The sequence below is a fragment of the Nocardia jiangxiensis NBRC 101359 genome (assembly GCF_000308615.1).
In the GTDB taxonomy this organism is placed as follows: Bacteria; Actinomycetota; Actinomycetes; order Mycobacteriales; family Mycobacteriaceae; genus Nocardia; species Nocardia jiangxiensis.
In genome coordinates this window covers 1-56,066 of the sequence record NZ_BAGB01000035.1, presented here as the reverse complement: position 1 = coordinate 56,066, position 56,066 = coordinate 1, and the positions used below count along the sequence as shown (strand labels likewise).

Sequence of the window (56,066 nt, the reverse complement as noted above, 5' to 3'; positions counted from 1 at the left end):
ATCGCCGCGCACAACCTACCCCAGGGGGTGTTGTCGCAGTTGTTCCGCGACACCGCGGCCGGCAAACCCGGCCTGCTCACCCGTGTCGGGCTCGGCACGTTCGTGGATCCGCGACTGGGCGGCGGCAAGGTCAACGAGCGGACCACCGAGGATCTCGTCGAACTGATCACCCTGGGCGGCGACGAGTTTCTGTTCTACAAGGCATTGCCGCTGGATGTCGCACTGCTGCGCGGCACGACCGCTGATCCCGCCGGCAACATCACCATGGAGCGCGAAGCGCTCACCCTCGAGACGCTGTCCATCGCGACCGCCGCGCACAATGCGGGCGGGCTGGTCATCGTCCAGGTGGAACGAGTCGCCGACGCCGGCTCGCTGTGCCCGCGCGACGTGAAAATTCCTGGGGTGCTGGTGGATTGCGTGGTCGTGGCCGGGCGCGACCACCACTGGCAGACTTTCGGCACGCAGTACTCCCCGGCCTACAGCGGTGAACTGCGGCGGGTGCCGCTGCACAACCTGGCGCCCCTGCCGCTGAACGAGCGCAAGGTGATCGCCCGGCGCGCCGCGCTCGAACTACGCGTCAACAGTGTGGTGAATCTCGGTGTGGGAATGCCCGAAGGCGTTGGCGCCGTCGCGACCGAGGAGCGGATCGTCGACTACCTGACTCTGACCGCCGAACCCGGCGTGATCGGCGGAATGCCTGTCGGCGGAGCCGATTTCGGTGTAGCGGTCAATGCGCAGGCCGTGCTCGACCAGCCCTACCAGTTCGACTTCTACGACGGCGGGGGACTGGATGCGGCCTTCCTGGGCATGGCCCAGTCGGATCGGGACGGCAATGTCAATGTCAGCCGGTTCGGCAACCGGCTCGCCGGATCGGGCGGATTCATCAACATCAGCCAGAACGCGAAACAGGTGATCTTTCTGGGCACCTTCCTCGCTCCCAGCCGCACCGCGGTACTGGACGGGCGGGTGGTCGTCGAGTCCGAACCGGCCGCCGTGAAATTCGTCGACGCCGTCGAACAGCGCACCTTCAGCGGGGCACAGGCAGTGCGCACCGGTCAACCGGTGCTCTACATCACCGACCGGTGTGTGTTCCGGCTGACCGCCGACGGCCTGCAACTGACCGAGGTGGCGCCCGGCATCGACATCGACCGCGACATCCTCGCGCACATGCCGTTCGAGCCGCTGCTCGAGGGGGATCCGGTCGTCATGGATGCGCGCCTGTTCGCCCCGGATCCCATGGGCCTGAAAGACCAGCTCCTGTCGGTCCCGATGGCGGCCCGCATGACCTACGACGACACCCGCAACGTCTTCTTCCTCAATATGGAGGGCCTGGCGCCGGCCACGTCTGGTGAGGTCGAAACCATCCGCGCCGCAATCGAATCCCGCCTGAGCCGGATCGGCAGAAAAGTGCACCTGGTCGCCAACTACGACAACTTCACCCTCCCTGCGGACCTACGCGACCTCTACGTCCGATCGATACAGGACTTCGCCGAGCGCTTCTACCTGTCCGCGAGCCGCTACAGCACGAGCTCGTTCATGCGGCTCAAACTGCACGACCACCTCGCCGGCCGCGGCGTCGCCCCCCACATCTACGAGAACCGCGCCGAGGCACTGGCCAACCTGAGAGCGGAGTGAGTTGCCCACCATGCCCGATGCCGGCCGTGGCCGAAACCACCATCACCGCGGATTCTGTAACAGAGGCAGGCGCACATGGGCGACGTCTTCGGAATTACAGGTAAGACAGCACTGGTCACCGGCTCGGGCCGCAATATCGGGCGGGCGATCGCGCTCGAACTGGCCGGCTGCGGCGCGAACGTCATCGTCAACGCCCGCAGTGACCGGGCCGAAGCGGACTCGGGGCGGCCTGCGCACCCTGACCAAATCCCTGGCCTCCGGTCCACGTCAACGGCGGTCAATGGATGTTCGGATAGGCACTTTGCAGAGAACCCGGCGAACATGGGGCGACCCGCGGACACGATGAGAGAATCCGCGGGTCGCCAGAAGTGCTGCTAGTGGTGCTGCAGCTTCTTCTTGCCCGAGTTCTTGTCGTCCTTCATGTCGGGCCGCGGCTGTCGCGTCTCGCGCTCCATCCCGCCGGTCAGCTGATCCGTGTCCTGCTGCTGATCGTCGATCATGCGATCCGAATCGCGCTGCGCACGCTGGCCCTGGTTCTTCATGCCTTGTTTGGACTTCCCGGCCATCTGACCGGATTTCCTGCTCCGATTGCGATCAGACATTTCAACCTCCACATCGGTCGATCTCGTCCGAACTGCGACATCGGACGCGGAGTGCGTTGCGTCCGCCGAATCTCTGAGCGCTGTCGAAGGCCTCAGCGAGAACCGTCGACAACCAGATGCTCGCCCTCAGCTGTCAAGGCAACAACTGCGGCTCATACATCCTGACGATGATGGCTCACCGATGTCAACGCGTCGAGGCAGCTGGAGGCAAAGCGCGGCTCGGTAGTAGATTTAAGTGGCGTATCGATCACTCCCGGGCAGCGCGCGGCGGTCGGGCTCGAGGCCGCCGAGGCCGCGCATCCGACATCGTCGGCGTCACCGCAATTGTCACCGCGCGAGCCGCAGAATTCGGCGTCATCGGCACCTACCCGCGAGGACGGGAGAATTCGGTGGCTGACCGATGGATGATTCGCGGTACGGAGTTCGCGAATTGCCTGTGCGACTGGGGCTGTCCGTGTCAATTCGGCGCGAAGTCGACCTACGGGCACTGCGAGGAATTGATGTGCGGCCACATCGAGGAGGGACACTTCAACGACACCAATCTCGGCAACCTGGACTGGGCGGTGCTCATGTACTGGCCGGGTGAGGTAGCCGAGGGTAATGGCACGCAGCAGGTCGTCATCGGCGAACAAGCGGATTCGGGTCAGCGAGAAGGACTGCGCAAGATTCTTCTCGGCGAGTCGACCGCCCCCGGAGCGACGCATTTCTTCGTGTACAACAGCACGATGTCGACCGTGCTCGACACGCTGTACGCACCCATCGAACTGTCGATCGACGTCGATCGGCGACTGGCCAGCCTCATGATCGACGGGCTGGTCGAGTCACGCGGGACGCCGATCATCAGCCCCTACACCGGCGAGCCGGCCAGGATACGCATCAACATGCCGGACGGGGCGCGCTACATCTACGCCGAGATGGGCAACGGCAACACCACAGCCAAGGCAGGAATCGAACTCGACTTCCAGGACAGCTACGGCCAGTTCAACATTCTGCACATGAACCAGGACGGAGTGATCCGCTGACCACGTTGCGGGACCGGCGTCACCGAGACCGCCTGGCCGTATGGGCCGGTCTGGGCGGCATCACGATCGCGGCCTGGGTTTACCTCGTGGTGACGGCGCGTCGAATGGCGACCGAGTCGGCGGGCACGAGGGGGCAGTCGACGGGGCAGATGAGGGACGCCATGACCGGGGTGCAACCGTGGACGGCAACCGAGTTCGGTGTGACGCTGGTGATGTGGATCGTGATGATGGTCGCGATGATGGTTCCCACCGCGGCGCCGATGACCTTGTTGTACGCCGCGGTCGCACGCAAGGCCGCGGCCCGGCACAACCCGCTGACCCCGACGTTCGTCTTCGTCACCGGCTACATAGCGATGTGGTCGATCTTCGGTCTCGTGGCCACCGTCGCTCAGTATGTTTTCGATCGGGCCGCGTTGCTCTCCCCGATGATGGTGTCCAGGAGTCCGGTGTTCGGAGCCGCACTGCTGATCGGGGCCGGCATCTACCAACTCACCCCGTTGAAGAATGCCTGTCTGAGGAGCTGCCGGGCCCCGGCGCACTTCATGTCCCGCTACTGGCGCACCGGGAACCTCGGTGCCTTGCACATGGGACTGCGGCTCGGCGCATACTGCGTGGGCTGCTGCTGGATCCTGATGGGATTGCTGTTTTTCGGTGGCGCGATGAACCTGCTGTGGACCGCGGCGATCGCCATCTTCGTCCTGTTGGAGAAGACGATCCCATTCGGTGACATGGGTGCAAGGTTCGCGGGCGTGGCGATGATCCTGGTCGGCGCGTCGAGTCTGGCTCTGCTCGTCGGCGCCTGAGCCGCAACTGTTTTCACTGACCGGTCGGATAAACGGTAAGGAGCGCAATCATGAACGTCGTGGTACTCATCGGACGCATCCTGTTCGCCGCACTGTTCCTCGGCTCCGCGTTCGGGCACTTCGCCCAGCGCAAGCAGATGGCGGAATACGCCGGGTACAAGGGAGTCCCCGTTCCCGAGTTGTCGGTTCTGGCCTCCGGTGTGCTCCTGCTCGTGGGTGGTCTGAGCGTGCTGTTGGGGGTGTGGGCCGATCTGGGCTCGCTGCTGCTGGTCGTATTCCTCGTCCCGGCCGCCCTGCTCATGCACGCCTTCTGGAAGGAATCCGATGCACAGGTCAAGCAGCAGGAGATGATCAACTTCAACAAGGACATCGGCCTGGCGGGAGCTGCCCTGATGCTGTTCGCGTTCTTCTCGCACGTCGGTGCGGATCTCGGGCTGACCCTGACTGGACCGCTGTTCCACATCTGACCCGCGCGGAACCGGTCCGGCGGCGACACCCTGTCGGTGTCGCCGCCGGACTGCCGCCAAGGCGTTTCACCCACAACACCGGCGCCGCCGAATCACCTTCGCCTGATTCAGGTTCCGTGAACGGGCTCGGGTGGTTCGGCGCGTACGGTCCGGCGCCATCGGCCGAGTGGCGGCTCCGGGCGGATAACTCATGAAATGAACTTGGTTCACCTTAGGCCTTCTCGCCGAGACATGTCCTCGCTACTCTCGAATCATCGAACTGAACTCAACTCAACTGGAGGGTCATGTCCACGCCATTGGTCGCCGGTGGTGAAATCCGCTGGCCACGTTCCGAACCGGCCGGGTTCATACCCGGTCCGGAGCAGTCCGCCCTGCGCGAGTCACTGCGGGCGCTGCTGGGTAAACACGGCGACATCATTCAGGTTCGCGAAGCCTCGTCCACGGAACGTGGGTTCTCGGCATCGCTGTGGCGGGCCCTCGTCGACGACATGTCGGTTACCGCACTCGCTGTACCCCAGGATCGGGGCGGGCTGGGTTACGGCGTGACCGAACTGGCGACGATTCTCGAGGAGTGCGGGCGCGCACTGGTTTGCGAGCCGGTCCACAGCTCCGCAGTGCTGGGTGTACAGGCTCTGCTGCTGACCCGCCCCGGCGACGATGGCCTGCTGGCGGGTGTGCTGGCCGGGGACCTGCTGGCCACCGTCAGTGCTCTCGATGCCACCACGGACGATCTACGGGCGGCCCGGACGTCGGCCGGATGGGTCGTCGACGGTACCGCCACGCACCTCACCTGCGGTGGAACCGCCGATGTGATCGTCGCATCCGCGAACTGCCCGGACGGCCGGCGCCTGTTCGCCGTGCGTCCGGGCCGGGACTGCGTACGAACCGAGCGAACGGTCCTGGATCCCACCCGCCGGCAGGCGGACGTGACACTGCGGGGCGCTCGGGCGCTCGCCCTCACCGAACCGGGGGAGACCGCCGCCGCGGCCACACGCTTGCGCGATCTCGCCACGCTCGCCCTTGCCAGCGAGAACACCGGCATCGTCGACATGTTGCTCGAGATGACCGTGGCCTACACGTCGACTCGCCGCCAGTTCGAGCGGGCGATCGGTTCCTTCCAGGCCGTCAAGCATCGGCTCGCCGATCTACTGGTGCTACTCGAGCGTGCGCGATCGGCCTCGCGGTATGCGGCCGCGGCCTTCGCCGAGGATCCGGATGCGGCGAGGCTGGCGGTTGCGGTGGCCGGTGCGGTGTGCACCGACGCGGCCGTCCAGGCGGCGGCCGAGGCTGTCCAGTTGCACGGCGGAATCGGTTTCACCTGGGAGCATCCGGCTCACTCCTATTTCCGCCGCGCAATGGGAAATGAAGCGGCACAAGGCGGTTCCCGTACCCACCGCAGCACGATAGCCGCCCTCGTCGGCTTGTGAGCAGCTGCGCCGCCACACCGAATCCGGTGGACGGCGCGTATTGACGCCGGTGACTCCAGCCGGTAAAACTGAAGTGAATCCAGTTCAGGAAACTCTCCTCGATCGAAAGAGGCCACATGATCGACACCGACCACATCGTGCTCGAGAAGGACGGCGACATCGCCCGGGTCTGGCTCAACCGCCCGCACAAGAAGAACGCCGTCACCACCGAACTGCTGCACCGGCTCGACGAGATCATCGTCGAGGTCGACAACGACCCCGAGCTGAAGCTGCTCGTCCTGCGCGGGCGCGGCAACACCTTCTGCTCGGGCTTCGACCTCGACGAACTGCGCGCGAACTATGTCGGCAAGACCACCTCCATGGACGTGGCGGTGCTCTCGGCGAAGGTCTGCGACCGCTTGTACTCCATGAACACGCCGTCGCTCGCGGTGCTGGAGGGCTATGTCACCGCGGGTGGCTTCGAGCTCATGATCTCCTGCGACTTCGCCGTCGCGGCCGACGATGCCAAGATCGGCGACTTCCACATCCGCCGGGCGCTGTTCGGTGGCGCGGGACCGATCTACCGGCTGCCGCGCATGATCGGCATCCGCAAGACCAAGGAGTTGATGCTGACCGGGAAGCTGTTGAGCGGTCAGCAGGCCGCCGCGTTCGACCTCATCAACGCTTCGGCGCCGGCCGCCGAACTCGACCAGTTGGTCGCCGATTTCGCCGCACCCATCGTCGACAAGAGCCCGTTCGCGATGAAGCTCACCAAGATGACCATCGACCGTGGCCTGGATGCGGACATCCAGTCGCTGATGGTGATGGAGCACCTGGCCGTCGGCAACGCGCTGCAGTCCGAGGACGCCGCCGAGGGCGTGAACGCCTTCCTGGAGAAGCGCCAGCCGAAGTGGGTCGGTCGCTGAACCACGAACCGGTTCAATCCTTTCCGCCGACCTGAGAAGGAAAAGACATGGGCGTTCCGGAGATCCTCGCACTCGAGGGCAGCAGGTGCACGACGTGCGGCACCGTCGCATTCCCGGCCGGCACGATGTGCGGGCGGTGCGCCACTGCGACCGCGACCACGATTCCACTGAGCGACCACGGCGTGGTCTGGGCGTACACCGTGCAACGGTTCGCGCCCAAGTCACCGCCCTATGTCGTTCCGGGCGAAGGCTTTTCGCCGTTCGCGGTCGGATATGTCGAACTTCCGGAAGGCATCAGGGTCGAGGCGGTCCTGGACTGCACCGACTTCGCCGAACTGGACGGGGCGCAGGTGCGGCTGGTCGCCGTCGCGCCGGTGCCCCGGTTCGCGACTCGCACATTCATTCAGGAAGGTAAGGCGCAGTGACACAGTCGGTCTCGATCATCGGCACCGGACTGTCCCGGTTCGGCAGACAGCCCGAGGTCACCGGCCGCCGGCTCGCGGTCGTGGCGATCAACGCCGCGCTCGACGACGCCGGATTGACGTGGCCGGACATCCAGCTGGCCTGCGGCGGCAGTGACAGCTCCGGGCTGGCCGATACCCTCGTCGCCGAATTGGGCTTCACCGGAATACCGTTCACCAACGTCAAGAACGGCTGCGCGACCGGTGGCAGCGCACTGCTCGGCGCGGTCAACGCCGTGCGCTCCGGTATCGCCGAGATCGCGCTGGCCGTCGGCTTCGACAAGCATCCGCGCGGTGCGTTCGATCCGATGCCGCAGGAATGGGGTCTGCCGCACGGCTACGGGGAGGCCGGGTTGATGGTCACCACGCAGTTCTTCGGCGCGAAGATCAACCGGTACATGCGATTGCACGGCATCTCCACCATGACGCTGGCCAGGGTCGCGGAGAAGGCTTACCGCAACGGCAGTCTCAACCCCAATGCCTGGCGCACAGAACCGATGTCCGCGGCGGAGATCGCCGCGGCCCCCATGGTGAACGACCCGCTGACCAGGTTCATGTTCTGCTCACCCGGTACCGGTGGCGCCGCGGTGATCGTGGCGAGCGAGTCCGCGACCCGGCGCCTGGGCGTGCGTGGCATCCGCCTGCGCGCGCTCAGTCACCGCACCCGCCGCTTCGGCTCCTTCGAGGTGTTCAGCCCGGCGATCCAGGGCAGCGGCGAACCGGCCAGCGTGAGCTCCGACGCGGCGGCCGCGGCGTTCGAGGAGGCCGGCATCGGTCCCGCCGACGTCGACGTCGCACAACTGCAGGACACCGAGAGCGGTGCGGAGATCATGCACATGGCCGAATGCGGCTTCTGCGAACACGGCGAGCAGGAGGCGATGCTCGCCGCGGGCGACACCGAAATCGGTGGTCGCCTGCCGGTCAACACCGATGGCGGCTGCATCGCCAACGGTGAGCCGATCGGCGCGTCGGGACTGCGTCAGGTCCACGAAATCGTCACCCAACTGCGCGGTTCGGCGGGTGCCCGGCAGGTTCCGGGGACGCCGCGGGTGGGGTTCACCCACGTCTACGGCGCGCCGGGGATCAGCGCCTGCACCGTGCTGTCGGTGTGAGCCGGGCACATCGATCGAGAGAAGAGCAGTGACCGAACCTACGATTCCCGAACTCGACCGGTTCATCGAACAAGCCACGTCCTGGCTCGCCGGTGTGGCCGCACCTCGCACTGAAAACCCCTGGGGTAGCGGGTCCGATTCGGTCGCGGTCTTCGAAAACTGGACCGAAGCCCAGGAACGTGCCGAGACCGAGCGTGTGCGCGCCTACGAACGCGCCAAGTTCGACGCGGGCTGGGGTGCTTTGAACTGGCCGCGCGGTTACGGCGGGCGCGAGCTGCCGCTGTCGTACGTCCTGGCGTTCCGGCGCGCCGAGGAAGCCTTCGACCTGCCGAAGCGCACCGAAATGTTCTCGGTGACACAGCAATTGGTGGCACCGACGATCGACCAGTGGGGCACCCAGGAGCAGCGGGAGCGGTATGTGCGCGCCATGTTGCGCACCGATGTCATCGCCTGCCAGCTCTTCTCCGAGACCGAGGCGGGGTCGGATCTGGCCGCGGTACGCACCAGGGCGGTCCGGACGGACGACGACGCCTGGATTCTCAACGGGCACAAGGTGTGGACCTCCGGCGCCCGGATCGCCGACATCGGCGTCGCGGTGTGCCGGACCGATCCGGCCGTCGCCAAACATGCGGGCCTGACCGTGTTCCTGGTTCCGATGGACACACCCGGTGTCACCGTGCGCCCGATCCGGCAGATGACCGGGGGGAGTTCTTTCAACGAGGTCTATCTCGACGACGTTCGCCTCGACGACGGTCATCGGCTCGGGCCGGTCGGCAAGGGCTGGCAGGTCGCGCTGACCGTGCTGGCAGCCGAGCGCCTGGACGGCGCCAACCTGGGCCTGGCCAATGCCGATCGCGCGATCGCGCTGGCCGGGAATCTGGATCGTGCCCTCACCGAACTCGAACGCGACCGCGTGGCCGACCTGGTCACCCGCGGTTATGTGCAGCGCGTCGCCGCGATGCGGGTGGCCGCGGCCGTGGTGGCCGGGCGCGATCCGGGACCCGAGGCATCGATCGGGAAGCTGCTGGCCACCGACACGATGGCGCGGACCTCGGAGGTCGTGCGGCTGCTGCTCGGCCGCGACCTGGCCGCCGATTCCGGCGCGTGGGGCACCTTCGCGTGGACCGAACATGTGCTCGGCGCGCCCGGATACCGGATCGCGGGCGGCACCGACGAGATCCAGCACAACATCATCGCCGAGCGCGTGCTCGGCCTGCCCAAGGAGCCGCGTCCATGAGCCCGACACTGGAACAGCGGGTCGCAGCGCGACTGCGCGCCGATCTCGGCGTGAGCCTGACATCCTTCGAACGGCTGCCCGGCGGCCATTCCGGCCTGACCTTCCGGGCGGAAACCAGCGGCGAATCGTATGTCGTCAAGGCGGTGCCGGAAGGCAGCAAACCGATCGGCCGCCACGACATGCTGCGTCAGGCCCGCATCATGCAGGTGTTGGCGCATACTCCCGTGCCGGTGCCGAGCATCGCGGTGGTGGACAGCGACGAACCCGCTTGGTTCGCCATGGAACTCGTCGTCGGTGAGTCGCTGGAGCCGGTACTCGACGATCCCGCGGTCGCCGCGGACCTGGCCGCAGCCCGGATGCGCCGCGCCGCGCAACTGCTGCCCGCGCTGCACGCGGTGGATCCGGCCGATATTTCTGTGCCCGCGCTGACGCCCGCCGAGGAACTCGCCCGCTGGGCGCGCACTCTCGGCGCTGTGCCACCCGAACTGGTTGCCGGCGGTGATCGGCTGCTCGCACTGCTGCAACGCCGGATCCCCGAGCCGATGACGCCGGGGCTCGTGCACGGCGACTATCGCCTGGGCAACATCATCTCCGCCGGCCCGGAACCGGTCGCCCTGATCGACTGGGAGATCTGGAGCATGGGCGATCCGCGCGTGGAACTCGGCTGGTTCCACGTCTTCGCGGACGGCAGCAATTTCCCCGAAGTCGGCCGGGAGGTGCCCGGTCTGCCCAGCGCGGCGGAACTGCTGGACATCTACTGCGCCGGCGGGCCCACGCTCGCCGAGCAAACCTGGTTCGACGCGCTCGGGCGGCTCAAAATGGCCGCCATCATGGGCCACAACCTCCGCAGGCATCGCGAAGGCCGGCATCACGATCCGGACCAGGAAAAACTGCCCGCGACCATCACCCGCCTCATCGAGACCGGCACCGCACTACTCGCCGCTTGACCCTCGCCCTGCCGCTCAGGAGCCGCACTGTGGACTTTTCCTACTCCGCCCGCACCCGGGATCTGCTCGTCGAACTCGAAGATTTCATGAACAGCCACGTATATCCGGCCGAGCCGGTGTACGACGCGCAGGTCGCCGCGAATGCCAACCCGCACGAACAGCCGCAGATCATGCGCGATCTGCAGGCCGAGGCCAGGCGGCGGGGTCTGTGGAACCTGTTCATGACCCACGACGGCCTGGGCGCGGGCCTCACCAACCTCGAATACGCGCCGCTGGCCGAGGTGGTCGGCCGCTCGGTGATCGGCAACGAGGCGATCAACTGCTCGGCGCCGGACACCGGCAACATGGAGATCCTGGCCATGTACGGCACCGAGCAGCAGCAGCAGCAGTGGTTGAAACCGTTGCTGGACTGCGGGATTCGCTCCGCGTTCGCGATGACCGAGCCCGCGGTGGCCAGCTCGGACGCCACCAACATCACCTCGACGATTCGCCGCGACGGTGACGAGTACGTCCTGAACGGGCGCAAGTGGTACACCTCGGGAGTTCTCGATCCGGACTGCAAGCTGATCATCTTCATGGGCAAGTCCGATCCGGCGGCGAAGACCTACCGCCAGCAGAGCATGATCCTGGTACCCGCCGACGCCCCCGGCATCGAGGTGCTGCGCGATCTGCCGATGTTCGGCTTCCACGATCGTCTCGGCCACGGCGAGGTCCAATTCACCGACGTCCGGGTGCCCGCGGAGAACATGCTGGGCTCCGAGGGCGACGGTTTCGCCATCGCTCAGGGCCGGCTCGGGCCGGGCCGCATGCATTACGCGATGCGCGCCATCGGCATGGCCGAACGAGCCATGGAGCTGATGTGCCGCCGGGCGCTGGAACGCACCGCATTCGGTGGCCCGCTCGCGGATCGGGGCGTGGTCCGCGAGTGGATCGCGCGCAGCCGCATCGAGATCGATCAGATCCGGTTGCTGGTGCTGCAGTCGTCCTGGCTGATGGACACCCAGGGCAACGCCGCGGTGCGCTCGCAGGTCGCGGCGATCAAGGTCGCGGCGATGGAGGTGGCACACACCGTCGTCGATCGCGCCGTGCAGACCTTCGGCGCCGCCGGGGTGAGCAACGATACCGTCCTTGCCCGGATGCACGCCATCACCCGGGCACTGCAGATCGCCGATGGCCCCAACGAGGTGCATCTGCGCACGATCGCCCGTCTCGAAGTGGAGAAATACCGATGAACACATCCGATCTGACCGGCAAGGTCGCCCTGGTCACCGGCGCCAGCCGGGGGCTCGGACTGGCCATCGCCCGGGGACTGCGCGACGCGGGCGCCACGGTGATCGTGTCGAGCCGGAAACTGGCGGCCTGCCAAGAGGCGGTGGCAGGGCTGGGCGATTCCCCGGTCGGCAGCGCCCATCCGCTGGAACTGCACGTCGGCAAGTGGGATGCCATCGAGCCGGCCCTCGACCGGATCATCGCGGAGTTCGGGCGGCTGGACATCGTCGTGAACAATGCGGGCATCGCACCGGTGGCCGAGGATCTCGCGTCAGTGACGGAATCGTTGTGGGACAAAATCATCGAGGTCAACCTGAAGGGACCGTTCCGGCTGATGGCCGCGGCCGGCGCCCGGATGGCCGCGGCCGACGGCGGATCGATCATCAACATCTCCAGCATCGGCGCCCTGCGGCCGAGCCCGCCGGAAACGATGTACGCGGCCGCCAAGAGCGGGCTCAACGCCCTGACCCTGGCCTTCGCTCAGGCGTACGCGCCGACGGTCCGGGTGAACTGTGTGCTTCCGGGCGGGTTCGCGACGGATATGGCCGAGCACTGGGACGACGAGTTCGTCGCGAAGATCGTCGATCGGCTACCGGCGGGACGGCTGGGCAGACCGGAGGAGATCGCCGGGCTGGTCACCCATCTGGCCGGTGATGCGGCCAGCTACACCACCGGCGCGATCATTCCGGTCGACGGTGGCCGGACCGCGGTGTACTGAGGTGGATGCTGCAATGACCGACACCCGGACTACCGCCGACGTCGATACCCTCACCCGGCTGTTCGGCTTGCCCGGCCGGACAGCCGTGGTCACCGGCGCCTCTGCGGGCCTCGGGCTCGGCTTCGCCAAGGCGCTCGCCGATGCCGGGGCCACGGTGTTCGCCGCGGCCCGCCGCACCGACCGCCTGGCCGCCCTGGCCGACAGCGATGCGCGCATCGTGCCGGTTCGGTGCGATGTCACCCTCGACGACGACCGCCGGGCGCTGGTGGATCGCTGCTACGAACAAACCGGCCGCCTGGACGTGCTGGTCAACAACGCGGGCATGCCCGGACCCCCACGGGCGGAGCAGGAATCGGCCGAGGGTTTCGCGGCTCTGCTCGAGGTGAATCTGCTCGCCGGATTCCATCTCGCCCTCGCCGCGGCCACCGCCCTGCCGGAGGGACGAGGCGCATCGATCGTCAACATCTCGTCGATCATCGGACTGGCCTCGACCGCGCCGATCGGCGGGGCGAGCTACGCCGCGTCCAAGGCGGGAGTTCTGGGACTGACCCGCGAACTGGCCGGTCAATGGGGTCATCGCGGGATCCGCGTCAACGCGGTCGTGCCCGGATGGTTCGATACCGAGATGACCGACGGGCTGTTCAGCAACGACAAATCCGCCGGCTGGGTGCGACGCAACACCATGCTCGGCCGCGGCGGTGCGGCGGGGGAGGTCGACGGCGCGGTGCTCTTCCTCGCCTCGGATGCGTCGTCGTACATGACCGGCCAGACCGTGGTGGTCGACGGCGGATGGACGGCACGCTGATGTTGGCCGTACAGCTGACCGAATGGGGGCGGCCACCGGAACTGCGGGAAGTGCCGGTACCGCAGCCCGTCGGCGAGGAACTTCTGCTGCAGGTCACCGCGGCCGGACTGTGCCGATCCGATCTGCATGTCATGGATGCGGCGGCGGCGAGTTTCGACTGCCCGCTGCCGCTGACCCTCGGTCACGAGGTCGCCGGAACCGTCCTCGCTGCCGGACCGGACGCCGATCCGACGTGGCTCGGCGAAACCGTTGTGGTGCACGGCATCTGGAGTTGCGGACACTGCCGAAACTGCGTGCGGGGCCGGGAGAACTACTGCCTGCGGCTGCGGCCGCGCACCACCGGCGCCCCGGCGCCGATCGGCAACGGCCTCGGATATCACGGCGGGCTGGCCCAGGCGATGCTGGTCCCGTCGGCCCGGCATCTGGTCCGCACCGGTGGCCTGGATCCGGCCGTGGCCGCGCCGCTGACCGACGCGGGGCTGACCGCCTATCACGCGGTGCGCGAACACGCCGACCTGATCGATGCGCACGCGACCTGCGTGGTGATCGGCGTCGGTGGCCTCGGCCACCTGGGTGTGCAGATCCTGCGCGATATGGGCGCCGGCCGAATTCTCGCCGTCGACAACCGCGCGGACGCGCGCGAGATGGCCCTGCGGCTGGGCGCCGAGGCGGCATTCCCCGACGTGGACTCCCTGCGAACGGCCGTGAGCGACGGCGCCGATGTGATCATCGACTTCGCCGGCGCACCGGACACCGCGCAGCCCGCGATCCGCCTCCTCGCACCGGGCGGGCGCCTGACGGTGGTGGGCAGCGCCGGCGCCCGGATGGAGGTCGGCAAACACGTCGGCCTGGCCGCGGGCTGGCGGGTCACGGCACCGTTCTGGGGTCCGCACGCGGATCTGGTCGCGGTGATCGACATGGCGCGGCGCGGGGCCCTGCACGTGCAAGCCACCCCCTACCCACTGGCCGAAGGGGTCGAGACCTACCGGCGCCTGCGCGCCGGCGACATCACCGGCCGCGCCGTGCTGATTCCGCCGCCGTTGGTGCGCTGACCGGCAAGTACGCAGCGAAGAACTGACAGTCCACACGAGGAAACAGACGATGAAGATACTCGCGAAAGAACTGCTCGAACGGGCACAGCACAGCCCGGATCGGATCGCGGTCGTCGACGAGCTCGGCGACCATACCCTCGGTGAGATCGTCGCAGCGGCAACGACTCTGGCCGCCCGCATCGAGGCGATCGATCCGGGCGCCCCGACGGTACTCGTGCAGGCGGACAACACCTGGCACACCGTGGCCGCCGCGCTCGCGGTCGGCATGCGGGGCGGGGTCGTCGCGGTGCTGAGCCCGCACGCGGCCGACTCCGAGTTCCGGCTCGCCGTGGCCGATATCGCGCCGGATCTGGTGTTCGCCGAGCCCGAGCCGCTGGATCGGTGGGACGTGCCCGCCGACTTCTCCCTCCGGGAGACCGCTTTCGCCGGTCGCGTGGTGTGCGCCCGGCCGGGGCCGTTCGGACCGGTGGAACGCTGGCGCGGCGGGACGGCGATCGCGATGACCTCGGGATCCACCGGCCGCCCCAAATGCGTCGTGCAGTCCGAGGAAGCTATCCGCTACGCCTGCGCACGCACGATCGAGGTCGTGGGCATGCGGCCCGGCGACGCCGTCGGAGCGTTCGTTCCGCTGTCGTCGGTGGCCGCGTTCTGCTTCGGCATGTATCTGCCCGCTTACCTGGGCGGGAGCATGGTGACGATCGACAAATGGTCCCCGGCCGCGGCGTTGCGCGCGATGGCGGCCCATCGCGTCGCCTGGACGATGCTGGTCCCGACCATGGCCCTGCAGCTGTCGCTGGTCGACAATTCCCCGGGCACGCTGGCGCTGCGAGCGATGACCGTGGGCGGCGGCCCGATGAACGAGAGCGCCATGGCCGCGGCGGAGAACCGCCTCGGCACCACCTTCCTACGGGTGTTCGGCATGTCCGAATGCCTCGGCCACACCACGCCGCGGATCGACGACCCGCCCGCGATCCGCCTCGGCCGCGACGGTCGCCCGTTCGAGGGCACCGTGGTCCGCGCGGTCGATGGCGCGGGGAACATCCTGGGCCCGGGTGAGGTCGGCGATGCCCAGGTGAAGGGACCGTCGTTGTTCGTGGGTTACGCCCGGGAGGGGGTTCCGGTACCGCCGGAACTCACACCCGACGGATTTCTGCCCACCGGCGATCTGGTCGAGGTGGCCGACGACGGCTCGATCCGCGTACTGGGCCGGCAGAAGCAGATCATCATCCGCGGTGGCCGCAACATCGACATCAACGAGATGGAGGCAGCGATCGCGGGCCTGCCCGCGGTCGTCCAGGTGTGCGTCGTCGCGGTGCCCGACGATCTGCTCGGTGAGCGCGCGGCCGCGCTGGTCGTCACCGATGGTCCGCCGCTGACGTTGGACAGCGTCACCCTGCAGCTCGCGGCCGCGGACGTGCCCAAGTTCAAGTGGCCGGAATATCTGTTCACCGTGCCGGATCTACCACAGAACCGGGTCGGCAAGCTGGACCGGCCCGAGGCCGTTCGCCTGGCGACCCGCTTGACAACCTCGACTGACTCGAGTTCACCTCAGGTGAGGTAATGTCGATCCGGCTATATATACAAGACGCATGGGGGTATTTCACTGATGGTCGCTGATACCGAAGCTCGCCGCGAGAGCGCGCGTTCCAAGCGCAGTCATATCCTCCGCACGGCCATCGAGAAATTCGGGCAGGTCGGCTACGAGCAGACCAAGTGGGCATCGGTCGCCGGTGAGGTCGGCATCGGCCAGACCGCGCTGTATCACTACTTCGAGTCCAAGGCGCATTGCCTGCTCACGATCATGCGCCTCGAACTGGCCGATTCCGTCGACCGCTTCGTCGCCGCCACCGAGAATCAGGACGACCCCGAGCAGGCGCTGCGCGCAGCGGTCGCCGGAGCCCTGGCGGGCACACCGACCGACGCCCTGCAACGGCGGATCCTGCAGAGCCACATGGATCTGCTCACCGCCCCGCGCCAGTCCGAGAAGGAGGAGGCCGAACGGCTGCGCTCCCGGGAGCTGGTACAGGAGATCGAACAGAACTGGGCCGGGCTGGTGTCGCGCGGCATGGACGCCGGCGTGTTCATCGACGGAGATCCGCGTCTGCTCGGGCAGTTGCTCCTCGGCATGATCGTCAGCATCTGGCGCTGGTACCGGCCCCAGGGCGATCTGAGCCTGGCCGAGATCACCGAGACGATCAGCACCTCGGCCGTCCGGCTTCTGGTCAAGTAAATCCGAGGCACATCCGGACCGAGTTCGGCATGCCCGCAGAAACCAAACAGAATTCAATTAGGAGAATCGTGTACAACCTCATCGTTCTGGCATCCCGCCCCAGTGATTGGTCGCACGAGCAGTTCATCGAATGGTGGCGCGGCGAACATGCCGAGGTCACCTACCCCATTCCCGGACTGCTGCGCTGGCAGCAGACCGAATTGCTCGAGTCGATGGACGAGAAGTCCGCGGGTTGGGATGGGCTGTCGATCCTGAGCTTCGAATCCCGCGAGGCGCTCGACGCCGCGCTGGCGAGTCCGCAATGGCAGGCAGCGGTGCGGCACGTCGGCGCCATGCGGGGGCGGCGGATGATCTGGTTCGGCGACGAGCGGACGATGGTGCCGCTCACCGAAACCGCCGCGTGAGTACGCACTGGGCGGAACCCTGGTGTTACCCGATAACCGAAGGTATCCATCGCATTCCGCTGCAAATGCCACAGGACGGACTGCGTGCGATCAACGTGTACGTGCTGGAAACCGATACCGGCCTCGCATTGATCGACGGGGGCTGGCACCGGCCGGACACCTACCGTGAACTCGCCACCGGGCTCGCTCGAATCGGCCGTTCCCCCAATCAGATCCACGATGTGTTCGTCACGCACGTGCATCGCGATCATTACACCTTCGCCGTCGAGTTGCGTCGCAGGCACGGGTGCCGGGTCCATCTGGGCGCCGAGGAATCTCCCGGCCTCGAGGCCATCCACCGGCTCGGCACCAACGAGCCCGAGAACGCCCTGCACGAGTTGCGCCGCGCGGGCGCAGGCGATCTCGCCACCCGCGCCCGGGCCGGCAGCTTGGCCGAGCCTTTCGATCCACAGGACTGGGAGCCACCCGACCACTGGTTGCGGCCGGGCACCGTCGAACTGTCCGGGTACCGTCTGCACGCCCAGGCAACTCCCGGTCATACCAAGGGCCACATGGTTTTTCGGGACCTCGATCGAAATCTGATGTTCACCGGCGACCACGTGCTGCCGACGATCACCCCCTCGATCGGGTTCGAACTCGGCCCGTGGGAACTGCCGTTGGACAACTTCCTGCGCTCACTGACGCTGCTGAGCGACGACGACGCACCGGTGATGCTGCCCGCCCACGGCCTGCCCGGCGGGAGCGTCGGCCGCCGAGCGCGCGCACTACTCGCTCACCACGAACATCGGTTCACTCAGATCCTCGCCGTCGTCGGCGAACTGGCGCCGTGCACCGGAGCGGTCGTGGCGCGGGCACTGACCTGGACGCGGCACGACCGCCGGTTCGACACCCTGGGCACCTTCGACCAGATGTTCGCCACCTGTGAGACGCTCGCGCATCTCGACGTGCTGGTCGCTCGAAATGTGTTGACCGCGAAGGACAACGACGGTGTGGACGTCTTCGGCATTGCTCGCTGAAGACGTCCACACCGTCGTTTCCGGACCCGCTCTACACGCAGGTCCACCCACCGTCGACGTAGAGTTCGGTGCCGGTGATGAAGGTCGAATCGTCGCCGGCCAGGAAGGCGACCGCCGCAGCGACCTCCTCGGCTCGGCCGAGCCGGCCCATCGGGGTGTGCTCGAGCATCGCGCGGTGCCGGTCACTGCCCTCGTATCGGTCGAGCAGCTGGCGCGTCTGGATGAATGCCGGGTGGATCGAATTGACCCGCACGCCCTTGGTCGCCCAGTGCAGGGCCGCATTCTTGGTCATCGTCCGGACCGCGCCCTTGGCCGCCGCATACGCCAGACTGTTGCCCAGTCCGCCCACGGTGCCCAGGATCGAGCAGAGGTTGACGATCGACCCCCCGCCGGTGCGCTCGATGAGCGCACCGGCGTGCTTCATACCCAGCCAGGTACCGGTCTGACTGATCGCGATCACCTTGTTGTACCGCTCGAGATCTTCGTCCACCACCGTGGCCAGGCTGCCGATGGCGCCGTTGGCGACGAGCGCATCCAGGCCCGAGAAGCGCTCGGCGATCACCTCGACCGCATTGCGCCACTGCTGCTCGTCGCTGATATCCAGCTCGAGCACATGGTGTCGTTCGGGATTCGGGATGTCCGCCGCCACCCGCGCACACGCCTCGGCATCGAGATCCGTGAGCACGAGCACGGCGCCCTCGTCTGCCAGCCGCCGCGCGATCTCCACGCCGATGCCGCCGGAGGATCCCGTCAGCAGGACCACCTTGTCGCGCAATCTCGCACTACCGGCCGTCATATCCATCTCTCCACTTCCGGCTTTCGCCACCTGGTCCGAATCACAGATTGCTCAACACGTTCCGGCCGCCCACGAGCATCGCCGCCGCCACGCCCACGGTCGTGACCGCGGTCATCAGCAGCGCCATCGCGGCCACGAGTGGATAGGAGCCGTTCTCCCACAGATCGAACAGCAGGGTGCCCATCACCTGGGTGGTCGATGCGCGCACCAGCAGCGAGGCGGCGAACTCGTGCGTGAGCAGGATGAACATCAGCGCGACGGCGCTCAGGATGGTCGGGCGCATCAGCGGGAGCATCACCCGGATGTTCGTGACCATCGGTGAGGCTCCGCTGGTCGCCGACGCCTCGCTGTAGGTGTTGCCCAGCGAGAGCAGCGCGGTCATCTGCATCCGGATCGCGTAGGGCAGCATCAGGACGATGTAGACCAGGATGATGACCGCGCGGGTCCCGTACAGGATCAGCGGCGGCTCGGTGTAGGTCAGCAGGAATCCCACACCGAAGATCACCGCCGGAATACCCATCGGCAGCACGGCGATGAGGTCGGCGATCAGTGCCAGGATCCGGAATCGCCTGCCGCGCACCAGCAATGTGGCCACCGCGTAACCGATGGGAATGCATATCGCCACGGCGACCAGCGAGGTGACGACGCTGGTCACCACCGAGTCCACGATCGCCTGGTTCGAGGCGAGACTCCGGAAGTTCGCGAGGGTCAGGATGTGCGGGGACAGCGAGCCCGACCAGTACGGCGTCAACGAGACGACGACCAGCCCGAGCAGCGGGATGACCAAGGCCAGCAGGGCGTAGATCACCATGGTGACCGAGGCCCAGGCCGAGCGTCCCGGCGGCGCCGAGAATGCCTTGCCGCCGTGGGTGACGAACCGAGTCTGGTTGCCCAGCAACCCTTTCTGGACCAGCACCACCGCGAGCCCGAAGAGCACCAGGGGCGAACCCGCGGCCGCGGCCGCGGCGAAATCCGACGGTGACTCCGATACCCGGCTGTACATTTCGGTGGTCAGCACCTTCACACCCTTGTTCTGCCCGAGCAGCAGCGGCCCGGTGAACTGGCCCAGGCCCAGCAGCAGGGCGATGCCGCCGCCGTAGACCAGCGACGGGCGCAGCAGCGGAAGCACGACCCGGAAGAACACGCCGACGGTCGAGGACCCGCTGATCTGAGCCGCCTCGAGATGTTCGGCATTGATGCTCTGCATGCCGGCACTGACGAACAGGTAGACGAACGAGGTCAGACCGAAACCGGTGAGGATGACGATCCAGGGCACGGTGTACACGTCGACCGGTCCGGTGTCCGAGCCGCTCCACCAGGGCAGGTGGCGCAGCAATACGTTGAGATAACCCGGCCCGGGGGACAGCAGGAACGTCCAGCCGACGATATTGGCGACCGCGGGCATCACGATCGGCAGGATCGGCACGATGCGTAGGAACGACAGGCGGGCGGGCAGCCGGCTCGCGGCGAAGGCGAGCAGGGTCCCGAGGACCATCGCGATCACCAGCGATCCGACGGCCAGCACGATCGTGGTCCGGATCGTGTCGCCGATGTCGTATCGGCCGTACTGACTCCGGTAGCCGTGCGCTCCGTCCTGGAATGCCAGCGCCTGCAACCGGATCATCGGCACGACGACCAGATAGGCGAGAACCGCGAGCAGGGCCAGGTATCCGATCCGGGACCGCCACTGCGCCGGAATCGCGAAAGGTCTTGCGGCGGTGATGCTCAGCGAGGTCATCAGGGGTGTCCTTGCGCGCTCACGGGTACCTCCACGGGTACCGCTGGGTCGAGATCGTCTGCCGGAGGGAAGATCCGGAGGCTCGCGGGCGAGAAGCTGACCACCACCGCAGCGCCGGGGCGGCTGTTGCGCAGCGCCGGACCGTGTGTCGCGGCATCCGCTCGCAGCAGGAGTTGCTCGCTGCCGGTCGCCACCGTCACGTCGAAATAGCGGCCGCCGTATTCGTAGGTGACCAGTTCCGCGTTCAGCACGACGTTGCCCAGCGGCACGTCCTGGGCCGAGGCATGTAACAGCACGTCGTCGGGACGCAGTCGCGCGACCGCCGCCGAGCCCCGATCGGCCGAGCCCTGGACCAGCGCATGCGTGAGGTCGATGGCGTCTCCCGCCGACGTGCGCCAGCCGTCGTGATCACGGTGCAGTTCGAGACGGTTGGCCATGCCGATGAAGGCCGCGACATACTCCGACACCGGATTCTGGAAGACCCGCTCGGGTGCGTCGTATTGTTCGATCCTGCCGGACTTCATGATCGCGAGCCGATCGCCGAGCGCGAACGCCTCGGCCTGGTCGTGGGTCACGAATACCGCGGTGAAGCCCAATCTCTGGTGCAGCTGATGGATCTGGGTGCGCACCTGGTCGCGCAGTCTGGCGTCGAGGTTGCTCAACGGTTCGTCGAACAGCACCAGGTCCGGTTGCGCGACCAGACCGCGCGCGACGGCCACCCGCTGCTGCTGCCCGCCACTGAGCTGGGAGGGATAGCGATCGAGCAGGGCGCCGCAGTCCACCATCTGCGCGGCGGCCTCGACCGCCCCCTCGGCGACCGCCTGTTTGCGCCCCCGCACCTTCAGCGGATAGCGGATGTTGTTCCGGACCGTCATGTGCGGCCACAGCGCGTACGACTGGAACACCATCCCGATATTGCGTTTGTGCGGGGGCACATTCGTGCGCGCCCGTCCGTCGAAGACGACGCGGTCCTTGAACGTGATCGATCCGCCCTGCGGCGTTTCCAATCCCGCCAGGCAGCGCAGCGTCGTCGTCTTTCCGCATCCGCTCGGACCGAGCAGGACCAGGAACTCTCCCTCCTCGATCTCGAGGTCGAGTTGATCGACCACGACGTTGGATCCGTAGGTCTTGGTGAGCCCGGCGACGGTGAATTGCGACATCGGCTCATACCTCCTGAGGCTGTCGCTTGGGGGTGTAGACGCCCGCGGCGGTACCGCCGTCGATGAGCAGGTCCACGCCGGTGATGTAGGCGCTGTCGACGCCGGCCAGGAACGCGATCACCTTGGCCACCTCCTCGGCCGAACCCCGGCGCTGCATCGGGATGCTGCGCACATAGGCCTGCACGTCGTCGGATTCGAAGCCCGGACCCGCGGTGATCTCGGTTTCGATGCTGCCGGGGCACACCGAGTTGACCCGGATACCACGGCCCGCCAGCTCCAGGGCCGCGACCTTCGTCAGCGCACGGACGCCGAACTTGGCGGCGCCGTAGGCGCCCAGCTCGGCGGTGGCCAGCACGCCGCGCAGCGACGAGATGGTGACCACCGCGCCGCCCTCGCGCATGGCAGACGCGGCGGTCCGCAAGGCCAGGAAGGTGCCGACCAGATGCTGATCGAGGATCGTGCGGAACTGCGCCAGTGTGGTGTGCTCGAGCGGGGCCTTCAGCGCCGAACCGGCGCAGTTGACCAGCACCTGGAGCGGGTGGTCCGCCCATTCCATCTCGGAAACGACTGCCTGCCAATCGGATTCGGCGGTGACATCGAGTCTGCGATAGTGCGCGCCGGGCCCGAGCCGGCGGGCTCGTTCGCGCCCTGCGGCATCGTCGACATCGGTGAGGTAGACCGTCGCGCCACGTCCGGCGAACAGTTCCGCCGTCGCGCCGCCGATCCCGCCGGATGCCCCGGTCACCAGCACATTGACGCCGCGTAGCGGCTCGGCTGTCTCGTCCATCTGCTGTCCTTCGTCAAGGGGGGAGTGGTTGGGGTTGCGCGGGCGATCAGCCCTGGAAGCGCTTCGACCAAGCCTGGGAATACTGCGAAACTTTGTCCGGCGTCAGGTTGGCCGTATTCGGCGCGGGAAGGTCCTGGGCTCGGGCGACCGCACCGGGAATGTCCGGCAGGACCGCGGCGTAGCCGGAATTGAGCGCGACCTGTCCGTCGCGGGTGACCATGAAATCGGCCAGTACCTGCGCGGCGTTCGGATGCGGCGCCACCTTCGTGACGTGGCTGTACCAAGGGGTTCCGAAAGGCGACTGCGGCAGAACCCAATTCACCGGCGCGCCCGCGGCCACCTCGGTGGTCAGCGGTTGCACGGAAGGGGTGACGGAGATTTCGCCGGACGTGAGTGCCTGCGCGATGCCGAGGGCGCTCGGATACACCCGTGGCGCGAGCTCGGCGAGCCGCTTCCAGTAGTCCGCGCCGTAGGTCTTCTCGTAGTACTGATACATATCGACGTACGCGGCGATACCGGTGGGGTTGGTGATGCCGATCTTGCCCCGGTACTTCGGATCGAGAATGTCGTGCGGATCCTTCAGCCCGCCCGGGACGGCCGCGGTGTTCCAGCCGAGCGCGAAGACCGCGGCGCTGGTGAGCGCGAAGCGGTTGTGTAACAGGCTGGTTTGCGGCCGGTACTCGGGAGCGTGCAGGTCGGGACCTACGAGATCGGACGAATAGGTGCCGGACTGCGCGGCGGCCTGCACCCAGCCCATGTCGGTCAACATATGCACATCTGCTATGCCTTTTCCGGTCTTGTTCTCGGTCTCCACCCGCGGATTGATATCGGCATCGGTCCCGCGCACGTACTCCATGTGGATCTGCGGATACTTCGCCTCGAATGCCCGTTTCAGGGCGTCCAGATTGGCCGGCTTCTGGCTGGAATAGAGCACCACTTTGCCCTCGTGTTCCGCGGCAGTGACTACGTCCGACCAGCTACCTGATACCGGCTTCGTCGTCCCGGAAGCCCCACCGCAGGCGCTCAGGCCCGCGACGGCGGCGAAGACCGCGCCGATGGCCACGGCCTTCGACAGGGTCCTGATGATGCGATGCGTTTGCTGAAAGGTCACCGAATCCACCTAACTGAACTGATGTCAGTTTGAGAAACTAAGCCAGAGGGCCTTGTGGTGTCAATCACTCTGTGGCAATAATGTGAATTGAATCCAGTTCAAGGAGGATCTCATGGCCACACTGTCGGCTCCGCTACGGATCGGCGCATTGCGCCTGGCCAACCGCCTGGTAGCCACCGCACACGGATCCGGCGCCGTCGCAGGTGGTCTGGCGCAGCCGGGAGACGACGAGTACTGGCGCCGCTGCGCGGCCGGCGGCGCGGCGATGGTGATCGCGGGCGGAACGGTGGTGAGCCCGGAATCGACCAACCGGATCGGCAACACCACCGAGGCGTGGCGGCCCGAAGCCCTCCCCGGGCTGCGCAGGCGCGCCGCGGCAATCGCCCAGGAGGGGGCGATACCGGTCTGTCAGCTGGTGCATCTCGGGCGCGAGACGCTGGGCGCGGAGATCTGGGGGCATCCGATCGGGCCGTCGGCCATCCGGTCCCCACGCGAACCGGTGCGTGCGCGCACGATGACCGAGGCCGATATCGACCGGGTCGTGGACGATTTCGTGGTGAGCGCACGGCACGCCGCCGAAGCGGGCTTCGCCGCGGTGGAACTGCATGCCGCGCACGGCTACCTGCTCGCGCAGTTCCTGTCCGCGGCCTCCAACCGCCGCGCCGATGCCGACACGATCGCCGGCCGGGTCCGCATACTGCACCGGCTGCACGCGGCGATCACCGATGACTGCGCGGATCTCGTTCTCGGCGTGCGGGTTTCGATCGACGGCGCCGAAGAGGCCGGCCTGGACATCGATGCGTTGTGCGAACTGCTGCCGCTGCTGGAGATGTTCGACTACCTCAATGTGACCGCGGGCGTTCGCACCACCTACGTCCGCGACATGGCCACCGACGTGCCGCCGCTGCTGACCCACGGAGCCCGCCTGCGGGCCGCGACGACGCGACCGCTGCTGGTCTCGCAGGCGTTCCGGTCCCGCGGCGACATCGAATCGGCGTTGGACGCCGGCGCCGATCTCGTGGGCATGGCGCGTCCGTTCATCGCCGATCCGCAGATCGCCGAGAAGCTGCTCCGCGGTGACGATGCCGCGATCCGCCCGTGCGTCTCCTGCAACGAGGACTGCCGCACTTTCACCCCGGCGTTGCTGTGCTCGGTCAATCCCGACCTGGGCCCCGGCGGCTCGGGTGACCGTCCGGCGACGCCGCTGCGGCTCGGCCGACGACCCGGGCCAGGCAATCGCGTGGCGATCATCGGTGCCGGACCCGCGGGGCTGGAGGCCGCGCTGCGATTGGCGCCCACGCACGATGTGACGCTGTTCGAGGCCGGCGCCCACATCGGCGGGCAGCTGCGGACCGCCGCGCAGGCGCCCCACCGTGAGGGGTGGGCCCGATTGCTCCGGTTCTATCAGGACAACATCGGCGCTGCGACGCTGAAGCTCGAGCACTCCGCGCGCCCGGCGGATCTGGACGGCTTCGGCGAGATCATCATCGCCACCGGCGCGACGGAGATGTCGACGGAGGGTGCGTTCTCCGCCACCGAGGTCATCCTGGACCGGGACCGGATCGGGCCGCGGAGCCGGGTGGTCGTCGCCGACGACGGCTTCGGGTACTGGGCGACCGTCGGCGCGGTCGAGTCGGCGCTGGCGGCCGGCGCGGCCGAGGTCACGGTGCTCGTTCCCGGGCCCGCATTCGCGTCGTCGATTCCCGCGGAGAGCCGGGTCCAGCTGCGCAAGCGGCTGGCGGGCCACCCGGTAACCTTCGTTGTCGAGGCTGCGCCTGTCGCGGTGACCCCCGCGCCGGATGCCACCGCGCAGACAATGCTGACCTACCGAAACATTCTGTCCGGCAGCACTTCTGAGCTGAGCTGCGACCGATTCATCGCAGTCGGCGAGCGGGTCGCCCGAGACTGGCAGCCGTTCGTGCAGGAGTTGCCGTACGCCCGCGTTCAGGTGATCGGCGATGCTGCCGTGCCGCGTCGCGTCGCGCACGCCATCGCCGAGGGATACGCCGCCGCTGAAACGATCACCTCGAGCCCGCACACGATCACCGCGGTATGACATGAAAGCCCCAGGACGCGATGGGCTTCCGTCGAGCGCTCGACGTCTGCTGCATCATTTCCCGGCTCGCGCACGCGCGGTGGATGCTTCTGTCCGGCGGTAGCAGCCCCGTCGGAACTCCCGAACTGGGTTTGCCCGAATCGAAGTCGGCGCCGCCGGGCCAGCGAGCCGACTCCTATCTCCCCTGAACAGGTCCGGCCGGTTCGCCGACCGTCGACCATCCCCGGCGTCCCACGCCGGACTACACCTCCCCGGCAGCGAAGCCGAGGAGTCCGATGAGAGGAAACACCGATGAGGAAAATCGCTGCTACGTGCGCGCTGGTAGCCGGAGCCGTCAGCATCGCGGGAACCGCGCAGGCCGCCCCGGCGCCGAATGCGATCCACTACAAGACGACCGCCACACCGACGGGCACCGTCATCACCACCGACGCGGGAACCCTGAACGCCGACAACGGCGTATTCACGATCAAGAGCCCCACCGGAACCGTGCTCGCCGGATCCACCCTGTCGTTCCGGGTGGACGATTTCGTCTTCCCGATCGCCGCGAAGATCAGCGGCCACACCGCCACGCTCACACCCCAGTTCGACCTCGCACACGCCACCTACCGGCCCGTCGCCCTGCCGTACGAGGACTCCGCGCCCTGGAAGACCCCGTACGACCGCGAACAGGCTGCATGGAACCGGATGGCCAGCACCATCACCACCGGCGCGACCGTCGGAACCATGGTCGGCGGCCTGAGCGGCGCGGCAGTCGGCTGCGTGCTCGGCGGCATCGCCGGTGCCACCGTCGCCGCCGCGACCATCGTCGGCATGTTCGGCCCGTTCATTCCCGCGGCCGCGGTCGGCTGCCTCGGCGGCATCGTGGCCGTCGGCGCACTGGGCACCGCCGTCGGGCAACTCCTGGTGACCGCTCCGCTCGCGATCATGGCCGCGGTGCAGTACTTCACCACCATCAACGAACCCGCACCCGCCCCGGCCCCGGCCAAGTAACCCCGCAATCGGCCCGGAGCGTTCGGGTTTCGAGGGTCTTCACGACCAGATGCCGAGCGCTCTGCGGTCGGGCCGCGGGCGGTGCGGCGATGTCACATCGCGCACGCCACCACCGGGGACGCGCCGTCGCTCGGACGACTACCTCGAGCCCGCGCTCGAACACCGCCGCATGAAGCGAAAGAACAAGATGCACAAGATATTCCGAACTGCCGTCGTAGTGGTGGCAGCCGCGCTCGCCCTGGCGGGCTGCGGAAGTTCCGCCAAGGTCTCCCAGCCGGTCTCGGGCTCCTGGGCCGATATCGTGGCAGCGGCGAACAAAGAGCGTTCGGTGACGCTGTACTCCACTCAGGCTCAGGCGGTTCTCGACAACCTGAAGAAGGCGTTCGAATCCGCCTACCCCGACATCAAACTGACGGTGGTGCGCGGCATCGACTCCGAACTGCTACCCCGGATCGGTGCGGAGCAGAAGACCCACCGCGGCATCGGAGACGTCGCGGTGACCACGGACGAGGCATGGATCCACGCGAACGAGAACTCCGATACCGCGGTCGCGGTGCACGGCCCGAGCTTCGACGACCCGGCATATCGTCGGCGGGAGGCCATCATCGGCGGCAAGTTCTTCACCGAGAGTGCCATCCTGTTCGGTTTCGGCTGGAACACCACCCTGTATCCCAAGGGCATCAACTCCGCGGAGGATCTGCTGGATCCGGCCCTGCGCGGCAAGGTCGGCATCGTCACCCCGGCGACTTCCCCGACCTACATCGACTACTACGATTTCATCGAAAAGCATTACGGCGGCCGCGATTTCCTGCAGAAGCTGGCCGCGAACAAGCCGCGCATCTACCCCAGCACCCAGCCGCTGAGCCAGGCCATGGCCTCGGGTGAGATCACCGCCGCACTGATGTGCAATCCGATGCTGCCCGAGCGCGCGGCCGGCGCCCCGGTCGGCTGGAATGCGGGCAAGTACACCTGGGGCGCGAAGTGGTACGGACTCACCCTGGGCACCGCACCGCACCCGAACGCGGCCCAGGTCCTGGCCGATTTCATGGTCACCAAGGCCGGACAGCAGGCGACCTCGCCGGGCTACGGATCCGCACTGCCCGGCATCGACGGCGCACTGGCAGTCGCCCAGGATGTGCCCGCACAAAATCTCGAGGTCACCGTCGGCACCGGCGCCGAGAAGTTCCGCAACGACTGGGAGTCCATCTTCCGCTGAACGCGCCGGGCAACAGCACGAACGAGGAAAGAGAGACGATGACCGCAGATCAGTTCGAGGGAAAAATCGCCGTGGTGACCGGCGCGGGATCGGGGATCGGCGCGGCGACCGCGCGGCTGCTCGCCCAGCGTGGCGCCGCGGCGGTGTACCTGTGCGATATCAATGCCGATGCCGCCGCACGGAATGCGGCCGGGATCGGCGTCGGCCATCCCGTCGGGCTCGACGTCGCCGACTCGGCCCGGGTGCGCGAGATGTTCGATACGGCCGTCGCCGAGCAGGGCCGGGTGGATGTGGTGGTGCACGCGGCCGGCGTCGACGATCCCAAGAGCAAGCAGTGGATATACGAGGCCGCCGAGCGCAACGAGCCCGTGGACGTGCTGACCCGGTTGGACGACGCCGACTGGCGCCGGGTGATGACGATCAATCTCGACGGCACCTTCTTCCTGCTGCGTGAGGCGGTACGGGTCATGCGGGGAACCGGTGGCGGAGCGATCGTCACCGTGGGTTCTTCCTCGGCCTTCGACACCCTGACCGGATATCCGCACTATTCCGCGTCGAAGGCCGGTGTGCACGCGCTGAGTCAGGCGGTCGCGAAAGAGGTTGCGCCCCTGGGAATTCGGGTCAACACCGTAGCGCCAGGACCGGTCGACACCGGGATGGCCGCGCGCACACCGGCGCATCTGCGGGCAGCGATGAACGACGGTCCCACCCGCGGCTACGCGACTGCCGAGGAACTGGCCGACAACATCTTGTACCTCGCCTCTGCGGGTGCGGCGAACGTCGTCGGCGCGGTGCTGCTGAGCAATGGCGGGCGGTTCACCGTCTGATTCTCGACTCCGGGCCACGGCCGACATCAGATATGTCATACCGCGAGCTGCGTTGCGCGGCAGCGGTTTCGATCAGGGAGCAACAATGCAGGTAATTCGGACCGACGTACTCGTCATCGGCGCCGGTATGGCCGGACTCACGGCCGCGACCCGGTCACTGGACCGGGGCAGTTCGGTCGTGGTGGTCGAGAAGGCAGCGGCCGTCGGCGGTTCGGCGCGGTACGCCGGATACGCGTGGACGGCGCCGACGCACGAGGTGATGGACGAGGTCAACCCCGACGGTGACCCGGCCCTGCGCCGGGCGCTCGTGGACGGGTTCGCAGATGCGATCGCCTGGATTCGCTCGCTTGGTGTCGAATGCGCCGACGCCGTGCCGATCCTGCGGTACGGCACCGGTCACCAGTTCGACACCAACCAGTACATCGACGAATGCCGACGGCGAGTCAGCGCCCACGGTGAACTGTTCACCGAGACCGAAACCCTGGCACTGCTCGGCCACAACGGAGTCGTCACCGGTGCGCACCTGCGCCTGCCGGACGGAACCGAACTCGAAATCGAAACTACCACAACGATTCTCGCCACCGGCGGGTTCCAGGCCGATCCCGGACTGGCCTGCGAGCACATCCATCCGAACGCGGGCGTGATGCAGCTGCGTTCGAATCCGGCCAGCTCCGGGACCGGCTTGCGACTGGCCGAAGCCGTCGGCGCCGCAACCGGTGAACCCCGGTCCGGGTTCTACGGCCACCTCGTTCCGGCCGACGTTCCGTTCCGCGACTCCGGCGATTTCGTCGCACTGTCGCTGTACTACAGCGAGCATGCCCTGCTGTTCAACCTCGACAATCGCCGATTCACCGATGAGACGATGGGCGATCACCTCACCGCGATGCGACTGCTCGACCAGCCGGAGTCACGCGGATTACTCGTCGCCGACGAACGTGTGTATCGCGATTGGGTTCTCGGCAGCTACGTCGAGGGCGCCATCGCCGTCGACAAGTTCGACCTCGCCCAGCGCCGCGGCGGCCGGTGTGGAATGGCCGAGAGCCTGGAGGATTTCGCCTACCTGCCACCGGAGTGGGGTTACGACGGTGCGGCGATCGCGGCCGAGATCCGCGCCGTGAACGCGGCCGGCACGGCGGTGCAACCCGCACGCGTGCACGACTCGGCACCCCTGGACCGGGGACCTTATTACGTGATCGAAACCCGTCCGGCGCTGACCTTTCCGTTCCACGGGATCCGCATCGACGAGTACGGCCGGGTGCTCGCCGCAGCCGGCGGCATCGTGGATGGCTTGTATGCGGCGGGATCCGATATCGGCGGTCTCTACGGCCATGCCTACGCCGGCGGTATCGCACCCGCACTGGTCTTCGGCCTGGCTGCCGCCGACACCGCGGCCACTCACCGGCGCCGGACGCCGACTCCCCAGCCCGCGTAGCGCCGCTGCCCGGCGATCGGAGCCGACGTCGCGCCAGGGGACTGGATGATGTGGTCGGCATTCCGATCCCGGCCTCTCGACAAGATACGATTCCTTGAACTAAATTCAATTCATGAGCTACGTAATCGAGAAGTACTACGCGACGATCGACAGCGGCAGGTTGCGGGACGCGACTGCTCTGCTGGCCGAGGACGTCGAGTTCGCCATGGTCCTGCCCGCGGGCGTGAACCGCGACCGCGGCCGGGAGGCGATGTTCGCCTATCTGAGCGGCCGGCCGGCGGTGGACCGCAGGCACGTGCTGCTGCGCGTGGCCGCCGAGGGCGATATGCAGTTCGCGCACGGCGCGGTTACCGAGAACGGGTCCGTGACCACCGGCTGGTTCGTCGCCGCGATGCATGTCGACGCCGACGGCCGTATCGACCGCTATCAGGTCTCGTTCAGCGCGGATTTCGCGCTGCTACCAGTGCAGTCCTCGCGTGAGGAGGCGCGGCGATGACGGCGACTGTTCCGGTGCTCACTCGCTGGTTCACCTATATGGATTCCGACGACCCGGATCGCGTACTCGGCATGATCGCCGAAGATTTCGCGATGTCCGTGCAGTTCTCCAAGGGCGCTGGGCAGAGCGCCGAATTCGTCGGCGATCGCGACGGCCTGGTCGCCTACCTGGCACAGCGGGAGAAGAGCACGCTGACCCACCACATCGATGTCGGTGCGGTGATCGGCGAGTACGAGCTGGTTGTCGGTCGCACGACCCGAGCCGGTGCGTTCGAAGCATCCTTCAACGCGACCGCACAGCTCAACGCCGCGGGCGCTGTTCGCCGCTTGCTCATCGCTCGGACGCCCGAGGTCGCTTTCACACAGTGATTCGCACGCCTACGTGCGGACGAGAAGGGACCTGTTGATGAATCGTCATGTGCGCCTTGCCCGGCGCCCGATCGGGAAGTTGCGTTCGGCGGATCTGGAACTCGTCGAAACCCCGATCCCGGATCCCGGGCCCGGCGAGGTCTTGATCCGCAACACCTGGTTGTCGATCGATCCATCCATCAGGATCCGGCTCGCCGACACCACACCGAACGGATACCTGCCGCCGTTACAGCCCGGCGACGAACTCTCCGGGCTCGCCCTCGGCACGGTCGTCGCGTCCCGGTCACCCGAATTCGCCATCGGCGATCTGGTCTCCCATACCCTCGGTTATCGGGAATACGCGATCGTCGGAACCCAGGCGCAGACCATCGGCGGTTACGGTGCCCCGGCCCGGATCGATGCGGGGCAGCTGCCGATCCAATGGTTCCTCGGCCCGCTGGGCAGTGCCGGGCTCACCGCGTACGTGGGACTGTTCGAGATCCTCGAGTTGACCACGACCGATGTTCTGTGGGTGTCATCGGCCGCAGGGGCGGTGGGTGCGCTGGCCGCGCAACTCGCGAAGTTGCGGGGGACAACCGTGCTGGGTTCGGTCGGAAGCCCGGAGAAGGTCGCGTACCTGCGCGACGAACTCGGCATCCCGGCATTCGACTATCACGACGGACCGTTGCCGAAGTCCCTGGCAGCCCTTGCGCCCCGCGGCATCGACGCCTATTTCGACAACGTCGGAGGCGACCACCTCACCGCCGCCCTGGACGCCCTGCGCCCGTCCGGCCGGATCGCGCTGTGCGGAGCGATCGCCGGCTATGACGACAGCGCAGTGCCCGGCCCGCCGAATCTGTTCACCATGGTGTCGAAAGGGCTGCGCATGCGGGGGTTCCGGGCCGGTTCGTTCACGCATCTCGAAGACTCGATGCGCCGAGAGGTGTCCGGTTACCTCGCTGACGGCCGGTTGATCCACCGCGAATCCGTCTTCGACGGAATCGAATCCGCGATCGCCGCGCTGCTGGCGATGCTGTCCGGGGCCACTGTCGGAAAAACCCTCTGTCGGCTCGATACGTGAGAGGAGGCACTGGACTGGGGCCACCCAGCCACTTCCAGTCCACTGACGCACTCGGTTTCCCGGCGGTTCGCCTGTCGACCGAACCGCCGGGGATGGCGCGCAGTGCTCATTTGCACTGCGCCATGATCACGTCGGCGAGGGCGGTTGCGCCGAGGCGGCAATCCTCGGGGGTGGCGAATTCCTTGGGGGAGTGCGAGATTCCGGTGGGGTTGCGGACGAAGATCATGCCGGTGGGGACGTGCGAGGACAGGATTCCGGCGTCGTGGCCGGCGGCGGTGGGGACGATCGGGATCTCGCCGTAGTGGGCCAGTGCCTGCTGTAGCGCCTCGCGTGGCGGTTGCGGGAATTCCACTATGGGCGTGACGGATTCGGTGTGGATGTCGAGCGTGATCCGGTCCTCGGCGGCGTGTTGCCGGGCGAGGTCGGTGATGTCGGCCAGCAGTGCGTCGAGGGTGTGCTGATCGGCGGCGCGGGCATCGAGCCAGGCCCGGATCCGAGCGGCGATCGCGTTGGTGCCGTTGGGGGAGACGAGCACCTTGGCGAAGGTCGCGACCGCGTTCTGTCGTTCGGCGACGGTGCGGGCCGAACGCACGGTGGCCGCGAACGCGAGCATCGGGTCGCGCCGGTCGGCGAGGTGGGTGGCGCCCGCGTGATTGGCCTCGCCGTCGAAGACGAATTCCCAGCGCCCGTGTGGCCAGATGGAGGACGCGACGGCCAGTGGCCGGTCGATGCGGTCCAACAGCCGCCCTTGTTCGATGTGCAGCTCCACGAAAATGCGTATGCGGCTGATCAATTCAGGATCAGGGCCGAGATGCTCGGGGGTGCGCCCGGCATGGGTGAGCGCCTCGGCCAAGGTGATGCCGTCGTTGTCACGCAGGCCCAGTGCTCGTTCCGGCGCGAGGGCGCCAGTGCTGAGCTGGGACCCGATGCACGCGACGCCGAATCGGGCGCCTTCCTCGTCGGAGAAGGCGACGACACCGATCGGCACGGCGGGTTCGAAACCGCGGGCGCGCAACAGATCCACGGCGGCGAACGCGCAGACCACGCCGAGCGGACCGTCGTAGGCGCCGCCGTCGGGAACCGAGTCCAGGTGTGAGCCGGTGACGAAGGCGCCGCGCGGGGACCCGATCCAGCCGCGGGGCAGCCACCACGCCCAGAGGTTTCCGTTGCGATCGGTGTCGAGTTGCATGGATCGGGACGCGGCGGCGCCGGCGAACCAGTCTCGCAGTGTGAGATCCGCATCGGACCAGGCATAGCGGCGGTAGCCGCCCGTGCCGCGGTGACGGCCGACCTCGAGGATCTCGTTCCACAGCGGATCGAACACGCCCGCAACGGGATTCGGCTGTTCGGTCACGATCCGGCTCATGCCGCGCCTCCCGGAATCCAGTTCGTGCCCGCGAGCGGAACACGTGCCATGGCGGCCGCCTCCACCGTGAGCGCCACCAGATCCTCCGGCTCGAGATTGCGCAGATGCGACTTACCGCAGGCCCGCGCCAAAGTCTGCGCCTCCATGGTTAGCACACGCAGATAATTCGCCAGCCGACGACCGCCCTCGACAGGGTCCAGGCGCTGGGCCAGTGTGGGGTCCTGGGTGGTGATCCCGGCGGGGTCGCGCCCGTCCTGGAAGTCGTCGTAACAGCCTGCGGCCGAACCGATCCGCTCGTACTCCGCCGCATGCCGAGGGCTGTTGTCGCCGAGTGCGATGAGCGCGGCGGTGCCGATCGCGACCGCGTCGGCCCCCAGCGCCATCGCCTTGGCCACGTCCGCGCCGGTACGGATGCCACCGGAGACGATCAGCTGTACCGACCGGTGCACCCCGAGTTCCTGCAGCGCCCGCACCGCCTGCGGGATGGCCGCCAGCGTCGGAATCCCGACATGCTCGATGAAGACCTCCTGGGTGGCGGCCGTGCCGCCCTGCATACCGTCCACGACCACGACATCGGCTCCGGCCTTCACCGCGAGTTTCACATCGTAATAGGTGCGGGTGGCGCCGATCTTGACGTAGATCGGCTTGTCCCAGCCGGTGATCTCGCGCAGCTCGAGGATCTTGATGGCCAGATCGTCGGGCCCGGTCCAGTCCGGATGACGGCAGGCGCTGCGCTGGTCGACCCCCTGCGGCAGGGTGCGCATCGCCGCGACCCGCTCGGTGATCTTCTGGCCCAGCAGCATTCCGCCGCCGCCGGGCTTGGCGCCCTGGCCGAGCACGACCTCGATGGCGTCGGCCTTGCGCAGGTCGTCCGGATTCATGCCGTAGCGCGAGGGAAGGTACTGGTAGACAAGGTGTTTGGACTGACCGCGCTCCTCGGTGGTCATACCGCCGTCGCCGGTGGTGGTGGAGGTGCCGACCGCGCTGGCGCCGCGGCCCAGTGCCTCCTTGGCCGGCCCGGACAGAGCCCCGAAGCTCATACCCGCGATGGTGACCGGGATATCCAGGTGCAGTGGATGTTTCGCGTGCCGATCACCGAGCACGACGTCGGTGTCGCAGCGTTCCCGATAGCCCTCCAGCGGGTAGCGGGACATCGAGGCGCCCAGGAAGAGCAGATCGTCGAAATGCGGGAGGGGGCGTTTGGCGCCCCAGCCACGGATGTCGTAGATGCCGGTGTCGGCGGCGCGCTGGATCTCGGCGATGACGCGGCGGTCGAAGGTGGCCGATTCACGCAGTACGGGATGGGAAGTGGTCATGATCAGTACGCTCCGGCGTTGTCGACGTGGAAGTTGTACAGCGTGCGAGCCGATCCGTATCGGGTGAATTCGCTTGCGGCGTAATCGAATCCCGCGATCGAGAGAAGTTCGGTCAGCTCGTCGAGATGTTCCGGGCGCATCGGTTTGCGGATGCAGTCCGCCCCGAGGGAGGCCACTGTCCCGCGCACATAGAGCCGCGCTTCGTAGAGCGAATCACCCAGTGCCTCACCGGCATCGCCACACACGACCAGACGCCCGGCCTGTCCCATGAAGGCACTCATATGCCCGACGCTGCCGCCCACGACGATGTCGACACCCTTCATCGAGATCCCGCAGCGGGCACCGGCGTCGCCCTCGACGACCAGCAACCCGCCGTGCGCGGTGGCCCCGGCCGACTGGGAGGCGGTGCCGCGCACCCGCACGGTGCCCGACATCATGTTCTCCGCCACGCCGACACCGGCATTGCCCTCGACGGTCACCGTCGCACGCTGGTTCATTCCTGCGCAGTAGTAGCCGACCGGGCCGGTGATCCGCACGTCGAGATCGGCGTCGAGTCCGCACGCCAGCGCATGGGCGCCACGGGGATTGGTGATCGTGAGCGCGGCGGGCGCGTCCGGTCCGGCGAGCAGCGCGTTCACCTCGCGCACCGTCGAGGTGGCGAGATCGGCGATGACGCGGGTCTCGCGGTCGGGCACGATGCTGGTCACTGTCGGTGCCATAGGTACACCTCTTCCGGTTCGGGTTCGAAGATGCGGGCGTTCTCCACGCCGGGCAGATCGGTCAGTGCGCGGTATTCCGAGGCCATCGCCACCCAGCGGTCGGTCTCGGCGATGATCGCGGGTTTGCAGGCGATCGCGTCGCGCACGACCGCGAAGGAGTCGCTGGTGGACACCAGCAGTGTGTAGAAGCCGTCGAAGCGTTCGTTCAACAGCAGCAGCGCCTTCTCCAGATCCGCTCCCGCGGCGAGTTGTTCGGCGACGAAACGCGCGCCCACCTCGGTGTCGTTGGCGCTGTCGAATCGCACCCCGTGCCGCTCCAGTTCGTGCTTGATGCCCATGTGGTTGCTGAACGAACCGTTGTGGACCAGGCACTGGCCGGGGCCGACCGAGAACGGGTGCGACCCTTCCGCGGTCACGGCCGATTCGGTGGCCATGCGGGTGTGGCCGATGCCCTGCCAGCCCTGGGCGGCCGGTAGGCCGAATCGGTGGGCCAGCTCACCGGGGTTGCCGACGCCCTTGAGCACGGTCAGGCCGGAGCCGAAACCGACGATCCGCGCGTCGGGGGCGTGTGCTCGGACCGCCTCGGCCAGCTCGGTCGCGTCGAGTGCGGCGTGCAGCACGGTGGTGGGTGCGAGGTCGTGCGCGATGACCTCGACTCCCGTTGCGCGAGCGAGTGATTCGGCGAGCTGTTCGGCCGTGGCGGGGTTGTCCAGCAGGGAGACGGTGGCATGCCCCGGCGGTGACCAGACCGGATCGCCGTAGACGGCCATACCGGCCGAATCGGGTCCGCGGTCACACATGTGGCCGAGCATGTCGGTCAGCAGCGCACCCAGGCGCGGGTACAGGGTCGCGTCCCGCAGATGCAGTCCGACGATTCCGCACATGATTTTCTCCTCCGAATCGGTGGTCAGAACGCCGTGAGGTAGTGGTCGATCTCCCACGCGGACACCGTGTTGTGCCAGGTGAAGAACTCCTCGCGTTTGCGTTCGGTGAAGTAGGCGGCCACACCGGGCCCGGCGATATCGAGCGCGGCGGTGAGCACGGGGTCGGCGTCGAGGGCGTCCGCGGCGTGCACGAGGGTCATCGGCAGCATCCGATCGCCGCCCTCGCCGGGCCGTCCGGGGGTGAGTCCGCGGTCGATGCCGTCGAGTCCGGCCGCGATCGCCGCCGCGGCGGCCAGGTAGGGGTTCGCCGAACCGTCCGCACCGCGCAACTCGATCCGATTGTGATCGGGGACGCGCAGGTAGTGGGTGCGGTCGTTGCCGCCGTAGGTGGCGTAGCGCGGTGACCAGGTCGCGCCGCTGCTTGTGGTGGTGGCACCGGTTCGCTTGTAGGAGTTGACCGTTGGCGCTATCACCGCCTGCAACCCGCACGCGTGGTCGAGCAGACCGGCCAGGAATGCGTACGCGATCGGCGACAGGCCCAGCCCGTGCGTGTCACCGGCGCCGGGGAACAGTGGCTCGCCCGCGCGCCACAGCGACAGGTGCAGGTGCATGCCCGAGCCGGTGCGGTCGGCGAACGGCTTGGGCATGAATGTCGCTGTCATTCCGCGCTTCTCGGCGATCACGGACAACAGGTACCGAGCGGTGATCACGCGGTCGGCGGTGGTGAGCGCGTCGGCGTAGTCGAAGTTCTGCTCGAACTGACCGTTGGCGTCCTCGTGGTCGCTGGCGTAGTTGCCCCACCCGAGCGCGTTCATCGCCGCCGACACCTCGGTGAGGTGGTCGTACATCCGGGTGACATCACGCGCGTCGTAACAGGGCTGGCGGCTGACATCGGCGCGGTCGGCGGTGCCGAGCGTGCCGTCGGTATCCCGGTCGACGAGAAAGTATTCGACCTCGGCGCCCACGTTGACGGTGAAACCGCGTTCGGCGGCGCGTTCGAGGGTGCGCTGCAGGATCGCCCGCGGTGCGAACGGCCACGGCTCGCCCGCCACGTACGGGGTGCAGTGCACCAGTGCCAGACCCGGGCGCAGGAACGGTACAGGGGTGAACGAGGCGAGATCGGGCCGCGCGACCAGATCCGGGTCGCGCGGTTGCTGGCCCATCATTCCCGCGGCGTAGCCGGCGAATCCGGCGCCGTCGGCCTCGAGTTGGCCGAGTGCGGCGGCGGGGACCAGTTTCGCGCACGGCTTGCCGGACAAGGTGGTGAACAGCGCGAGTACGAAGGTGGTGTCGGTGGCCTCGGCGAGCCGGGTCAGTGAGGTATCGGTGGTGATCGGTGTGACGGTGGCGGCATCGGGCATGGCGGTTTCTCCTGCGATACTCATGTGATCGGTTGTTACTCAGCGCATTTCGCCCGCACCCTGGTAGGGGTGCGGACTCAGCAGCGGTGCGTTCTCGGCGAATCGCGAATAGCGGAAGTCGGTGGCCGCGACCCCGGGCAGCGTGGTGGTTCCATCGAGCAGCAGATCCGCGACCAGGCGCCCGACCGCGGGGGAGATCTTGAAACCGTGGCCCGAGAATCCGGTCGCCAGGAAGAGTCCGGGTGCGGGGGAGGGACCGATGATCGGGTTGTAGTCCGGGGTGACGTCGTAGGCGCCGACATAGCTTCCGCTGATCCGCGGGTCGGGCATGTGTGGCAGCCGGTGATCCAGCTTTCCGATGACCTTCTCGATGATGCTGTCGTCGGCGCGGTTGGTGTAGTGATCGGGGTCGATGTACTCGGGTGCGGCGTGATCGCTGTTCCCTGCAAGGATTTCGCCGTTCGGTTCGCGGCACAGATACTGCAATCCGGCCAGGTCCGACAGGACCGGGACGGGCGGGAGCGGCTCGCCCTGATCGACCAGGACCAGTTGGGCGCGTTGCGCTTTCACCGGGACATCGACGCCGACGGTGGCGCCGAGCGCGGCCGACCACGGACCGGCCGCCACGATCACCGTTCCGGCGTGGACCTGCGTCCCGTCCGCGAGCGCCGCGCCGTAGACCGTGCCGCTCGAATCCTGTAGCAGCGCCGTCACTTCGGTGCTCTGGCGGATTCGCACGCCCAGCGGCCGGGCCGCGGCCGCGAAGGCCATCCCGGTCAGATGCGCATCGCCGCGCCCGCCGCGCGGCTCGTAGGCCAGTGCGGCGAAGTCATCGAGCCGCAGGCCCGGCCACAACTGCGCCATCTCGTCGTGATCGATGAAGTCGACGTCGATGCCCAACTGCTGCTGCATCACGACATTGGCCTCGAGCGGCTCGACGTTGTCCGGGCCGACACCGACGACGTAACCGCACTGGCGGAAACCCATGTCGTCGCCGAATCGTTCTGCCGCCGTGGCGAATACCTGCACGCCGTACCACGACATCGCGGCCAGCGACGGAGCGCCGTAGTGACAGCGCACCACGCCGCTGGATTTGCCGGTCATACCCGAGCACAGCGTGTCGCGCTCGACCACGAGCACGTCGGTGGCGCCGCGATCGGCCAGTGACCAGGCGATCGCCAGGCCCTCCAGCCCGCCGCCGACGATCAGGTATTCGGTGGTCTCGGTCATGCCACATCCTCGGTGAATCCGCCGTTTGTCATCTGCGGTGAATCGATGTTGAACGCTATGAAACATGACCGATATGACGGGCGCGTTTCTCGAACGTCACGAAACTATGTCTACCGCCGGTGGACGCGATGGGACGTGACTCTGCGGCGATTAACCGTGGATTCACATTAAGATCGACTACTGCAACATCTGCCGTGTTCACTCTTGTGAGACGTCGATTCCTCATGGGCGTCATGAAGGCTCTCTGGAAAACAGGTGATCACGATGAATCAGGCAGTCGCCGCCGACACGGCGTGGATGCTGGCCGCCTTCGCGGCCGTATCGCTCATGGTGGCCGGGCTCGCGTTGTTCTACGGCGGGATGGTCAGCGTCCGCAACACCCTCAACATGGCGATGATGATCTTCGGCGCGCTGGCCGTGGTCGGCGTGCTGTGGATCGTGGTCGGATATTCGGCCGCATTCGGCAATTCCCTCGGCCGCCTCGGGCTGCTGGGCGACCCGTTCGAGTACTTCGGTTCCTCGGGGCTGCTCACCGCGCCGGCCGGTGCGTTGCCACCGGCGGTGGTGTCGGCGTTCCAGCTGCTGTTCGCGGCGATCACGGTCGCCTTGATCGCCGGTGCGGTGGCCGATCGGATGAAGTTCGGGTCGTGGCTGGTGTTCGCGGGATTGTGGGCGGTGCTGGTGTATTTCCCGGTGGCGCACTGGGTTTTCGCCTTCGACAGCAAGGACGGCGCGGTCACCGGTGGCTGGATCGCCAACAAGCTGAAGGCCATCGACTTCGCCGGCGGCACCGCGGTGCACATCAACGCCGGCATCGCCGGACTCGCGCTGGTCCTGGTGCTGGGCAACCGGCAGATATTCCCCAATGCGCCACGCCCGCACAGTCTTCCGCTGACCATGCTCGGGGCGGGGATGCTGTTCTTCGGCTGGTTCGGGTTCAACGGCGGCTCGGCGCTGTCCGCGGGCAACTCGGCCTCGGTCGCGGTACTCAACACCCTCGCCGCCTCGTGCGCGGGCATCTGCGCGTGGCTCGCGGTGGAGAAGGTGCGCGAGGGCCGCGCCACCTCACTCGGCGCGGGGTCGGGACTGATCGCCGCGCTCGTCGGCATCACCCCGGCGTGCGGTGCGGTCTCACCGCTGGGCGCGCTCGTGGTGGGCGCGATCTGCGGTGCGGTCTGCTGTCTCACCGTATCGCTCAAATACCGGCTGAAACTGGATGATTCGCTCGACGTCGTCGGGATCCACCTGGTCGGTGGCATCCTCGGGACGTTGCTCATCGGGCTGCTCGGCGATCCGGCCGCACCCAATGCGGTGGCGGGGCTGTTCTACGGCGGTGGCCTGAATCAACTGTGGCGCCAGGCCGTCGCGGTACTCGCGGTACTCGCGTACTCGTTCGTGGTGACCTGGATCATCGCCAAGGTCATGCACATGGTGCGCGGTATCCGGATCGATCGCGACAGCGAGAGCGAAGGGCTGGACGTCGCGGTGCACGGCGAAACCGCCTACGTGCTCGACACATTCGCGACCGCCACGGCACCGGCGCAGCCTGCCGATGCCGTGGGAGCGGCCGAATCCCTCACCGCCGCGGCCGAATCCGCCAGCCGGAACTGATCCCGCCGTGGTTCCAGGGCGGGCGGGGCGTCCGTCACGGCACGAGGGGCTATTCGACGTGGTTGTCCGGGTAGGCCGTCACCGCCAGGAACCGGATCGGCAGCCGCACGAGCTCGTTCGGCCCGTGCGGTCCCTCGCCGTCCAGCAGCAGCGAATCACCTGGCCGCAGTGTGTATTCCGCGTCCCCGTGGCCGTACACCATGACTCCCTCGAGCATGTGCAGCAGTTCGGTGCCGGCGTGCTGGAACAGCGGGAAGGTCTCGCTGGACTCGGTGAGGGTGACCAGCACCGGCTCCAATCTCTTGTGCTGGCCCCGCAATCCGCCGAGCAGTTCGTAGTGGTGGCCCACGCGCGTGCCGCGGCCCACGATCACCGCGCCGTGACCGGCAGGGGTGAACACCGCCTCGCGTTCGGCATCGGCCCCGCGGAACAGCGAGGTCACCGGAACATCCAGTCCGGCGGCCAGCCGCGCCAGGGTGGACAGGCTGCACGAGGTCTGCGCGTTCTCGATCTTCGACAGCATCGCCTTGGAGATCCCGATCTTGGCTGCGGCCTCCCCGACAGTGAGACCGCTGGCCGCGCGCAGCCGTCGCACCTGATCACCGATGACCCGCTCCAACCCGGCCTCGGCGGCGGCGTCCGGGGAAACCTCACGCTGTACCGGGGCGGGATCGCCGGTGTCACGGTGCTCGCGGCGGATCGCTGGCTGACTCATGACCACCAGTCTATGACCCACAGTTTCCTGATAGTAGACAGAGAACGGACGAAGACGCGCAGATCGGTGGGGAGTACCGGTGGTTGAACCGTTCGGCGGGGCACCGTGAACATGGGACCAGATCTGATACGGAATCTCTCGTCGGCAGTTCGTGATTGAATTCGCCGGTCGCGTCCGCGCCGCGGGGTGGCGTTCCGGGCGTGCGGCCTCTCACTGAGGTCCGGGTGGTCGCGGCGGTCCCTGCTCTGCTGCGTCGAGTGCCGGCTCGAGCGGGGTGAGTGCGGCGCGGAGCAGGTCGGGCAGCGAGCCGGACGCGACGACGAAGCCTGCGGTGGCAGGCACGCCCGGCGGCGGCTGTAGCCATTGTTCGAGGGCGACACGGATCGCGGCGGCCACGGCGGCCGCGAGCACGGGGGCGGTGAGTGTGTCGAGAGCGCCGAGACGGGAGGCGATCGCGGCTGCGAGAGGTTCCGAGATCGCGCTGGTGGCATCGAGAAACGCATCCCGCAGCGCCGGGTGGGTGGTGATCAACAGCAACGCGTCGCGACGGTGTTCGCCCGGATCGGTGTATTGCGTCAGGATCGCCTCGATGACGGCGTCGGCGAGGCGAACACCCGGCGGCCGAGCTGCTACCGCCGCCGCGACTCGCGCCTCCCGCTCGGCGGTGACGGCGGCGACGATCGCCTGCTCACGACTGGAGAAATAGTTGTTGTAGGTCCGCGGCGAGACACCGGCCGCCTCGGCGATGTCCTCGACGCGCACGTTGTCCGGCCCGCGTTCCAGCGCCAGTCGCAGCGCCGCTTCTCGCAGTGCCTCGCGGGTGGCCTGCTTCTTGCGTTCGCGCAATCCTGCCGGTCTCGTCGTCACGATCCGATTCTGACACAAAAACATGCGCACGCGAAATATTGCGCATACGCATGGTTTATCTCTAGGCTGGCGCCGTCCGAACCCCGATCGACAGAAGGGACCACGCACATGCGAGGCAAGGGGATGACGTACGACACCGGTTTCATCCGGCATGGCCGGGCGTCACGGAAGGAATTCGACCCCGAAATCGTCCGGCGGGAGCTGGCCATCATCCGAGATGACCTGCACTGCAATGCCGTTCAGATCGTCGGAGGCGACGCGGACCGGCTGGAACTCGCAGCCCGGTGCGCCGCCGAACTGGGGCCGGCGGTGTGGTTCACGCCCTACCCCCTGGAACTGACCACCGCGCAGATCCTGTCGCTGTTCGCCGACTGCGCGCGCAGAGCCGAGCGGCTGCGGCGGACAGGGGCCGAGGTCGTTTTCGTCACCGGCGTCGAACTGAGCTTGATGAACCGGGGATTTCTGCCCGGCGACACCGTCTGGGAGCGGCTCGATTTCCTGCTGGGCAACCCCGATACCCGCGGTGAGCGTCTCGCGGAGCTGAGCGCTCGCCTCGACGACTTCCTCGGGGAGGCGGTAACCGTGGTCCGTGAAGCCTTCGGGGGCGCACTCACCTACTGCGCCATACCGTTCGAGCGGATCGACTGGACACCGTTCGACATCATGTCGATCGAACTCATCCGCTCCGCCGAGGTGGCCGACCAGTTCCGGGCGGGTGTACGTGCTCTGGTCGCGCAGGGAAAGCCGCTGGCGATCACCGGTTTCGGCACGGCCACCTGGCGCGGCGCCGCCGATGTGGCGCCGCGCAGCAATGAGATCGTCGAATACGACACCGCCACCGGCGACCCGATCCGGCTGAACGGGCGGTACGCCCGGGACGAGGCCGGGCAGGCCGCATACCTGAGCGAACTGCTGGAGATCTTCGACAGCGAAGGCGTCGACAGCGCCTTCGTATTCCTGTTCGCACTCCACAGCCACCCGCACCGTCCCGGCGGCGACCCGCGAGAGGATCTGGACCTCGCCAGCCTCGGCATCGTCAAGGTCCTGGAGGGCCGCCGCGGCGACACCTATCCGGACCTGGCCTGGGAACCCAAAGCGGCCTTCGCCGCCGTCGCCGAGTACTACGGCGGCGAGATGACACGCAAACCCGTTGCGACACCGGCCTTCTGAGCGAGGAACACCTCGACTCCGGGAGCGGGAAGAGTGAATGAAGACGGCTCACGCGCATCCGCGAGACCGAACGCCGCAGCCCTCGAAAACCGGACTGCTCAGGAAACCTCGCGTTCGCCGAACAGGTGGCCCATGCGGTGCTCCTTGGTGGTCAGGTACCGGAGGTTCGCAGGCATGGCGCCGACCGTGAGTGGAATGCGACGTGCGACGGACACTCCGCCGGTTTCGAGGTCCCGGATCTTGTCGGGATTGTTGGTCAGCAGCCGGACGCAGGTGATACCCATGTCCAGCAGTACGGCTGCGGCGGCGCCGTATTCGCGCGCGTCGGCCGGTGCGCCGAGTTGCAGGTTGGCGTCCACCGTGTCGAGTCCGTCGTCCTGAATTTCGTATGCGGCCAGTTTCTTTCTCAGGCCGATGGCCCTTCCCTCGTGCCCGCGCAGGTACACCAGTACGCCACCGTCGCGCCCGATCTGCGCCAGTGCGGCGTCGAGTTGGGGGCCGCAGTCGCAACGTTCGGAGCCGAGCGATTCGCCTGTGAGGCATTCGGAGTGCACGCGTACGGTCACTTCGCCGCGCGGCTCGCCGTGAACGAGGGCAAGGTGGTCGGCGCCGGTGCGCAGGTCGAGATAGCCCAGCGCGCGGAAGCGGCCGTACCGGGTCGGCAGCACGGTTTCGGCGGTCTGCACGACGCGCGGCTCTTCCCCGACCGGCAAGGGATTTCGGCGGCGATAGGCGATCAACTCCGCAATGGTCAGAGTCGGCAGGTCGAAGCGGTGGGCGAGCGCGTCGACGCCGGGGCCGCGAAGCATCGACCCGTCGTCGTCCACCAGTTCCGCGATGGCCGCGACGGGAGGCAGACCCGCCAACCGGCAGAGGTCCACCGACGCCTCGGTGTGCCCCGGCCGCTCGAGCACGCCGTCGACCCGGGCGCGCAGCGGAAGGATGTGCCCCGGGCGCACGAAATCCACGGACGTGGCCGACGGATCGGCGAGCAGCCGCAGGGTGCGGGCCCGGTCCGCGGCACTGATCCCGGTGCTCACCCCGGTTTTCGCATCCACGCTCACGGTGTAGGCCGTGCCGCGCGGATCCTCGTTGGACTCCACCATCGGCGGCAGGCGCAGTTCAGCCGCGCGGTGCGGGGTCAGCGGCGCGCACAACAGGCCTGAAGTGTGCCGGATGGTCCACCCGATCCAGTGGTCCGTGGCGGCGTGCGCGGCGAGCACTACGTCGCCCTCGTTTTCCCGGTCGGCCGCGTCGGTCACGAGAACCGGCCGACCCTCTCGCAGCGCTGCCAGCGCCATCGTCAATCGATCCATGTAGGTAGTATAAGCATGCTTATACTACGTCCGCATGCTTACTCTTCTGGACGCCCCATCTCGCGAAGCTCGCTCTCGACGACGAGCGCGGCTCGCCGCAATTGACGGTCGGCGGCGACGATCTCCTCCCGGCCGACCACTTCGTTGAGCGTGTCGCTGATCTCGAGCACCGCGGCACCCATCTCGTCGAGCGCGGCAACGCCGGCCTTGGTGACTTCGAGCGAAAGCGCTCGCTCGCTCTCCGGGTGCGCGCTGCGTGCGACGAAACCTCGCTTCTCCAACTGGGTCACGATGCGCGTCATCGTTTGCGGTCGGGCGTAGCAGCGCCGGGACAGCTGAGCCAGCGTCAGGTGCGGTCGGTTGGCCAGTATCCGCAACGCCGTGTAGCTGGACAGGGTCATGTTCCATGGCCGCAGGCGCGCGTTCCCGATCCGCGAGACGGCACGTTCGAACCGGAACGCGGCGTCGATGAGAGACGACGCCTCATCCATATCGGTCGCCGCTCGTGCGGGCGAGCGACCGTCGTCGAACGGATCGATATAGGGCAATGGGTCGGTCATCTCTGCAGCGTAGAGGTGCTTGCCGAAGCGAATTGATCAGCATGCTTGCATTCAAGTATGCATGCTTATAATCTGTCAGCATGCTTACATCGGAGGTGTTTCGGTCGGTCCTGGGACATTTCCCCAGCGGCATCGTGGCGATCACCGGGCGTGCGGTGAACGGCGAGCCGGTAGGCATGGCAGTCTCGTCGTTCACCTCGGTCTCGCTCGATCCGCCGCTGGTGGCGTTCCTGCCCGGCAAGACGTCCTCGACATTCCCCGCTATCGCCCGGCGTGGCACGTTCTGCGTCAATGTGCTCGCCGCCGGGCAGGAAGACCTCTGCCGAGCGCTGGCGGTTTCCGGTGGCGACAAGTTCACGGACCTGAGCTGGCATCCCGGGCCGCACGGCGATCCCGTGCTCGACGGTGCTGTGGCCTGGATCGGCTGCACGATCGAGACCGTGCACGACGCCGGCGACCACCGCATCGTCGTCGGCCGGGTCAGTGATCTCGGCGCCGACCCAGCGGCCGGGCCGCTGCTGTTCTTCCGAAGTCGGTACCACCATCTCGCGGCCGGCTGAACCACACGCCGGAGCCCACCCCTACCTCGATGGAGAGGCATGTCATGACCAACCCGGAGTCCCGTCCATGACCACTCTGACCCTGTCCGATGCCCACGCTCTCGTCGTGGCCGCGATGACCACCGTCGGCCACACCCCGGACGACGCCGTCGTCATCGCAGATCACCTGCTCGATTGCGAACTGCGCGGACTGGCGTTCGGCGGGCTCGCCCGGGCGGTGTCGATCACGGAGCGGATCCGGGCCACCACCCAAGCGCCGCGACCGATCGAGATCGTCCGCGAGACATCCGTATCGGCGACCCTCGACGGTGGCGATCAGGTGGGATATCTCGTCGGCATGCGTGCGCTCGAGCTGGCGACGGAAAAGGCTCGCGCACACGGCATTTCCGTCGTCGGCGCACGCAACACCTGGTACACGGGCATGTTCTCCCACTACCTCGAGAAGGCTGCGGCGGCCGGGCTCGCCGGGGTGATCGCGGGCAGCGGGCCCGCAGTCGTCGCCCCGCACGGCGGTACCGAGGGACGGTTCGGCACCAACCCGATCGCGTTCGGTTTTCCCGCCGAACCCACGCCGGTCATCTGGGATATCGGTACCTCCGCCGTCATGTACGGCGAAGTGGTGCTGAAGGCACGGCTCGGCGAGGAACTGAAGCCGGGCCAAGCCTACGATGCCGCCGGGTCACCGACGAGCGACCCCGGCGCCGCACTGGCGGGGGCATTCGGGGTGTGGGGTGGGCACAAGGGTTCCGGACTGGCAGCGGTGGTGCAGTTGCTCGGGATGATGAGCGGAGCGGCGGCCGATCCGCCGGGCATCTCCGACTGCGGGTTCTTCGTACTGCTGGTCGATCCGGCCGCCCTCACCGACCCGGACGACTACCGCCGCCGCGTCACCGAGTTCGCCGCGTCGATCCGCGCGACCAGACCCGTGGAAGGCGGCCGGGCCGTCCGAGTGCCGTTCGACCGGTCCGCGGCATGCCGCGAGGAGACGTTGCGGCGCGGCACGATCGACGTACCCGAGACGGTGGTCGCCGCGCTGCGGGAGGCCGCTCATGAGTGAACACCCGGACGACTTCACCATCGAACCGTCCGCGTCGGGTCGTCTGCTCTGCGGCGGCTGCTCCGGAAACGACCGCTGCCGGCTCGGCGTCGAGGCACGCGAGGACCCGCTGCGGTTCGACGTGATCTGCCCACGCCACTGGCAGGGCGGGCCCGAGGTGGCGCACGGCGGCTGGATCGCCGCCGTCTTCGATGACGTGCTCACCATGGCCGTGCTGCGCACCGAACGACGGCTGGTCACGAAGTCGCTGGCGGTCTCCTATCAGCGCCCGGTTCCGGTCGAGCAGTGCCTCGCGGCGACGGCGTCGATCGATGCCCACAGCGGCAGGAATTGGACGGTCTCGGCGGTGCTGGCCCTCGGCCGGGACGGTCCGACGCTGGCCACCGCGCGCGCCGAACTCCGCACCCGCCGCGCCGACCACTACGCCAGGCACCACGCGTGGCTGACAAGCAACTGAGGAGGAACAATGGTCGAGTTTTTCACCGGGGCCCAGCCCCTCGCAGCGGACGAGACCGATCCGGACCGGATGATCGAGCGAATCCACCAGCTGGACCGCTCGGAGGTGATCGACCGGGTCCTGCTCGGATACTCCTCGACCTGGCCGCACAATCACGCGACTGCGCCCTTCGCCCTCGCCGTATCGGAGAAGTTCGCACCGATCGTCGCGCACCGGCCCGGTGTCATGCCGCCGGTGGCCGCCGCGCGCTACTTCGCCACACTCGATGTGCTTGCCCGCGGCAGGCTCGCGATCAATGTGGTCGTCGGCGGGTCGGACAAGGATCTGCGCCGCGAATCCGACGACCTGCCCAAGGCCGAACGCTATCGGCGCGCGGTCGAGTACCTCGACGTCGTCCGCCGCACCTGGACCTCCACCGAGCCCTTCGACCACCACGGTGAGTACTACACGGCCGAGGCGGTGAAGATCACGACCAGGCCGGTGCAGGGGCAGGTGCCGATCTTCATGGGCGGCGAGAGCGACGATGCCGTCGACTTCGGCGCGCGCCACGCGGACCTGTACATGCTGTGGGGTGAGCCGTTCGCGGGTACGAGGGAACGCATCGAGCGAGTCGGCGCGGCCGCCGAGGCCTACCACCGGAAGATACCGTTCTCGCTGAGCCTGCGACTGTTCCTCGGCGACACCGACGACGACGCCTGGGCCCAGGCGCGTGCGGTGGAGCGGCAGATCGCCGAGAACAGTGGCCGGTTCCTGCGCTCGTCGTCGAGTGACACCTCCGTCGGACGGCAGCGGGCGCTCGCGCTGACCGACGAGGAACTCCACGATGACTGCTTCTGGACCGGCCTGACCAAGCTGCTGGGCGGTTTCGCCAACTCGCAGGCGCTCGTCGGCACCGAGGAGCGCATCCTGGACACGCTGGGTACCTACCGCGACCTCGGCATCGACGCGTTCCTGGTGACCACCGGCGCCGAGGCGTCCTGGGACCCGGCCCTGGAGGGCTTTCTGGCCCGGGCGAAGAAGGAGTTGGCATGACCGAAAACCCCAGGGGCCCCGAGGATCTCGCGGAAGACACCGTCGGCGGTCTGGTCGCCGCCCGGGCTTGCGCGCATCCGGACAAGCCCGCGCTGGTGGTCGACGGCACCGAGCTGACCTACGGCCGGCTGGACCGCGCTGTCTCCGAGGTGGCCCGTGGCCTGCTCGCACTCGGTGCCCAGCGCGGCGATGCGGTCGGCATCCTCCTGCCCAATCGCATCGAGTATCTGCTCACCTGGTTCGGCGCCGCGCGCGCCGGGCTCGTCGAAGTCCCGGTCAACACCGCGTACAAGGGGCAGTTCCTCGACCACGCGCTGCGCAGCACCGATGTGCGGATCCTCATCACCGAGGCTGCCCTGCTCGACCTCGTCGCCGAACTCCCCGAACTGCCGGGAACACTGACCACGGTGGTCCTGCTCGACGACGACGCATCCGGCCGTACCCCGCCCGGCGTCCGCGTGCTGACCTGGCGCGGGCTGATCGCGGCCGGCGACCCGGGATGCGAGCTCCCCGAAGTCGGCGCGGCCGATCCGGTAGCCATCATGCTCACCTCCGGCACCACCGGGCGCAGCAAGGGAGCGGTGTACCCGAACCGTATGCAGGTCGCCGCCGCACGGGAGTGCGCCGCCCAGATGGGCACCGCTTCCGACGAGCGGCTCTACACGTGCCTGCCCCTGTTCCACGGTGCAGCCCAGATCAACATCACCCTGCACGGCCTGTACGCCGGTGCCACCGTCGTGCTCGGCCGCAGGTTCTCCGCCAGCCGGTTCTGGGACGAGCTGCGCGCACACGGCGTCACCCAGTTCAACGCGCTGGGCTCGATCCTGCCCGCGCTGCTCGCGCAACCACCGTCGGAAAAGGACCGCGACCACCGAGTACGACGTGTGTTCGCCGCACCCGCGCCCGCGCAGGTACTGCGTCCGTTCGAAGAACGCTTCGGGGTCCACATCGTCGAGGGCTATGGGCTCACCGAGATCAAGAACGTGCTCTACAACCCGCTGGACTCGCGCAAGATCGGCTCGATCGGGCTGCCCACGGAGTCCTCGATCGTGGAGGTGCACGACGAGTCCGGCCGACGCGCCGCACCCGGGCAGGCCGGTGAGATCGTGTACCGGCCACGCGAACCCCACGTCATGTTCTGCGGCTACCACCGCGATCCCGAGGCGACGCTCGCGACGATGCGCGATTTGTGGTGGCACACCGGCGATCTCGGCTACACCGACGAGGACGGGTACTTCTACTTCGTCGACCGTAAGAAGGATGCTCTGCGCCGTCGCGGGGAGAACATCTCCTCCCACGAGGTCGAGTCGCTGCTGCTGGCCTATCCCGGTGTGGTCGCGGCGGCCGCCATCGCCACCCCGTCGGAGCTGGGCGAAGACGAAGTACTCGCCGTGCTGGAGATGGACTCCGGGCGGCAGGTGGATTTCGCGGATCTGTTCGCGCACTGTGACCGCGGCATGCCGCATTTCATGGTGCCTCGCTACTACCGCGTCGTCGATCGGCTACCCGTCACGCCGACCGGCAAGGTCCGCAAAACCGAGCTGCGCTGCCAGGGACAGCTCGACGCCTGGGATGCGCAGGCCGCGGGCTTCACACCGACCCGCCATGTCTGAGGCGAGCAGGATGCCCACCGATGCGCGCATCCGCGAGATCGCGCCACGCCTGACGTTCCAGAGCCATCGCGTCCCGACCGAGGTCAAGGTCGAACTGGTGCGACGGCTCGTCGACGCCGGGCTGCGCACGTTCGAGCTGTCGTCGTTCGTCCGCCCCGACCTGATCCCCGGCCTCGCCGACGCCGAGGACGTGTTCGCGCGGGTTCCGCGCGTGTCGGGCCTGGGTCTCGGCTGCTGTGTCGGCAACACGCGTGGCCTCATGCGCGCCGTCGACTCGGGCGCGGATACGGCGTCTTTCCTGCTGTCGGCCGATGAGGACTTCGCCCGCGCCAACATCGGGCGTTCCACTACGGACTCGCTGGCGGAGCTCGAGCGCATGGCCGCGTACGCCTCGGACCACGACATCGTGCTCGGCACATACGTGATCTTCGCCTGGGGCGGGCCCACCGGACCCGCGCGCGGCGGTGCGGACCTCGAACGACTGGCCGGCCGGCTTCTCGACATCGGCGTGGATCACTGGATTCTCGCCGATTCGTCCGGCTACGCGGCACCACCACAGATCCGCGAATTGGTCGGCGCCGCACTGAACCACATACCCGCCGAGAACCTCACCGTGCAGATCCACGACGCCCGCGGCATGGGCCTGGCCGCCCTGCTTCCGCTACTGGACCTGGGCGTGCGGAATATCGACACGACGCTCGCGGGCAGTGGCGGCCACCCGGCCATGCCGGGTTCCCAGGGCGGCGGAGTATGCACCGAGGACGCCGTGCAGCTGCTCGAATTGTCCGGCGTCCGCACCGGAATCGACCTGCCACGCCTGATCGACACCGCGAACTGGCTGGCCACCGAGGTCGGCGCCCCGTGCAAGGGGTTCGTCCGACACACCGGCCTCGTACCCCGGGACGAGACTGCCGGACGCCTCGCCTTCAGCTGGTGACACCCGGGGTTTCAGCAGTTTCGACCGGAACCGATTCGACAGCGTTATTCCACACACGGAGGACCAGTGCCGAAAGTTGTTGTCGCCGGAGCGGGCCTGACCGGGCTCGCGGCCGCGATCTCCGCCCGCGAAGCCGGAGCGAACGTCGTCCTGCTGGAGAAGGGCAGCCGCGCGGACGTCGGCGGGAATGCCGCGTTCTCGGGCGGGCTGTTCCTGTTCCGCTACGACGGACCCGCCGACCTGACGTCGATCACCCAGGACTTCGAGCCCGGGATGAGAGCCGATCGGATCGAGGCTCCGCCCTACGCGAGCGACGCCTATGCCGCCGAATTGATGGCGATCAGTGACGGCCGGGCCGACCCGCGGCTGGTGAGAACGCTCGCGGAACAGTCGCTGGACACCGTGCGGTGGCTGGCGGCGAAAGGTGTCCGCTTCACCTTCAACCGCACCGTCGGCGCACACGTGCGCAACGGTGTGCTGCACATCCCGCCCGGGCAGATCCTGACCAGCACGGGTGAGGGCATGTCACGCGGCTTCGAGGTGATCGAGCCGCTGCTGGGGTACGCCGAACGCATCGGGGTCGAGATCCGCTGGTGCACCGCGCTCGTCGACGTCGTGCGCGAGGACCGGCGAGTCACCGGCGTGGCAGTGGACGGCGGCGTGCTGCCCGGCGACGCAGTGGTGATCGCCACCGGCGGCTTCCAGGCCGACCGCGAGCTACGGCGTCGGCACCTCGGACCCGATTGGGTGAACGTGAAACTGCGCGGAACCCGGCTCGCCACCGGCGCGGTATTCGGTCGCGCCGCGGGATACACCGCCGCGACCGAGGCCGAGGGGCGCCATGGCTGAGGAGTCCGCAGCAAATCGGCCGGGACGGTGCCCGATCGAGACCATCGATGCGCCGACAGCGGGGGAGAAACCTGTAACTACACGGAGGCGTTGGCAGTGCTCTATGAACTCACCCATCTGGCAATGAAGCTCTACACAGTGCCGAAAGCCCTCTCCATCTTGCACGACTACACCACGGGCGCATCAGCGCGCGGCAGACTGCTCGGCTGCTGGGAAACGGAGCACGGTGTGATCGTCGGCCGGGTACTGCTACTGCGCGAGTTCGCGGATGTGCATGCGCTCGCCGAGGAACGACAGCGGATCCTCACCAGTTCCAACCCTTTCGGGGTCGGCGAGCATCTGGAGTCCTTCACGGTCGAGACCTATGCGCCGTTCCCGTTCGTCCCTCCCGTCCGAACCGGACGCTACGGCGACGTCTACGAATTCCGCACCTATGAGTTGAAGGTCGGCGGACTGACACCCACCATGGCCGGCTGGGCCGCCGCACTCCCCGAACGCACCGCGCTCTTCCCACTCACCACCGCGATGTACGGCCTGGACGGCATCCCGCGCATCACGCACATCTGGCCATTCCCCAGCCTCGATCAACGACTGGCCATCCGCCGCGAGTCCTACGAACGCGGAATCTGGCCACCCGAGAACGGCCCCGAGAACATCGCCCACGCGACCTCCACCATCGCCATTCCCGCCGAATTCTCCCCGCTGCACTGAGCGAAGCAGCCGGTGTCCGCGCCGTCGGCTGTTGTTGGCGCGCAGACCATTCCAGGCGGCTGCTGAAGGAATCTGCTGACCGTGGAACGGCTTCGGCATGTTCTTTCGGCGATGTCGGTGGGGGACCGGCTTGCTGTCGGCGTATCGCGCCGTGTCAGTCGACAGGCCCTCGGGCGGTCAGCACGGTCCTGAGCACGTGCTCGACCGCGGACTCGAACAGCGCTCCCCGTAGCTCATCTCGTTCGGCGAGGTTGCGGGTCGCGAGGTCGAGCATCTGGTCGGGGGACAGGCGGCGCACCACCAGGGTGGCGACGTCTTCCAGATCGAGGTCGCTGTTCGCGTTGTCCAGTCTGGCCAGGGCGAACGCGACGACGATTTCCTCGTCGGTCATACTTCGCCTCCGTCGTTCGCTCGTGCGGCTACGCCGTGGGCAGCCAGGCTCGATCCTACGGCGTCAGTCGATCGGTCAACCCTTCCGATCGGTAACGCCTCGGCCCGAACCGGCGACATTGCCTGTGCAACAAGATACTTCGGCAGAACTGGCGCTGGGGCCGGTGAACTCTCGGGAGACTCCATGAAAGCACGCACATTCGTCGGTGTGGCGGCCGCTGCCGTCGCGGTCTCGATGGCCGGTACTGCCGTTGCGAATGCGGCGCCACCCAGTGTCGATGTGACACCGTATCTGGTCGGTACCACCGCCTACTTCAGTGTCGCTGGTGCGACCTGCTCGATTGATTCCAACGGTGACGTCGGGTGTGACATTCCGGCGGGTATGGCCAAGTGGTACAACATCATCCCGGTCACCGACCTGGTGATCGACCTGCCTATTCTGCCCGCGCATCCCACCTTCGGGCTGTTCGGGCAGCACGGGCGAGCGGGCAGCCCGGTGTTGCCGGAGGGAGACGGCTACGGCAGCACCATCAGCTATGCGGGAGCGACGTGTTCCGGTGGCGGCCGCGGCGCCATCAGTTGCAGCTCGAAGGGGCACAGCTTCAGCTTCGGCTGGTCGGGCACTCAGACCAGTTGAACGACCCACCCGGCGGCGAGATCGTCAGGTACGCACCGCGAGCACGGCGCGATCACAGACGGTTCGTGTTCTGGTGTCGGTGGCTCTCGACGAGCTGTTTGAAGTTCAGTAACTGCCGCCGAGCCATGATCAGATCACCGACGGACAGCCCGAGGGCCACCCATCGGTTGGTCTGCATCACAACCTTGAGCAGCAGCCGCGTCGTGTCGTGATCGTGGGGCACCAGGACGTAGGACATGAAAGCGCCCATCATCCTGCCCGTCAGCTGATTCCCCGGATCGACGGAGACGATTCGGCCCCACTCGCGCCCGGCGGCGGTGGTGAATCGTTCTCCGACTCGAGGCTCGGGAAGGCTCACCAGTTCTCGCGGTGAGCGGCGTCCGAGGTTGTCGATCCAGTCGTACGCGTAGGGCGCGATCCTGACCTGCGCGACCCAGGGCCACACCGCTTCGACGGGCGCCTCCACACCCACGCCCCGCCACGCTTGCAGTGCGGGTGAGGTGACGAAGTCGTCGCACGGGTACGAGCGGACGACCTCGCTTTCGCTCACGCCCCACCGGTCACCGATCACGCATCCATTGTCTGCGAGGGGGATATGGCGGGGCAACGGTTTTCGCCGTGCGGGAATTGCTCAGCCCCGGCTGAACGAGTCCCACTGTGCGCGAGATCGCCGGCGCAGTCGATCTCGATAAGCCGGTCACGATTGCTCGGCTTATCGGCATGATGGCTCACGTGAGGCTGATCCAGCGCGCTGTGTCGCGTCCTCACGGCCATACGTTCGGGCGAAAGTAGTTGCGGTCTAAGGAGATCGGTCCGTTCCGGCTGCTTTCTTGCGCCGCCGCGGTTCGGCCGACCGCGGCGGCGTCCGACGCATGTGGTCTCGCGCGCGGGCGAGGATGTCGGCGAGTGCCTCGACGTCGGATCGGGACAGCGGGGCGAACAGCAGGTCGTCGAGGACAGCGACGTGACCGGGGAAGACCCCCGCGAGCACGGCACGTCCCTCGTCAGTGATGGTGACCGTGATGCTGCGCTCGTCATCGGCGGACAACGTGCGGGTCACCAGGCCCCGCTTCTCCAGTGTCTGGGCCTGGTAGGTCAGTCCGCTGCGGCTGTAGACGACACCGTCGGCCAGATCGGTCATCCGCCGACTGCCTGTCGGGGAGTCTCCGAGGGTGGCCAGGAGCTGGAACTGCACGTAGCTGAGATCCCCGGCCTCCCGCAACTGCTGTTCGACGGCGTGCTTGAGCAGGCTGCTCGCCTCGATGAGGGCGAAGTATGCGCCCAACTGCGTGGCATCCAGGGGCGGCGGCGAAGCGGGCATGAGCCGAGTCTATCAGTACTTCGAACTCGAAGTACTTGCTTCGAGTTCGAAGCAGTGTTAGCTTGGTCGTCAGTTGCTTCGAATTCAAAGCAACACGCCGAAAGGAAAGACACCATGAAGGCAGTACGGTTCCACGAAACAGGCGGCCCGGAGGTTCTGCGCTACGAAGACGTCGACCAGCCGGTCCCCGGTGCCGGTGAGGTGCGCATCCAGGTCGCGGGGTCGGCGTTCAACCCGGCCGACGGCGGAATGCGCGGCGGCTTCCTGCCGATTCCGGTGACGCTGCCGCACGTTCCGGGCTACGACGTCTCCGGCACGATCGACGCGATCGGCCACGGGGTGGACGGTCTCACCGTGGGCGAGAACGTCGTCGGGTTCATACCCATGAATGCCGACGGCTCCGCGGCGCAGTACGTCGTCGCCCCGGCGGAAGCGCTGGTGCAGGCTCCGACGAGCATGCTGCTGGCCGATGCTGCCGGGTTGCCGTCGGTCGGGCTGACCGCCTCGCAGGCACTCTTCGAGGCCGGCGAGCTCGAGGCCGGCCAGCGGGTGCTGATCAACGGCGCCGGCGGCCCGGTGGGCGGATACGCTGTGCAACTGGCCAAGCGCGCAGGTGCGTACGTCATCGCCACAGCGAGCCCGCGCAGCAGCGAGATCGTCGAGGCGGCAGGTGCGGACGAGATCATCGACCACACGGCCACCTCTGTGCTCGACGCGGTGACCGAGCCCGTCGATGTGCTGCTCAACCTCGCCCCGATCACCCCTGACGGATTCACCGCCCTGGTCACGCGCGTCCGCGATGGCGGCGTGGTCGTCTCCACGACACCGACCGTGACGACGCCCGGTGACGAGGATCGAAACGTGCGCGCGGCGACGATCTTCGTCCACCCCGACGCGGACACGCTCTCGCACCTCGTCGCCCTCATCGACCGCGGCGACCTGCACGTCGAGATCGCCCGGCGCGTGCCGCTGAGCGAGCTGCCCGCGATCCATCAGCAGTCCGACGCGGGAGAGATCCACGGTAAGGTCGTTGCCGTCCCACCCGCAGTCCGACGATCCCGCGCCAACACCTGAGTCGGGTCGGGAACTGGAGTGATCGCTGACGCCACAGCTGGTCTGTGGTAACACCGCACGCTCGCCGAGGTCGCCTTCCGGTATTTCGAGTGCCGAATTTCATTGCATGCGTACATAATTCGCGCCCGGCAGTGCCGGTTGGCGCTCGAAACAGGTCCGGCGGT

General features: G+C 67.6%; 57 protein-coding genes (1 of these 57 running past the window's edge). 38 read left to right on the top strand and 19 right to left on the bottom strand.

Going from position 1 to position 56,066, the window contains the following annotated elements:
• On the top strand, positions 1–1,635 hold the 3' portion of the coding sequence (locus ON40_RS11965; RefSeq protein ID WP_040821818.1) for an acyl CoA:acetate/3-ketoacid CoA transferase. The gene continues 333 nt to the left of window position 1, outside the view; 1,635 of the gene's 1,968 nt are visible here — the last part of the coding sequence; its start codon lies off the left edge, out of view; the stop codon is at positions 1,633–1,635.
• Positions 1,636–2,009: 374 nt separating this feature from the next.
• Here ON40_RS11965 and ON40_RS11960 read toward each other — a convergent pair whose 3' ends face one another.
• The gene (locus tag ON40_RS11960) at positions 2,010–2,237 is read right to left on the bottom strand and encodes a hypothetical protein (RefSeq protein ID WP_157186271.1); all 228 of its coding nucleotides are present in this window, start codon (positions 2,235–2,237) and stop codon (positions 2,010–2,012) included.
• A 389-nt stretch (positions 2,238–2,626) separates the two neighbouring features.
• Between ON40_RS11960 and ON40_RS11955 the strand changes: the two genes are divergently transcribed.
• The 17 genes from ON40_RS11955 to ON40_RS11875 all read left to right on the top strand — a co-directional run bounded on the left by ON40_RS11955 (position 2,627) and on the right by ON40_RS11875 (position 18,112).
• Positions 2,627–3,259: a DUF1326 domain-containing protein gene (locus tag ON40_RS11955; RefSeq protein WP_051193005.1), complete on the top strand. Its 633-nt coding sequence runs from the start codon at positions 2,627–2,629 to the stop codon at positions 3,257–3,259.
• Between the two features lie 161 nt (positions 3,260–3,420).
• Positions 3,421–4,062 (top strand): DUF2182 domain-containing protein, encoded by a 642-nt coding sequence (locus ON40_RS11950; RefSeq protein WP_051193004.1) that lies wholly within the window; start codon positions 3,421–3,423, stop codon positions 4,060–4,062.
• A 50-nt stretch (positions 4,063–4,112) separates the two neighbouring features.
• Entirely contained in the window at positions 4,113–4,529 is a 417-nt protein-coding gene (locus tag ON40_RS11945; RefSeq protein ID WP_040821811.1) for a DoxX family membrane protein, read from the top strand.
• A 284-nt stretch (positions 4,530–4,813) separates the two neighbouring features.
• A complete protein-coding gene (locus tag ON40_RS11940; RefSeq protein WP_063712991.1) occupies positions 4,814–5,956 on the top strand; it encodes an acyl-CoA dehydrogenase family protein in 1,143 nt (380 codons plus the stop codon).
• Positions 5,957–6,072: 116 nt separating this feature from the next.
• Positions 6,073–6,861: an enoyl-CoA hydratase/isomerase family protein gene (locus ON40_RS11935; RefSeq protein WP_040821809.1), complete on the top strand. Its 789-nt coding sequence runs from the start codon at positions 6,073–6,075 to the stop codon at positions 6,859–6,861.
• A gap of 47 nt (positions 6,862–6,908) precedes the next feature.
• Positions 6,909–7,286, top strand: a complete 378-nt coding sequence (locus ON40_RS11930) for a Zn-ribbon domain-containing OB-fold protein (protein WP_040821807.1) — start codon at positions 6,909–6,911, stop codon at positions 7,284–7,286.
• Positions 7,283–8,434, top strand: coding sequence for a thiolase family protein (locus ON40_RS11925; RefSeq protein ID WP_040821806.1), 1,152 nt, complete (start codon positions 7,283–7,285; stop codon positions 8,432–8,434). Before ON40_RS11930 ends, ON40_RS11925 begins: the two co-directional genes overlap by 4 nt.
• A 43-nt stretch (positions 8,435–8,477) precedes the next feature.
• Positions 8,478–9,671 carry an acyl-CoA dehydrogenase family protein gene (locus ON40_RS11920; RefSeq protein ID WP_040821852.1) on the top strand — a complete coding sequence of 398 codons (1,194 nt, stop codon included), beginning with the start codon at positions 8,478–8,480 and terminating at the stop codon, positions 9,669–9,671.
• Complete coding sequence (locus ON40_RS11915) at positions 9,668–10,618, top strand: phosphotransferase family protein (RefSeq protein ID WP_040821804.1); 951 nt, start codon at positions 9,668–9,670, stop codon at positions 10,616–10,618. The genes ON40_RS11920 and ON40_RS11915 overlap by 4 nt, the downstream gene beginning before the upstream one ends.
• A 29-nt stretch (positions 10,619–10,647) precedes the next feature.
• On the top strand, positions 10,648–11,850 hold the full coding sequence (locus ON40_RS11910; RefSeq protein WP_040821851.1) for an acyl-CoA dehydrogenase family protein: 1,203 nt from the start codon (positions 10,648–10,650) through the stop codon (positions 11,848–11,850).
• Positions 11,847–12,605, top strand: coding sequence for an SDR family NAD(P)-dependent oxidoreductase (locus ON40_RS11905; protein ID WP_040821802.1), 759 nt, complete (start codon positions 11,847–11,849; stop codon positions 12,603–12,605). The genes ON40_RS11910 and ON40_RS11905 overlap by 4 nt, the downstream gene beginning before the upstream one ends.
• A gap of 13 nt (positions 12,606–12,618) precedes the next feature.
• Positions 12,619–13,410: an SDR family NAD(P)-dependent oxidoreductase gene (locus tag ON40_RS11900; RefSeq protein WP_051193009.1), complete on the top strand. Its 792-nt coding sequence runs from the start codon at positions 12,619–12,621 to the stop codon at positions 13,408–13,410.
• The gene (locus ON40_RS11895) at positions 13,395–14,462 is read left to right on the top strand and encodes an NAD(P)-dependent alcohol dehydrogenase (protein WP_040821800.1); all 1,068 of its coding nucleotides are present in this window, start codon (positions 13,395–13,397) and stop codon (positions 14,460–14,462) included. The genes ON40_RS11900 and ON40_RS11895 overlap by 16 nt, the downstream gene beginning before the upstream one ends.
• Before the next feature lie 49 nt (positions 14,463–14,511).
• Positions 14,512–16,023 carry a class I adenylate-forming enzyme family protein gene (locus ON40_RS11890; protein ID WP_040821799.1) on the top strand — a complete coding sequence of 504 codons (1,512 nt, stop codon included), beginning with the start codon at positions 14,512–14,514 and terminating at the stop codon, positions 16,021–16,023.
• Positions 16,024–16,068: 45 nt separating this feature from the next.
• On the top strand, positions 16,069–16,692 hold the full coding sequence (locus ON40_RS11885; protein WP_040821797.1) for a TetR/AcrR family transcriptional regulator: 624 nt from the start codon (positions 16,069–16,071) through the stop codon (positions 16,690–16,692).
• Between the two features lie 68 nt (positions 16,693–16,760).
• Complete coding sequence (locus ON40_RS11880; protein WP_040821796.1) at positions 16,761–17,096, top strand: EthD family reductase; 336 nt, start codon at positions 16,761–16,763, stop codon at positions 17,094–17,096.
• 65 nt (positions 17,097–17,161) lie between these two features.
• Positions 17,162–18,112, top strand: coding sequence for an MBL fold metallo-hydrolase (locus ON40_RS11875; RefSeq protein ID WP_051193003.1), 951 nt, complete (start codon positions 17,162–17,164; stop codon positions 18,110–18,112).
• 31 nt (positions 18,113–18,143) lie between these two features.
• On the opposite strand, the gene ON40_RS11870 is transcribed toward ON40_RS11875, so the two are convergent.
• The 5 genes from ON40_RS11870 to ON40_RS11850 are packed head-to-tail and all read right to left on the bottom strand — an operon-like array spanning position 18,144 to position 23,704.
• Positions 18,144–18,908 (bottom strand): SDR family NAD(P)-dependent oxidoreductase, encoded by a 765-nt coding sequence (locus tag ON40_RS11870; protein ID WP_040821846.1) that lies wholly within the window; start codon positions 18,906–18,908, stop codon positions 18,144–18,146.
• A 40-nt stretch (positions 18,909–18,948) separates the two neighbouring features.
• Positions 18,949–20,646 (bottom strand): ABC transporter permease, encoded by a 1,698-nt coding sequence (locus ON40_RS11865; RefSeq protein WP_040821792.1) that lies wholly within the window; start codon positions 20,644–20,646, stop codon positions 18,949–18,951.
• On the bottom strand, positions 20,646–21,806 hold the full coding sequence (locus ON40_RS11860) for an ABC transporter ATP-binding protein (RefSeq protein WP_040821791.1): 1,161 nt from the start codon (positions 21,804–21,806) through the stop codon (positions 20,646–20,648). Before ON40_RS11860 ends, ON40_RS11865 begins: the two co-directional genes overlap by 1 nt.
• 4 nt (positions 21,807–21,810) lie before the next feature.
• Positions 21,811–22,593, bottom strand: a complete 783-nt coding sequence (locus ON40_RS11855) for an SDR family NAD(P)-dependent oxidoreductase (protein WP_040821789.1) — start codon at positions 22,591–22,593, stop codon at positions 21,811–21,813.
• A 46-nt stretch (positions 22,594–22,639) separates the two neighbouring features.
• Positions 22,640–23,704 carry an ABC transporter substrate-binding protein gene (locus tag ON40_RS11850; protein WP_373281893.1) on the bottom strand — a complete coding sequence of 355 codons (1,065 nt, stop codon included), beginning with the start codon at positions 23,702–23,704 and terminating at the stop codon, positions 22,640–22,642.
• A 112-nt stretch (positions 23,705–23,816) separates the two neighbouring features.
• On the opposite strand from ON40_RS11850, the gene ON40_RS11845 reads away from it, so the two are divergent.
• From ON40_RS11845 to ON40_RS11810, 8 genes are all read left to right on the top strand, one after another.
• Positions 23,817–25,760: an oxidoreductase gene (locus tag ON40_RS11845; protein WP_040821787.1), complete on the top strand. Its 1,944-nt coding sequence runs from the start codon at positions 23,817–23,819 to the stop codon at positions 25,758–25,760.
• Positions 25,761–26,051: 291 nt separating this feature from the next.
• Positions 26,052–26,750: a DUF8020 domain-containing protein gene (locus tag ON40_RS11840; protein WP_040821785.1), complete on the top strand. Its 699-nt coding sequence runs from the start codon at positions 26,052–26,054 to the stop codon at positions 26,748–26,750.
• A 169-nt stretch (positions 26,751–26,919) separates the two neighbouring features.
• Positions 26,920–27,966 carry an ABC transporter substrate-binding protein gene (locus ON40_RS11835; protein ID WP_245567766.1) on the top strand — a complete coding sequence of 349 codons (1,047 nt, stop codon included), beginning with the start codon at positions 26,920–26,922 and terminating at the stop codon, positions 27,964–27,966.
• Between the two features lie 38 nt (positions 27,967–28,004).
• Positions 28,005–28,793: an SDR family NAD(P)-dependent oxidoreductase gene (locus ON40_RS11830; protein ID WP_040821784.1), complete on the top strand. Its 789-nt coding sequence runs from the start codon at positions 28,005–28,007 to the stop codon at positions 28,791–28,793.
• Positions 28,794–28,878: 85 nt separating this feature from the next.
• Positions 28,879–30,225: an FAD-binding protein gene (locus ON40_RS11825; RefSeq protein ID WP_040821782.1), complete on the top strand. Its 1,347-nt coding sequence runs from the start codon at positions 28,879–28,881 to the stop codon at positions 30,223–30,225.
• Positions 30,226–30,337: 112 nt separating this feature from the next.
• Entirely contained in the window at positions 30,338–30,721 is a 384-nt protein-coding gene (locus tag ON40_RS11820; RefSeq protein ID WP_040821781.1) for a nuclear transport factor 2 family protein, read from the top strand.
• Positions 30,718–31,089 carry a hypothetical protein gene (locus ON40_RS11815; RefSeq protein ID WP_040821779.1) on the top strand — a complete coding sequence of 124 codons (372 nt, stop codon included), beginning with the start codon at positions 30,718–30,720 and terminating at the stop codon, positions 31,087–31,089. The genes ON40_RS11820 and ON40_RS11815 overlap by 4 nt, the downstream gene beginning before the upstream one ends.
• A 34-nt stretch (positions 31,090–31,123) precedes the next feature.
• The gene (locus ON40_RS11810; RefSeq protein WP_040821777.1) at positions 31,124–32,149 is read left to right on the top strand and encodes an NADP-dependent oxidoreductase; all 1,026 of its coding nucleotides are present in this window, start codon (positions 31,124–31,126) and stop codon (positions 32,147–32,149) included.
• A 106-nt stretch (positions 32,150–32,255) separates the two neighbouring features.
• Here the strand turns inward: ON40_RS11810 and ON40_RS11805 are convergent, their stop codons facing one another.
• Genes ON40_RS11805 through ON40_RS11780 form a run of 6 tightly spaced genes read right to left on the bottom strand, consistent with a single transcriptional unit; the run spans position 32,256 to position 39,025 of the window.
• Positions 32,256–33,515 carry an allantoate amidohydrolase gene (locus ON40_RS11805; protein ID WP_051193002.1) on the bottom strand — a complete coding sequence of 420 codons (1,260 nt, stop codon included), beginning with the start codon at positions 33,513–33,515 and terminating at the stop codon, positions 32,256–32,258.
• Positions 33,512–34,831 carry an FMN-binding glutamate synthase family protein gene (locus ON40_RS11800; protein ID WP_040821775.1) on the bottom strand — a complete coding sequence of 440 codons (1,320 nt, stop codon included), beginning with the start codon at positions 34,829–34,831 and terminating at the stop codon, positions 33,512–33,514. Before ON40_RS11800 ends, ON40_RS11805 begins: the two co-directional genes overlap by 4 nt.
• Before the next feature lie 2 nt (positions 34,832–34,833).
• Positions 34,834–35,550, bottom strand: coding sequence for a GltB/FmdC/FwdC-like GXGXG domain-containing protein (locus ON40_RS11795; protein ID WP_040821774.1), 717 nt, complete (start codon positions 35,548–35,550; stop codon positions 34,834–34,836).
• The gene (locus ON40_RS11790; protein ID WP_040821772.1) at positions 35,535–36,434 is read right to left on the bottom strand and encodes a class II glutamine amidotransferase; all 900 of its coding nucleotides are present in this window, start codon (positions 36,432–36,434) and stop codon (positions 35,535–35,537) included. Before ON40_RS11790 ends, ON40_RS11795 begins: the two co-directional genes overlap by 16 nt.
• A gap of 23 nt (positions 36,435–36,457) precedes the next feature.
• Positions 36,458–37,795: a type III glutamate--ammonia ligase gene (glnT, locus tag ON40_RS11785; RefSeq protein WP_085997700.1), complete on the bottom strand. Its 1,338-nt coding sequence runs from the start codon at positions 37,793–37,795 to the stop codon at positions 36,458–36,460.
• Between the two features lie 39 nt (positions 37,796–37,834).
• The gene (locus ON40_RS11780) at positions 37,835–39,025 is read right to left on the bottom strand and encodes an NAD(P)/FAD-dependent oxidoreductase (protein WP_040821768.1); all 1,191 of its coding nucleotides are present in this window, start codon (positions 39,023–39,025) and stop codon (positions 37,835–37,837) included.
• Between the two features lie 264 nt (positions 39,026–39,289).
• Here ON40_RS11780 and ON40_RS11775 point away from each other — a divergent pair, with 264 nt between their 5' ends.
• Entirely contained in the window at positions 39,290–40,636 is a 1,347-nt protein-coding gene (locus ON40_RS11775) for an ammonium transporter (protein WP_040821839.1), read from the top strand.
• Positions 40,637–40,685: 49 nt separating this feature from the next.
• Here the strand turns inward: ON40_RS11775 and ON40_RS11770 are convergent, their stop codons facing one another.
• On the bottom strand, positions 40,686–41,351 hold the full coding sequence (locus tag ON40_RS11770; RefSeq protein WP_040821765.1) for a helix-turn-helix domain-containing protein: 666 nt from the start codon (positions 41,349–41,351) through the stop codon (positions 40,686–40,688).
• Between the two features lie 210 nt (positions 41,352–41,561).
• The gene (locus ON40_RS11765) at positions 41,562–42,218 is read right to left on the bottom strand and encodes a TetR/AcrR family transcriptional regulator (RefSeq protein ID WP_040821763.1); all 657 of its coding nucleotides are present in this window, start codon (positions 42,216–42,218) and stop codon (positions 41,562–41,564) included.
• Between the two features lie 123 nt (positions 42,219–42,341).
• On the opposite strand from ON40_RS11765, the gene ON40_RS11760 reads away from it, so the two are divergent.
• Entirely contained in the window at positions 42,342–43,388 is a 1,047-nt protein-coding gene (locus tag ON40_RS11760; RefSeq protein WP_245567765.1) for a hypothetical protein, read from the top strand.
• A gap of 98 nt (positions 43,389–43,486) precedes the next feature.
• On the opposite strand, the gene ON40_RS11755 is transcribed toward ON40_RS11760, so the two are convergent.
• Positions 43,487–44,704, bottom strand: coding sequence for a bifunctional 3,4-dihydroxy-2-butanone-4-phosphate synthase/GTP cyclohydrolase II (locus ON40_RS11755; RefSeq protein ID WP_040821761.1), 1,218 nt, complete (start codon positions 44,702–44,704; stop codon positions 43,487–43,489).
• A 38-nt stretch (positions 44,705–44,742) separates the two neighbouring features.
• Positions 44,743–45,252, bottom strand: coding sequence for a MarR family winged helix-turn-helix transcriptional regulator (locus ON40_RS11750; protein WP_218008774.1), 510 nt, complete (start codon positions 45,250–45,252; stop codon positions 44,743–44,745).
• A 92-nt stretch (positions 45,253–45,344) separates the two neighbouring features.
• Here ON40_RS11750 and ON40_RS11745 point away from each other — a divergent pair, with 92 nt between their 5' ends.
• The 8 genes from ON40_RS11745 to ON40_RS11710 all read left to right on the top strand — a co-directional run bounded on the left by ON40_RS11745 (position 45,345) and on the right by ON40_RS11710 (position 52,480).
• Positions 45,345–45,824 carry a flavin reductase family protein gene (locus tag ON40_RS11745; protein WP_040821755.1) on the top strand — a complete coding sequence of 160 codons (480 nt, stop codon included), beginning with the start codon at positions 45,345–45,347 and terminating at the stop codon, positions 45,822–45,824.
• Between the two features lie 67 nt (positions 45,825–45,891).
• Positions 45,892–46,881, top strand: coding sequence for an Ldh family oxidoreductase (locus ON40_RS11740; protein ID WP_040821753.1), 990 nt, complete (start codon positions 45,892–45,894; stop codon positions 46,879–46,881).
• Entirely contained in the window at positions 46,874–47,338 is a 465-nt protein-coding gene (locus tag ON40_RS11735) for a PaaI family thioesterase (protein ID WP_040821752.1), read from the top strand. Before ON40_RS11740 ends, ON40_RS11735 begins: the two co-directional genes overlap by 8 nt.
• A gap of 9 nt (positions 47,339–47,347) precedes the next feature.
• On the top strand, positions 47,348–48,370 hold the full coding sequence (locus ON40_RS11730) for an LLM class flavin-dependent oxidoreductase (protein WP_040821750.1): 1,023 nt from the start codon (positions 47,348–47,350) through the stop codon (positions 48,368–48,370).
• A complete protein-coding gene (locus ON40_RS11725) occupies positions 48,367–49,983 on the top strand; it encodes an AMP-binding protein (RefSeq protein ID WP_040821748.1) in 1,617 nt (538 codons plus the stop codon). The genes ON40_RS11730 and ON40_RS11725 overlap by 4 nt, the downstream gene beginning before the upstream one ends.
• 10 nt (positions 49,984–49,993) lie before the next feature.
• Positions 49,994–50,920, top strand: a complete 927-nt coding sequence (locus ON40_RS11720; RefSeq protein WP_040821746.1) for a hydroxymethylglutaryl-CoA lyase-like TIM-barrel protein — start codon at positions 49,994–49,996, stop codon at positions 50,918–50,920.
• 66 nt (positions 50,921–50,986) lie between these two features.
• Complete coding sequence (locus ON40_RS11715; RefSeq protein WP_083895583.1) at positions 50,987–51,769, top strand: FAD-dependent oxidoreductase; 783 nt, start codon at positions 50,987–50,989, stop codon at positions 51,767–51,769.
• Positions 51,770–51,865: 96 nt separating this feature from the next.
• Positions 51,866–52,480: an NIPSNAP family protein gene (locus tag ON40_RS11710; RefSeq protein WP_040821834.1), complete on the top strand. Its 615-nt coding sequence runs from the start codon at positions 51,866–51,868 to the stop codon at positions 52,478–52,480.
• 154 nt (positions 52,481–52,634) lie between these two features.
• Here ON40_RS11710 and ON40_RS11705 read toward each other — a convergent pair whose 3' ends face one another.
• Positions 52,635–52,871: a hypothetical protein gene (locus ON40_RS11705; RefSeq protein WP_040821743.1), complete on the bottom strand. Its 237-nt coding sequence runs from the start codon at positions 52,869–52,871 to the stop codon at positions 52,635–52,637.
• A 183-nt stretch (positions 52,872–53,054) separates the two neighbouring features.
• On the opposite strand from ON40_RS11705, the gene ON40_RS11700 reads away from it, so the two are divergent.
• Positions 53,055–53,507 (top strand): hypothetical protein, encoded by a 453-nt coding sequence (locus ON40_RS11700; protein ID WP_040821739.1) that lies wholly within the window; start codon positions 53,055–53,057, stop codon positions 53,505–53,507.
• 52 nt (positions 53,508–53,559) lie between these two features.
• Here the strand turns inward: ON40_RS11700 and ON40_RS11695 are convergent, their stop codons facing one another.
• Both ON40_RS11695 and ON40_RS11690 read right to left on the bottom strand, forming a co-directional pair.
• Positions 53,560–54,078, bottom strand: coding sequence for a hypothetical protein (locus ON40_RS11695; RefSeq protein ID WP_040821736.1), 519 nt, complete (start codon positions 54,076–54,078; stop codon positions 53,560–53,562).
• Between the two features lie 228 nt (positions 54,079–54,306).
• Positions 54,307–54,828 (bottom strand): MarR family winged helix-turn-helix transcriptional regulator, encoded by a 522-nt coding sequence (locus tag ON40_RS11690; protein ID WP_040821734.1) that lies wholly within the window; start codon positions 54,826–54,828, stop codon positions 54,307–54,309.
• Between the two features lie 114 nt (positions 54,829–54,942).
• Between ON40_RS11690 and ON40_RS11685 the strand changes: the two genes are divergently transcribed.
• Positions 54,943–55,902: an NADP-dependent oxidoreductase gene (locus ON40_RS11685; protein WP_040821731.1), complete on the top strand. Its 960-nt coding sequence runs from the start codon at positions 54,943–54,945 to the stop codon at positions 55,900–55,902.
• Positions 55,903–56,066 lie beyond the last annotated feature (164 nt).

What these genes read in the sequence shown, in the direction of transcription:
- ON40_RS11690 (WP_040821734.1), bottom strand. Translation starts at nt 54,828, where the DNA reads ATGCCCGCTTCGCCGCCGCCCCTGGATGCCACGCAGTTGGGCGCATAC.
- ON40_RS11780 (WP_040821768.1), bottom strand. Translation starts at nt 39,025, where the DNA reads ATGACCGAGACCACCGAATACCTGATCGTCGGCGGCGGGCTGGAGGGC.
- ON40_RS11745 (WP_040821755.1), top strand. Translation starts at nt 45,345, where the DNA reads ATGCTTACATCGGAGGTGTTTCGGTCGGTCCTGGGACATTTCCCCAGC.
- ON40_RS11860 (WP_040821791.1), bottom strand. Translation starts at nt 21,806, where the DNA reads ATGTCGCAATTCACCGTCGCCGGGCTCACCAAGACCTACGGATCCAAC.
- ON40_RS11870 (WP_040821846.1), bottom strand. Translation starts at nt 18,908, where the DNA reads ATGACGGCCGGTAGTGCGAGATTGCGCGACAAGGTGGTCCTGCTGACG.
- ON40_RS11815 (WP_040821779.1), top strand. Translation starts at nt 30,718, where the DNA reads ATGACGGCGACTGTTCCGGTGCTCACTCGCTGGTTCACCTATATGGAT.
- ON40_RS11900 (WP_051193009.1), top strand. Translation starts at nt 12,619, where the DNA reads ATGACCGACACCCGGACTACCGCCGACGTCGATACCCTCACCCGGCTG.
- ON40_RS11740 (WP_040821753.1), top strand. Translation starts at nt 45,892, where the DNA reads ATGACCACTCTGACCCTGTCCGATGCCCACGCTCTCGTCGTGGCCGCG.
- ON40_RS11720 (WP_040821746.1), top strand. Translation starts at nt 49,994, where the DNA reads ATGCCCACCGATGCGCGCATCCGCGAGATCGCGCCACGCCTGACGTTC.
- ON40_RS11730 (WP_040821750.1), top strand. Translation starts at nt 47,348, where the DNA reads ATGGTCGAGTTTTTCACCGGGGCCCAGCCCCTCGCAGCGGACGAGACC.
- ON40_RS11940 (WP_063712991.1), top strand. Translation starts at nt 4,814, where the DNA reads ATGTCCACGCCATTGGTCGCCGGTGGTGAAATCCGCTGGCCACGTTCC.
- ON40_RS11950 (WP_051193004.1), top strand. Translation starts at nt 3,421, where the DNA reads ATGACCGGGGTGCAACCGTGGACGGCAACCGAGTTCGGTGTGACGCTG.
- ON40_RS11895 (WP_040821800.1), top strand. Translation starts at nt 13,395, where the DNA reads ATGGACGGCACGCTGATGTTGGCCGTACAGCTGACCGAATGGGGGCGG.
- ON40_RS11875 (WP_051193003.1), top strand. Translation starts at nt 17,162, where the DNA reads ATGCCACAGGACGGACTGCGTGCGATCAACGTGTACGTGCTGGAAACC.
- ON40_RS11855 (WP_040821789.1), bottom strand. Translation starts at nt 22,593, where the DNA reads ATGGACGAGACAGCCGAGCCGCTACGCGGCGTCAATGTGCTGGTGACC.
- ON40_RS11945 (WP_040821811.1), top strand. Translation starts at nt 4,113, where the DNA reads ATGAACGTCGTGGTACTCATCGGACGCATCCTGTTCGCCGCACTGTTC.
- ON40_RS11760 (WP_245567765.1), top strand. Translation starts at nt 42,342, where the DNA reads ATGACGTACGACACCGGTTTCATCCGGCATGGCCGGGCGTCACGGAAG.
- ON40_RS11830 (WP_040821784.1), top strand. Translation starts at nt 28,005, where the DNA reads ATGACCGCAGATCAGTTCGAGGGAAAAATCGCCGTGGTGACCGGCGCG.
- ON40_RS11775 (WP_040821839.1), top strand. Translation starts at nt 39,290, where the DNA reads ATGAATCAGGCAGTCGCCGCCGACACGGCGTGGATGCTGGCCGCCTTC.
- ON40_RS11735 (WP_040821752.1), top strand. Translation starts at nt 46,874, where the DNA reads ATGAGTGAACACCCGGACGACTTCACCATCGAACCGTCCGCGTCGGGT.
- ON40_RS11935 (WP_040821809.1), top strand. Translation starts at nt 6,073, where the DNA reads ATGATCGACACCGACCACATCGTGCTCGAGAAGGACGGCGACATCGCC.
- ON40_RS11705 (WP_040821743.1), bottom strand. Translation starts at nt 52,871, where the DNA reads ATGACCGACGAGGAAATCGTCGTCGCGTTCGCCCTGGCCAGACTGGAC.
- ON40_RS11835 (WP_245567766.1), top strand. Translation starts at nt 26,920, where the DNA reads ATGAAGCGAAAGAACAAGATGCACAAGATATTCCGAACTGCCGTCGTA.
- glnT (WP_085997700.1), bottom strand. Translation starts at nt 37,795, where the DNA reads ATGCCCGATGCCGCCACCGTCACACCGATCACCACCGATACCTCACTG.
- ON40_RS11800 (WP_040821775.1), bottom strand. Translation starts at nt 34,831, where the DNA reads ATGACCACTTCCCATCCCGTACTGCGTGAATCGGCCACCTTCGACCGC.
- ON40_RS11790 (WP_040821772.1), bottom strand. Translation starts at nt 36,434, where the DNA reads ATGTGCGGAATCGTCGGACTGCATCTGCGGGACGCGACCCTGTACCCG.
- ON40_RS11890 (WP_040821799.1), top strand. Translation starts at nt 14,512, where the DNA reads ATGAAGATACTCGCGAAAGAACTGCTCGAACGGGCACAGCACAGCCCG.
- ON40_RS11885 (WP_040821797.1), top strand. Translation starts at nt 16,069, where the DNA reads ATGGTCGCTGATACCGAAGCTCGCCGCGAGAGCGCGCGTTCCAAGCGC.
- ON40_RS11840 (WP_040821785.1), top strand. Translation starts at nt 26,052, where the DNA reads ATGAGGAAAATCGCTGCTACGTGCGCGCTGGTAGCCGGAGCCGTCAGC.
- ON40_RS11770 (WP_040821765.1), bottom strand. Translation starts at nt 41,351, where the DNA reads ATGAGTCAGCCAGCGATCCGCCGCGAGCACCGTGACACCGGCGATCCC.
- ON40_RS11825 (WP_040821782.1), top strand. Translation starts at nt 28,879, where the DNA reads ATGCAGGTAATTCGGACCGACGTACTCGTCATCGGCGCCGGTATGGCC.
- ON40_RS11725 (WP_040821748.1), top strand. Translation starts at nt 48,367, where the DNA reads ATGACCGAAAACCCCAGGGGCCCCGAGGATCTCGCGGAAGACACCGTC.
- ON40_RS11700 (WP_040821739.1), top strand. Translation starts at nt 53,055, where the DNA reads ATGAAAGCACGCACATTCGTCGGTGTGGCGGCCGCTGCCGTCGCGGTC.
- ON40_RS11960 (WP_157186271.1), bottom strand. Translation starts at nt 2,237, where the DNA reads ATGTCTGATCGCAATCGGAGCAGGAAATCCGGTCAGATGGCCGGGAAG.
- ON40_RS11930 (WP_040821807.1), top strand. Translation starts at nt 6,909, where the DNA reads ATGGGCGTTCCGGAGATCCTCGCACTCGAGGGCAGCAGGTGCACGACG.
- ON40_RS11820 (WP_040821781.1), top strand. Translation starts at nt 30,338, where the DNA reads ATGAGCTACGTAATCGAGAAGTACTACGCGACGATCGACAGCGGCAGG.
- ON40_RS11805 (WP_051193002.1), bottom strand. Translation starts at nt 33,515, where the DNA reads ATGAGCCGGATCGTGACCGAACAGCCGAATCCCGTTGCGGGCGTGTTC.
- ON40_RS11915 (WP_040821804.1), top strand. Translation starts at nt 9,668, where the DNA reads ATGAGCCCGACACTGGAACAGCGGGTCGCAGCGCGACTGCGCGCCGAT.
- ON40_RS11685 (WP_040821731.1), top strand. Translation starts at nt 54,943, where the DNA reads ATGAAGGCAGTACGGTTCCACGAAACAGGCGGCCCGGAGGTTCTGCGC.
- ON40_RS11755 (WP_040821761.1), bottom strand. Translation starts at nt 44,704, where the DNA reads ATGGATCGATTGACGATGGCGCTGGCAGCGCTGCGAGAGGGTCGGCCG.
- ON40_RS11795 (WP_040821774.1), bottom strand. Translation starts at nt 35,550, where the DNA reads ATGGCACCGACAGTGACCAGCATCGTGCCCGACCGCGAGACCCGCGTC.
- ON40_RS11905 (WP_040821802.1), top strand. Translation starts at nt 11,847, where the DNA reads ATGAACACATCCGATCTGACCGGCAAGGTCGCCCTGGTCACCGGCGCC.
- ON40_RS11865 (WP_040821792.1), bottom strand. Translation starts at nt 20,646, where the DNA reads ATGACCTCGCTGAGCATCACCGCCGCAAGACCTTTCGCGATTCCGGCG.
- ON40_RS11845 (WP_040821787.1), top strand. Translation starts at nt 23,817, where the DNA reads ATGGCCACACTGTCGGCTCCGCTACGGATCGGCGCATTGCGCCTGGCC.